Origin of the sequence: Mesorhizobium sp. BH1-1-5, assembly GCF_020165615.1 — a bacterium.
GTDB lineage: Bacteria > Pseudomonadota > Alphaproteobacteria > Rhizobiales > Rhizobiaceae > Mesorhizobium.
On record NZ_JAIUIM010000004.1, the window covers coordinates 226,202 to 283,162 of the forward strand.

53 protein-coding genes (2 of these 53 only partly in view) are annotated in these 56,961 nt (G+C 64.8%); 23 read left to right on the forward strand and 30 right to left on the reverse strand.

Annotated elements, in window-relative coordinates; genetic code table 11:
* The 8 genes from LB572_RS07400 to LB572_RS07435 form a co-directional block, all read right to left on the reverse strand.
* Window positions 1–542, reverse strand: partial view of a LysR substrate-binding domain-containing protein gene (locus tag LB572_RS07400; RefSeq protein ID WP_140803214.1) — the 5' portion only. The gene continues 406 nt to the left of window position 1, outside the view; only the first 542 of its 948 coding nucleotides appear in the window; it begins with the start codon at window positions 540–542; its stop codon lies off the left edge, out of view.
* A gap of 82 nt (window positions 543–624) precedes the next feature.
* On the reverse strand, window positions 625–1,374 hold the full coding sequence (locus tag LB572_RS07405) for an SDR family NAD(P)-dependent oxidoreductase (protein WP_224667256.1): 750 nt from the start codon (window positions 1,372–1,374) through the stop codon (window positions 625–627).
* An 11-nt stretch (window positions 1,375–1,385) separates the two neighbouring features.
* Window positions 1,386–2,096: an SDR family oxidoreductase gene (locus LB572_RS07410; RefSeq protein WP_224667257.1), complete on the reverse strand. Its 711-nt coding sequence runs from the start codon at window positions 2,094–2,096 to the stop codon at window positions 1,386–1,388.
* Between the two features lie 294 nt (window positions 2,097–2,390).
* Window positions 2,391–3,179, reverse strand: coding sequence for a FadR/GntR family transcriptional regulator (locus LB572_RS07415; protein WP_140803211.1), 789 nt, complete (start codon window positions 3,177–3,179; stop codon window positions 2,391–2,393).
* A 56-nt stretch (window positions 3,180–3,235) separates the two neighbouring features.
* Complete coding sequence (locus tag LB572_RS07420) at window positions 3,236–3,583, reverse strand: RidA family protein (protein WP_140803210.1); 348 nt, start codon at window positions 3,581–3,583, stop codon at window positions 3,236–3,238.
* Between the two features lie 13 nt (window positions 3,584–3,596).
* Entirely contained in the window at window positions 3,597–4,403 is an 807-nt protein-coding gene (locus LB572_RS07425) for an SDR family NAD(P)-dependent oxidoreductase (RefSeq protein WP_224667258.1), read from the reverse strand.
* Window positions 4,396–5,208 carry a shikimate dehydrogenase family protein gene (locus tag LB572_RS07430; RefSeq protein WP_140803208.1) on the reverse strand — a complete coding sequence of 271 codons (813 nt, stop codon included), beginning with the start codon at window positions 5,206–5,208 and terminating at the stop codon, window positions 4,396–4,398. The genes LB572_RS07425 and LB572_RS07430 overlap by 8 nt, the downstream gene beginning before the upstream one ends.
* 3 nt (window positions 5,209–5,211) lie before the next feature.
* Window positions 5,212–6,102: a 2-hydroxy-3-oxopropionate reductase gene (locus tag LB572_RS07435; protein WP_140803207.1), complete on the reverse strand. Its 891-nt coding sequence runs from the start codon at window positions 6,100–6,102 to the stop codon at window positions 5,212–5,214.
* A 113-nt stretch (window positions 6,103–6,215) separates the two neighbouring features.
* Here LB572_RS07435 and LB572_RS07440 point away from each other — a divergent pair, with 113 nt between their 5' ends.
* The gene (locus LB572_RS07440) at window positions 6,216–6,980 is read left to right on the forward strand and encodes an HpcH/HpaI aldolase family protein (RefSeq protein WP_224667259.1); all 765 of its coding nucleotides are present in this window, start codon (window positions 6,216–6,218) and stop codon (window positions 6,978–6,980) included.
* Window positions 6,981–6,994: 14 nt separating this feature from the next.
* Complete coding sequence (locus LB572_RS07445) at window positions 6,995–8,212, forward strand: NAD(P)/FAD-dependent oxidoreductase (RefSeq protein ID WP_224667260.1); 1,218 nt, start codon at window positions 6,995–6,997, stop codon at window positions 8,210–8,212.
* Between the two features lie 98 nt (window positions 8,213–8,310).
* Here the strand turns inward: LB572_RS07445 and LB572_RS07450 are convergent, their stop codons facing one another.
* The 10 genes from LB572_RS07450 to otnK form a co-directional block, all read right to left on the reverse strand.
* A complete protein-coding gene (locus tag LB572_RS07450) occupies window positions 8,311–9,978 on the reverse strand; it encodes a N,N-dimethylformamidase beta subunit family domain-containing protein (RefSeq protein ID WP_224667261.1) in 1,668 nt (555 codons plus the stop codon).
* A gap of 38 nt (window positions 9,979–10,016) precedes the next feature.
* Window positions 10,017–10,862, reverse strand: a complete 846-nt coding sequence (locus tag LB572_RS07455) for an SMP-30/gluconolactonase/LRE family protein (RefSeq protein ID WP_224667262.1) — start codon at window positions 10,860–10,862, stop codon at window positions 10,017–10,019.
* 25 nt (window positions 10,863–10,887) lie between these two features.
* The gene (locus LB572_RS07460) at window positions 10,888–11,907 is read right to left on the reverse strand and encodes an ABC transporter ATP-binding protein (protein ID WP_224667263.1); all 1,020 of its coding nucleotides are present in this window, start codon (window positions 11,905–11,907) and stop codon (window positions 10,888–10,890) included.
* Between the two features lie 3 nt (window positions 11,908–11,910).
* Entirely contained in the window at window positions 11,911–12,894 is a 984-nt protein-coding gene (locus tag LB572_RS07465; RefSeq protein WP_412033544.1) for an ABC transporter ATP-binding protein, read from the reverse strand.
* A complete protein-coding gene (locus tag LB572_RS07470) occupies window positions 12,894–13,730 on the reverse strand; it encodes an ABC transporter permease (RefSeq protein WP_140803201.1) in 837 nt (278 codons plus the stop codon). Before LB572_RS07470 ends, LB572_RS07465 begins: the two co-directional genes overlap by 1 nt.
* Window positions 13,727–14,740, reverse strand: coding sequence for an ABC transporter permease (locus LB572_RS07475; protein ID WP_224667265.1), 1,014 nt, complete (start codon window positions 14,738–14,740; stop codon window positions 13,727–13,729). Before LB572_RS07475 ends, LB572_RS07470 begins: the two co-directional genes overlap by 4 nt.
* A gap of 33 nt (window positions 14,741–14,773) precedes the next feature.
* The gene (locus tag LB572_RS07480) at window positions 14,774–16,261 is read right to left on the reverse strand and encodes an ABC transporter substrate-binding protein (protein WP_224667340.1); all 1,488 of its coding nucleotides are present in this window, start codon (window positions 16,259–16,261) and stop codon (window positions 14,774–14,776) included.
* Between the two features lie 265 nt (window positions 16,262–16,526).
* On the reverse strand, window positions 16,527–17,237 hold the full coding sequence (locus LB572_RS07485) for a GntR family transcriptional regulator (RefSeq protein WP_224667266.1): 711 nt from the start codon (window positions 17,235–17,237) through the stop codon (window positions 16,527–16,529).
* 127 nt (window positions 17,238–17,364) lie between these two features.
* Window positions 17,365–18,015: a class II aldolase/adducin family protein gene (locus tag LB572_RS07490; RefSeq protein WP_224667267.1), complete on the reverse strand. Its 651-nt coding sequence runs from the start codon at window positions 18,013–18,015 to the stop codon at window positions 17,365–17,367.
* Entirely contained in the window at window positions 18,015–19,292 is a 1,278-nt protein-coding gene (otnK, locus tag LB572_RS07495) for a 3-oxo-tetronate kinase (protein ID WP_224667268.1), read from the reverse strand. The genes LB572_RS07490 and otnK overlap by 1 nt, the downstream gene beginning before the upstream one ends.
* A gap of 107 nt (window positions 19,293–19,399) precedes the next feature.
* Between otnK and LB572_RS07500 the strand changes: the two genes are divergently transcribed.
* Window positions 19,400–20,632 carry an aminotransferase class III-fold pyridoxal phosphate-dependent enzyme gene (locus tag LB572_RS07500; protein WP_224667269.1) on the forward strand — a complete coding sequence of 411 codons (1,233 nt, stop codon included), beginning with the start codon at window positions 19,400–19,402 and terminating at the stop codon, window positions 20,630–20,632.
* Window positions 20,633–20,638: 6 nt separating this feature from the next.
* Here LB572_RS07500 and LB572_RS07505 read toward each other — a convergent pair whose 3' ends face one another.
* The 3 genes from LB572_RS07505 to LB572_RS07515 all read right to left on the reverse strand — a co-directional run bounded on the left by LB572_RS07505 (window position 20,639) and on the right by LB572_RS07515 (window position 23,402).
* Window positions 20,639–21,316, reverse strand: a complete 678-nt coding sequence (locus tag LB572_RS07505) for a GntR family transcriptional regulator (protein ID WP_140803196.1) — start codon at window positions 21,314–21,316, stop codon at window positions 20,639–20,641.
* 224 nt (window positions 21,317–21,540) lie between these two features.
* Window positions 21,541–22,518, reverse strand: a complete 978-nt coding sequence (locus LB572_RS07510; protein ID WP_224667270.1) for a transketolase family protein — start codon at window positions 22,516–22,518, stop codon at window positions 21,541–21,543.
* On the reverse strand, window positions 22,515–23,402 hold the full coding sequence (locus LB572_RS07515) for a transketolase (RefSeq protein WP_224667271.1): 888 nt from the start codon (window positions 23,400–23,402) through the stop codon (window positions 22,515–22,517). Before LB572_RS07515 ends, LB572_RS07510 begins: the two co-directional genes overlap by 4 nt.
* 103 nt (window positions 23,403–23,505) lie before the next feature.
* On the opposite strand from LB572_RS07515, the gene LB572_RS07520 reads away from it, so the two are divergent.
* Together LB572_RS07520 and LB572_RS07525 are read left to right on the forward strand one after the other, a co-directional pair.
* Window positions 23,506–24,873 carry an aminotransferase gene (locus tag LB572_RS07520; protein WP_224667272.1) on the forward strand — a complete coding sequence of 456 codons (1,368 nt, stop codon included), beginning with the start codon at window positions 23,506–23,508 and terminating at the stop codon, window positions 24,871–24,873.
* Window positions 24,874–24,915: 42 nt separating this feature from the next.
* Entirely contained in the window at window positions 24,916–26,349 is a 1,434-nt protein-coding gene (locus LB572_RS07525) for an NAD-dependent succinate-semialdehyde dehydrogenase (RefSeq protein WP_224667273.1), read from the forward strand.
* 21 nt (window positions 26,350–26,370) lie between these two features.
* Here LB572_RS07525 and LB572_RS07530 read toward each other — a convergent pair whose 3' ends face one another.
* The gene (locus LB572_RS07530; protein ID WP_140803191.1) at window positions 26,371–27,051 is read right to left on the reverse strand and encodes a GntR family transcriptional regulator; all 681 of its coding nucleotides are present in this window, start codon (window positions 27,049–27,051) and stop codon (window positions 26,371–26,373) included.
* Between the two features lie 81 nt (window positions 27,052–27,132).
* Window positions 27,133–27,687, reverse strand: coding sequence for a VOC family protein (locus LB572_RS07535; RefSeq protein ID WP_140803190.1), 555 nt, complete (start codon window positions 27,685–27,687; stop codon window positions 27,133–27,135).
* A gap of 133 nt (window positions 27,688–27,820) precedes the next feature.
* Here LB572_RS07535 and LB572_RS07540 point away from each other — a divergent pair, with 133 nt between their 5' ends.
* The gene (locus tag LB572_RS07540) at window positions 27,821–28,741 is read left to right on the forward strand and encodes an aminotransferase class IV (protein WP_140803189.1); all 921 of its coding nucleotides are present in this window, start codon (window positions 27,821–27,823) and stop codon (window positions 28,739–28,741) included.
* Entirely contained in the window at window positions 28,738–29,508 is a 771-nt protein-coding gene (locus LB572_RS07545; protein ID WP_224667274.1) for an SDR family NAD(P)-dependent oxidoreductase, read from the forward strand. The genes LB572_RS07540 and LB572_RS07545 overlap by 4 nt, the downstream gene beginning before the upstream one ends.
* A 3-nt stretch (window positions 29,509–29,511) precedes the next feature.
* Here the strand turns inward: LB572_RS07545 and LB572_RS07550 are convergent, their stop codons facing one another.
* The 3 genes from LB572_RS07550 to LB572_RS07560 all read right to left on the reverse strand — a co-directional run bounded on the left by LB572_RS07550 (window position 29,512) and on the right by LB572_RS07560 (window position 33,704).
* Entirely contained in the window at window positions 29,512–31,698 is a 2,187-nt protein-coding gene (locus LB572_RS07550) for a thiamine pyrophosphate-dependent enzyme (RefSeq protein WP_224667275.1), read from the reverse strand.
* 192 nt (window positions 31,699–31,890) lie between these two features.
* Window positions 31,891–33,012, reverse strand: coding sequence for an NAD(P)/FAD-dependent oxidoreductase (locus LB572_RS07555; protein ID WP_224667276.1), 1,122 nt, complete (start codon window positions 33,010–33,012; stop codon window positions 31,891–31,893).
* Between the two features lie 2 nt (window positions 33,013–33,014).
* Window positions 33,015–33,704 carry a GntR family transcriptional regulator gene (locus LB572_RS07560; protein WP_140803185.1) on the reverse strand — a complete coding sequence of 230 codons (690 nt, stop codon included), beginning with the start codon at window positions 33,702–33,704 and terminating at the stop codon, window positions 33,015–33,017.
* 165 nt (window positions 33,705–33,869) lie between these two features.
* Between LB572_RS07560 and LB572_RS07565 the strand changes: the two genes are divergently transcribed.
* From LB572_RS07565 to LB572_RS07600, 8 genes are all read left to right on the forward strand, one after another.
* Window positions 33,870–35,246 carry an aspartate aminotransferase family protein gene (locus LB572_RS07565; protein ID WP_140803184.1) on the forward strand — a complete coding sequence of 459 codons (1,377 nt, stop codon included), beginning with the start codon at window positions 33,870–33,872 and terminating at the stop codon, window positions 35,244–35,246.
* Between the two features lie 214 nt (window positions 35,247–35,460).
* Entirely contained in the window at window positions 35,461–36,519 is a 1,059-nt protein-coding gene (gene torT, locus LB572_RS07570) for a TMAO reductase system periplasmic protein TorT (RefSeq protein ID WP_140803183.1), read from the forward strand.
* A gap of 160 nt (window positions 36,520–36,679) precedes the next feature.
* A complete protein-coding gene (locus LB572_RS07575; protein WP_224667277.1) occupies window positions 36,680–38,167 on the forward strand; it encodes a sugar ABC transporter ATP-binding protein in 1,488 nt (495 codons plus the stop codon).
* The gene (locus LB572_RS07580; RefSeq protein WP_140803181.1) at window positions 38,164–39,189 is read left to right on the forward strand and encodes an ABC transporter permease; all 1,026 of its coding nucleotides are present in this window, start codon (window positions 38,164–38,166) and stop codon (window positions 39,187–39,189) included. The genes LB572_RS07575 and LB572_RS07580 overlap by 4 nt, the downstream gene beginning before the upstream one ends.
* Window positions 39,186–40,175 carry an ABC transporter permease gene (locus tag LB572_RS07585; RefSeq protein ID WP_224667278.1) on the forward strand — a complete coding sequence of 330 codons (990 nt, stop codon included), beginning with the start codon at window positions 39,186–39,188 and terminating at the stop codon, window positions 40,173–40,175. The genes LB572_RS07580 and LB572_RS07585 overlap by 4 nt, the downstream gene beginning before the upstream one ends.
* 26 nt (window positions 40,176–40,201) lie before the next feature.
* Window positions 40,202–42,262: a hydantoinase/oxoprolinase family protein gene (locus tag LB572_RS07590; protein ID WP_224667279.1), complete on the forward strand. Its 2,061-nt coding sequence runs from the start codon at window positions 40,202–40,204 to the stop codon at window positions 42,260–42,262.
* A 26-nt stretch (window positions 42,263–42,288) separates the two neighbouring features.
* The gene (locus tag LB572_RS07595; RefSeq protein ID WP_224667280.1) at window positions 42,289–44,082 is read left to right on the forward strand and encodes a hydantoinase B/oxoprolinase family protein; all 1,794 of its coding nucleotides are present in this window, start codon (window positions 42,289–42,291) and stop codon (window positions 44,080–44,082) included.
* A 210-nt stretch (window positions 44,083–44,292) separates the two neighbouring features.
* Window positions 44,293–45,204: a DMT family transporter gene (locus LB572_RS07600; RefSeq protein WP_224667281.1), complete on the forward strand. Its 912-nt coding sequence runs from the start codon at window positions 44,293–44,295 to the stop codon at window positions 45,202–45,204.
* 28 nt (window positions 45,205–45,232) lie between these two features.
* Here the strand turns inward: LB572_RS07600 and LB572_RS07605 are convergent, their stop codons facing one another.
* Genes LB572_RS07605 through LB572_RS07620 form a run of 4 tightly spaced genes read right to left on the reverse strand, consistent with a single transcriptional unit; the run spans window position 45,233 to window position 48,585 of the window.
* Window positions 45,233–45,934: an RraA family protein gene (locus tag LB572_RS07605; RefSeq protein ID WP_224667282.1), complete on the reverse strand. Its 702-nt coding sequence runs from the start codon at window positions 45,932–45,934 to the stop codon at window positions 45,233–45,235.
* A complete protein-coding gene (locus LB572_RS07610) occupies window positions 45,934–47,049 on the reverse strand; it encodes a mannonate dehydratase (RefSeq protein WP_224667283.1) in 1,116 nt (371 codons plus the stop codon). The genes LB572_RS07605 and LB572_RS07610 overlap by 1 nt, the downstream gene beginning before the upstream one ends.
* A gap of 2 nt (window positions 47,050–47,051) precedes the next feature.
* Window positions 47,052–47,837 (reverse strand): SDR family NAD(P)-dependent oxidoreductase, encoded by a 786-nt coding sequence (locus tag LB572_RS07615; protein ID WP_224667284.1) that lies wholly within the window; start codon window positions 47,835–47,837, stop codon window positions 47,052–47,054.
* 13 nt (window positions 47,838–47,850) lie between these two features.
* Window positions 47,851–48,585, reverse strand: coding sequence for a FadR/GntR family transcriptional regulator (locus LB572_RS07620; protein ID WP_140804893.1), 735 nt, complete (start codon window positions 48,583–48,585; stop codon window positions 47,851–47,853).
* A gap of 188 nt (window positions 48,586–48,773) precedes the next feature.
* On the opposite strand from LB572_RS07620, the gene uxuA reads away from it, so the two are divergent.
* The 8 genes from uxuA to LB572_RS07660 all read left to right on the forward strand — a co-directional run.
* Window positions 48,774–49,958 (forward strand): mannonate dehydratase, encoded by a 1,185-nt coding sequence (uxuA, locus tag LB572_RS07625; protein WP_224667285.1) that lies wholly within the window; start codon window positions 48,774–48,776, stop codon window positions 49,956–49,958.
* 120 nt (window positions 49,959–50,078) lie between these two features.
* Window positions 50,079–51,221, forward strand: coding sequence for an ABC transporter substrate-binding protein (locus LB572_RS07630; RefSeq protein WP_224667286.1), 1,143 nt, complete (start codon window positions 50,079–50,081; stop codon window positions 51,219–51,221).
* Window positions 51,221–52,072 (forward strand): IclR family transcriptional regulator, encoded by an 852-nt coding sequence (locus tag LB572_RS07635; protein WP_224667287.1) that lies wholly within the window; start codon window positions 51,221–51,223, stop codon window positions 52,070–52,072. Before LB572_RS07630 ends, LB572_RS07635 begins: the two co-directional genes overlap by 1 nt.
* 27 nt (window positions 52,073–52,099) lie before the next feature.
* A complete protein-coding gene (locus tag LB572_RS07640) occupies window positions 52,100–53,131 on the forward strand; it encodes a sugar ABC transporter substrate-binding protein (protein WP_224667288.1) in 1,032 nt (343 codons plus the stop codon).
* 158 nt (window positions 53,132–53,289) lie between these two features.
* Window positions 53,290–54,273, forward strand: a complete 984-nt coding sequence (locus tag LB572_RS07645; protein ID WP_224667289.1) for an ABC transporter permease — start codon at window positions 53,290–53,292, stop codon at window positions 54,271–54,273.
* Window positions 54,263–55,795, forward strand: coding sequence for a sugar ABC transporter ATP-binding protein (locus tag LB572_RS07650; RefSeq protein WP_140804881.1), 1,533 nt, complete (start codon window positions 54,263–54,265; stop codon window positions 55,793–55,795). Before LB572_RS07645 ends, LB572_RS07650 begins: the two co-directional genes overlap by 11 nt.
* Before the next feature lie 63 nt (window positions 55,796–55,858).
* Window positions 55,859–56,854 (forward strand): ABC transporter permease, encoded by a 996-nt coding sequence (locus LB572_RS07655; RefSeq protein ID WP_224667290.1) that lies wholly within the window; start codon window positions 55,859–55,861, stop codon window positions 56,852–56,854.
* A 1-nt stretch (window position 56,855) separates the two neighbouring features.
* Window positions 56,856–56,961 carry the 5' end (the start) of an SDR family NAD(P)-dependent oxidoreductase gene (locus LB572_RS07660; protein ID WP_224667291.1) on the forward strand. The gene runs 680 nt beyond the window's last position, so the window shows 106 of its 786 coding nt (coding positions 1–106); the start codon lies at window positions 56,856–56,858; the stop codon falls past the right edge of the window.

Below are 56,961 nucleotides of genomic sequence, written 5' to 3' on the forward strand. Positions count from 1 at the left end.
GATTTGATCTTCTCGCCGATCGCTGGCGTGCAGCAGATGATTTTCGGGTCAGGCACCAGCAGCGTGACCTCGTAGTCGGGCCAGTTGCCGTAACCCCACTGCACAGTCATATCGATGTCGTCGCGGCCGAAATCGGGCAGGTCGACCATCGTGGTCAGGCGCAGGTCGGCACCAGGCAGCATCTCTCGGAACAGCGACAGCCTCGGCAGCAGGTAATGCGTGGCGAAATACGGGCTCGCATTGAGGTTGATGCGGTCGCGGTAGTTCGACTTGGTGACGCGGCGCACGCCTTCGGAAAACTCGTCGAAGCCCGCCTTGACGTAGTGCGAGAGCAGGATCGCCGACTCGGTCAGCTCGATCGACCGGCCCTTGCGCTCGAACAGTGTCACCTGAAGCGTGTCTTCGAGAAGCTTGATCTGCTGCCCGACTGCCTGCGGCGTGACCAGGAGCTCGTCGGCCGCCTGCCGGAAGCTCTTGTGTTGCGCCACGGCATGGAAGACGCGAAGCGCATTCAGCGAAGGAAGGCGAAGCTTGCCGGTCATGGTAAATTCCGCCTCCTTTCGTTCGAGACTCCGTTGCTCATTCAGTGCCGAAGCTCAGCAGTCGCCGGCTGCCGAATTGATTCTAAGCGTAGATGTAACCACCTGAAACGATTACGTTTTCACCGGTCATGTAGGTGTTCTTCGGGCCACCCGTCATCAGCACCCATTCGGCGATCTCGGTGGGCTCGGCGCCGCGGCCGAGCGGGCTTGCCTTGGCCAGTTCCTCGAGGAAGCCGAGGGCCTTGGCCTTCTCGGTGGCCATGCCGGCCGGCGCGACGGAATTGACTAGGATACCGTCCTTGGCGACGTAGTGCGCGAAGGACCGCGTCAGGCTCACGACGGCGGCCTTGGTGGCCGCATAATGGGCGTTCTGCGGATGCGCCTTGAAGGCGTCGACGGAAGTGAGATTCACGATCCGCCCGCGCACATGATCCTTAGGCTCCTGCGCCTGCATATGGCGGACCGCCGCCACCATCATATGGTAGGTGCCCTTGATGTTGATGCCGTTGGAGGCGTCCCAGTCCGCGTCGGTGATTTCGAGCAGCGGCCGGCGCGGATAGATGGCGGCGCAATTGATCAGCGTGTCGACGCGCCCAAGCTTGGCCACGATGGCATCGAAGGCGGTGTGGCACTGCGGACCGATCTGGATGTCGCACGTGGCCGCCGCTATCGGCAGGCCCTTGGCCTTCGCCGGCCCAAGCGAGCTCTCCGCCGCTTGCTGGTTGATGTCGATGATGCCGATCTTTGCCGCCCCGGCCTCGACAGCCATCTGGGCCAAGAGCGCGCCGAGGCCGGCGCCGCCACCAACGATCAGAACGGAGAGATCCTTCATTGCAGTTTTCCCTACTTGGTGCCGCTCGGCGAGGTCGGCCAGGTCGGCATGATGTCGAAACGGGTAACGTCGGCCCATGCCGGCAGCGCGAGCACGGCGACGACCATCCTGGCCACGTCATCGGGCTGCACCACCTTGCTGGCGTACATGGCGGCGCGCGCCTTGGCGTCGAGGATGTCCTGGTAGAGCTGCGTCTCGACGCGGCCGGCGACGATCTCGGTGACGCGCACGCCGAAGGGGGAAAGGTCGGCGCGCAGCGCGCCGGCAAAGCCGGAGATCCCCGCCTTGGTGGCCGAATAGACGGCGATGTTGGAGAATGCGGCGTGGGCCGCGACCGAGCTGGTGAACAGGATATGCCCGGACTGCCGCTCGCGCATCTGCGGCACGACGAGGCGGGTGAGCAGGATCGCGGCGCTGAGGTTCACCTCCAGCGTCGCGTCGATGTCTGCGATCTTCATGTCGGCGAAATTGCCGAGCGGCGGCATGATGCCGGCATTGTTGATCAGCACATCGATGGTGAGATCCGCCAGCACCGATTCCAGCGCCTCGCGGTCGGTGACGTCGACGGAGATCGGTACGATGCCCGGACGTTCGGCCTGCAATTCCCTGAGCGCGGCCTGACTGCGGCCGACCGCGTAGACGTCATAGCCGGCATCACTCAAGGCGATCGCCATGGCCCGGCCTATGCCGCTCGTCGCTCCGGTGATGAAGGCTGTCGTCACTTGGGCTTTCCCATTGCGGCTTCCCCATTTGCCTAGGTTTCAGTGTGCGGCGCGGGCCGGCGCCGCGAAACCAAGAAAACCAGCAAAAAGGAAAGATAAACTTTCGAAAGCCTGTTCGGCGGCTGGAATATTCCAACGTGTCCGTCCGACGGCGAAAGCCTCTGGCCCAAGGAAAACAGTGGTTTCAGCGCGCCGAAATGATTTTCCGGCCGCAACCTGAGAAAAAACATGGCTTTCGCAAACGGCCGGCAGGGCGCGCATCGATGACGGCGGACCAGATCGAAACCGGCGAAATTATCCGGCCGTCGGCAGGGGCTTTCTCAGGTCCTTGAAAAGCGAGGCCGCGGCGGCTTTCTGCTCCGCTTCGGTTGCCTCGATGCCCGAGGCTTTCGCCAGCGCGCGCACGCGTCCCAGGCTGTTCTGCAGATGCTTGCGCATCGCTTGGCGGGCCTTGGCTCCGTCCTGCCTTTCGATGGCGTCGACGATGGCTTTGTGCTCGCTGTGGATGCGCGCGTAGTAGCTGTCCTTGAGCGCGGGCTCGACGACATAGCCGAGCTGGAAGCGCGGCACGATCATCGGCCCGAGATAGGCGAGGAAGCCGTGGATGAACTCGTTGCGCGCGGCCTTGGCGATCGCGAGGTGGAAATCATAGTCGTAGTGGATCTGGACGGCGGCGGGGTCCGGGTGCCGGGCATCGATCTCATCCATCATGGATCGGATTTCGCTGACTTCCCTGTCGTTCCGCCGTTCCGCGCAGAGCCCGGCGGATTCCACTTCGACGCTCAATCTGAGCTCGAGCAGGGCGATGGTTTCCGGCAATGTCCTGAGCGCCTCGTCGGGAATCGAAAAATTGCGCGGCGCAGGCGTTTCGCTGACGAACATGCCGCGCCCCTGCTGCGGCACGACCATGCCCTCGGAGCGCAGCCGGGCCACCGCCTCGCGCACGACGGTGCGGCTGACGTCGTATTCGGCGCAAAGCTCCGCCTCTGTCGGCAGTTGCGCGCCGGGAAGCAGCGATCCAGAGCGTATCTTTTCGGACAGACTCTCCGCCACGACGGTGGAAAGCGGCTTGCGCTTCGTCATTCAGGCTCTTCCGTCCAAGTTGAGATTCGCGATGATGCCCGAACCAACAAGACCATTCAAACCGCCGCGGTGACGATCAGCTCGACCAGCATGCCGGGCTTGGCCATGCGGCCTTCGCCGGAGGAGCGCGCCGGCGCATGCTCCTTCGGCATCCAGGCGTCCCAGACCGTGTTGACCTCGTCGAAGTCCCTGATGTCGTCCAGCCACATCTGGACGTGGAGGATGCGCGTCTTGTCCGTGCCTGCCTTGGCGAGCAGCGCGTCGATCTTGCTGAGCACCTCGCGCATCTGGTCGGCCGCGGACTGGCCGGGTTTTGCGACCTGGCCGGTCAAATAGAGCGTGCCGTTGTGGATGACGCCGTGATGGATGCGGGTGTCGAAGTCGAAGCGCTGGATATCGCCCACTGGTTTTCCTTTGTCAGATTGCCGGCGTCTGCCGGATGGGGTTGCCTTGCAGGTACTGCGCGTAAGGCGCCTGGACGAGCCAGCCGGCGTCGACCGGCAAGGTCACGCCGGTTATCGACGCGGCGCGGTCGGAGCAGAGGAACAGGGCCGCCTCGGCGACATCGCGCGGCTCGACGAAGCGGCGCAGCGCCGTCGTGGCCTGGATGGCTTCCGGGTTGCGCTCGCCCTTTGCGATCTTCACCTTCAGTCCGTCCGACAGCGTATAGCCCGGTGCCACGGCATTCACGCGAACGCCATGCGGGCCGAGCTCGGCGGCCAGCATCTGGGTGAGCGCCAGAACCGCGTGCTTTCCTGGCGTGTAAGCCGGCAACGACAGCGGCGCGAAAGAGGCAAGCGAGCCGACATTGAGGATCGCGCCGCGCCCGGCGGCCGACATCAGCCGGCCGAACACCTGGCAGCCAAGCAACGTGCCGCGATAGTTGATGCGCCACATCCGCTCGTCTTCGGCGAGGTCCTGGTCGAGCACGTGCTTGCCGCTCTGCAGGATGCCGGCGCAGTTGACCACGACATGTGGCGTGCCGAAGGCGTCGCCGACAGCCCGCGCCAGCGCTTCGACCGAGGCGGGATCGCCGACATCGGTCTGGGCAAACAGCGCGCGTGGCGCGCCCGCATTCTCGCAGGCGCCGGCCGCTTCCTCGCCCCGCACTGCATCACGGCCGGCGACCACCACCTGATAGCCGTCCTCGGCGAAGCGTTCGGCCATTGCGCGGCCGATGCCGGACGTGCCGCCGATGACGACGGCGGTCATTGCATCAGCCATTGCGGCGATCCTTCCGATCGATGTCGAAGAATTCGGCCATGGCCTCGACCTGGAAATCCATCATCGGGCGACCGGGCTGGATGCGGCAGCCGATCTCTTTCGCCGCTTTGAGCAGGGCCGTCTCGGCCGGCTCCATGATGATGTCGACCACGGTCATCTCCGGCGTCAGCTTGCTCACATCCATCGGCAGCGGGTCGCCGGCTTTCAGCCCGGACGGCGTGGCGTTGATCGCCATATCCATGCCGGACGGATCGGGCTCGCCAACCTCGATGCGGCAATTGGGGAACGACTTGTTGACCAGCGAAGCGAGCTTTTGCGCGCGGTCCTTGTCGACATCGGTCAGGCGGATCTCGGCCGCGCCTTCCTCGGCGAGGCAATAGGTCAGCGAAGAGCCCGCGCCGCCGGCGCCGACCTGGAGTATGCGCTTGCCGGAAATCTGATGTCCCCCGGCCTTCAGGCCATCGATAAAGCCGACGCCGTCGAAATTGTCGGCGTACCAGCTGCCGTCCGCCTGCCGACGCACCGAGTTGGCGCTTTGCACGCGAGCGGCACGGTCATGGGCGGCAGCGCATTTGTGGTAGACCGGGACCTTGTAGGGCACCGAGATGATCACGCCCCGGATATTCTCCGCCGCCGTGATGCCGGCCCAGAACGTGTCGAAATCTTCCGGACGGCAGCTCAGCGGCACCATCAGGCTGTCGAGCCCCTTCTGCTCGAAGATCTCGTTGAAGATGCCAGGGCTTTTGGCATGACCCACGGGATGGGCCAGCATGACGTAGATGTCGGCCTTGCCGGTTCCGCGCATCGGTTATTCCTTTCCGTTTGACAGTTCGTGATCACTCAGAATTTCGAGGGCCCGCACGAGCGACGAATGGTCGGCTTCCGAGCCACCCGCCCGGGCCGAGCAGGCATTCATCAACTGCTGCGCCGTTGCCGTGCCCGGCAAGGCAACGCCGAGCGCGCGTGCGCTTTCGAGCGCCAGATTGAGATCCTTCTGGTGCAGCCGGACGCGAAAACCTGGCGCGAAGCTGCGGGCGATCATGCGCTCGCCATGCACGTCGAGCACGCGCGAGGAGGCAAAGCCACCCATCAGCGCGCTGCGCACCTTCGCCGGGTCGCAGCCCGCTTTGCTCGCAAAAACAAGCGCTTCGGCAACGGCCTCGATGTTGAGCGCGACGATGATCTGGTTGGCGATCTTGCAGGTCTGACCGGCGCCGTTCTTTTCGCCGATCAGCGTGATGTTCTTGCCGAGCTTCTCGAAGATCGGCAGCGCCCGCTCGAACTCGGCGACCGGTCCGCCGACCATGATGGTGAGGCTGGCCGCCTTGGCGCCGACCTCGCCGCCGGAGACCGGCGCATCGAGATAGCCTGCGCCTGCCTGCCTTATCTTCGCGGCAAAGCCGGCCGTGGCAATCGGGCTGATCGAGCTCATGTCGGTGACCAGCTTGCCGGCCGAAATTCCGTCCAGCACGCCGTTCTGCCCGAGCAGGACGCGCTCGACGTCGGGTGTGTCGGGAAGCATAGTGATGACGATTTCAGAAAGCTGCGCCACCTCGGCCGGAGAGGCGACGACCGATGCTTTCAGATCTTTCGGAAGAGGCGCGCGATTGAGGACGGTGACGATCCCATGTCCGGCATCGGCGAGATGCCGCGCCATCGGTGCACCCATGACGCCAAGCCCGATGAAGCCGATTTTCATTAAGCAACTCCCAATGTGGTGTCACAGCGCCTTGCAGCTCAAGCGTGGCGTATGATATAGGACATCATACAAATTTCAATGCATCTTCTTTACGGCTGGAGACCGATCGCAAAATGCAGGAGCGCGTCAATTCGCTGAAGGCGGCCGTACAGGCCGGCCGGGCTCATATCGGCATCTGGTGCTCACTGGCCTCGGCGCTCACCACCGAGATCGTGGCGGGCTCCGGGGCGGGCTGGCTGCTGATCGACGGCGAGCACAGCCCGAACGATCTGCGCAGCATCATGGCGCAGCTGCAGGTCGCGGCGGCGTTTGCCTGCGAGGCGGTCGTCCGCTTGCCATCCGACGATCCCAATCTGATGAAACAGGCGCTGGATGTCGGGGCCCGCAGCCTGATGATCCCGAATGTGCGCACGGCGGAGCAGGCGCGCGCGATCGTCGCTGCCATGACCTATGCGCCGGGCGGCTTCCGCGGTTTCTCGGTCGGTCACCGCGCCAACGCTTTCGGCCGCATCGCCGGCTATCATGCAAAAGCGCGTGAGCAGCAGCTGCTTGCCGTGCAGATCGAAGACGAGGCCGGCGTCGCCAATGCCACCGAGATCGCCGCGGTCGAGGGGGTCGATGTCCTGTTTGTCGGGCCGGGCGACCTGTCCACGAATATGGGCGCGATGGGCAATCCCGGCGCCAAGCATGTGCAGGAGGCGATATCGTCCGTGCGCAAGGCCGCTGCCTCGGCAGGCAAGGCCAGCGGCATCCTGGCTCCCGTGAAGGCCGACGCGGACCGCTATCTCGCCGACGGCTTCACCATGGTGGCCGTTGGGTCGGACCTCGGCCTGCTGGCGCGAGGTTCTGATGCCCTGATCGCCTCGTTCAACCAGTAGAGCGGAGAACAGAAGTGGCTATCCCTCCTTACAAGTCCCCTTCGCGCGGCGCCTATGACATCGTCATCGTCGGCGGCGCCGTCGTCGGCTCATCGACGGCCTATTGGCTGAGCCAGGCGCTGGGCAGCGGCGCCTCGATCCTCGTGGTCGAACGCGACTCGAGCTACGAATTCTCCTCGACGGCGCTTTCCACCAGCGCCATCCGCCAGCAATATTCCAACCCGATCAATGTGAAGATCAGCCAGTTCGGCATCGAGATCATCCGCGGCTTCCAGGAGCGGATGGCGCCTTTCTACACGGACGAGCCGGCGCCCGATCTCGGCTTCAAGGAACATGGGTATCTCTATTGCTGCTCGCCGGAAGGCGTGGACGCGGCGCGCGAAAGGGTCGAGCTGCAGCGCAGCCTTGGCGCGCACACCGTCTTTCTTGAACCAGGCGCCTTGAAGGAGCGTTTTCCGTGGCTGAATGTCGACGATCTCGGCGGCGGCTCGTGGGGTTCGCGCGAGGAGGGCTGGTTCGATTCCATGGGCATGCTGAACGGCTTCCGCCGCGCGGCGCGCGGCAGCGGGGTCGAGTATATCGACAACGCAGTGACGGCGCTGGACATCGTTGACGGGCGGGTCGTCTCGGTGCGGCTCGCGACAGGCGAGACGGTCGCTTGCGGAACGCTGGTCAACGCAGCGGGTCCGCGAGCGCAGCAGGTCGCCGCCATGGCTGGGCTGTCAATCCCGGTCGCGCCCTACAAGCGCTACAGCTTCGTCTTTGCCAGCGCCAATCCGATCCCCGGCCGCATGCCCAACGTCATCGACCTTTCCGGCACCTTCGTGCGGCCGGAAGGCGAGCTTTTCCTCACCGGCAACACGCCGCAGGGCGACGGACCGGCCGACTACGACGACTTCGAGATGCATTTCGAGGAGTTCGACGACTATATCTGGCCGGCGCTATGGCATCGGATCCCGGCCTTCGACGCGCTGAAGGTGCAGACCAGCTGGACCGGCCACTACGAATACAACATGCTCGACCACAACGGCATCGTCGGCTTCCACCCCGAGGTGAAAAACTTCATGTTCGCCAACGGCTTCTCGGGCCACGGCCTGCAGCAGTCGCCTGCGGTTGGCCGGGCGGTCTCGGAGCTGATCATTCACGGCGCTTTCCAGACGCTCGACCTGTCGCCCTTCTGCTATGAACGCATTGCGCGCAACGAACCGTTTCTCGAGGAAGCGGTGATCTAGAACCTTGAAGACCACCGGGACCAAGCAAGAAATCGAGCTTCGCTACCAACTGTCCAAAGACTTCGCCTTGCTGCTTCGTGACTTTGCGACAACTGACGCTATGAGCTTGTGAACCGATCAAGCACGTTGCGGGTGATCTGCTCGGTGAAGCGGTCGCCGCGCTTGAGGCCCATGACCCACTCGCATGTCGCTGCGGTCAGCACTTCACCCTTGCCGCGCGTCATGTGCACCATCATGCCGGCGCCGTATTTGTAGCGGGCGAGCCCTTCCGGCGTCACCTCGCCGGTGACGCATTTGACCAGGCCCTCATGGTCGCTGCTGCGGACATAGTAGCGGAAGCCTTCGCCGTCCGGCTCGTCCTCGGCAAGCACCGCCGGCGCCATGGCAAGGATTTCGATCGTTTCCGGCTGACCATCGACGGGGACGGGGTAGGGCAGGCCATGCCTGAACGTGTAGTCTAGACCATCGACCTCGTAGGCGAAGATGCGCTCCTTATCGCCGAAGATGTCGGCATAGTGAAGCCCGGTGCGGGCAAACACCCAGTGCTCGGGCCGGTAGACGGTGAAGCCCTTCTGGCCGTGCGGCGCGAAGCCGCCCCAGGACGCGTAGAGTCCATGCAATCCGTTGACGCCGACCGTCGAGGCGCCTGGCCAGGCGACGTCCTTGTCTTCCCATGCGGTCGACAGCAGATGCGCCTTGTCGGTGCCGGCGACGGGATCGTTATTGATGGCGTTGAACTTGTGGCAGATCTGGCGCTTGCCGTCGTCCTCCAGGCGGATCTGCCAGAGGAAGTTGGCGCCGAAGCGCGCAAGCCTGCCGCCGCGTTCGACATAGGCTTCGATCGCCAACCGCATCTCGCGGGTCCAGTATTCGTCGTGGCCGACGATGGTCACGCACGGATAGGCGTCGAGCAGTTCCGGCCTGTAGTGCAGGTCGGTCTGCGTGATCATGTCGAGCTCGTAGCCTTCCTTCTCCGCCCACAGCACGAAGTGGCGGTCGAACTGCGCCCAGCCGGCGGCGGCGTAATACTGGCCGAAGCCGTTGGCATAGGCCCATTCCTTCATCGGGTAGCGCGGCGCATCGCCGAACTCGGGCAGCGGGTCGGCGCAGATGCGTGGCGCGCCGGGCGGCAGCCAGACGACGCCACGGGTCCACGGGCGCTCGAGAGAAAGCACGGGCGAGGGCTGGTCCTTGCCCGGACCGACAACGCCGAAATAGTGGTTGGCGCCGCCGAAATCATTGTAAGCGGTCCAGGTGCCGGTCGGCAGGATCATCAGGATCTTGGCGCGGCGCGTGGCCGCTGTCGGACGCACGACGAAGAAATGATGCTGGACGAACTTGCCGCCATTGGCGCGGGCGCAGGTCGAGACGACACGGTAGAAGCCCGAGCGCAGATCGGCCGGCAGCCGCCAGCGGTGGCTGACGGGCCAGCCGCAGCCGGAGCGGTATGCATCCGCCGGCGTCGGCGCGAAGGCGCCGGCGATGTCCTCGACCTTGTGGACGGTCTCCGGCCGATAGCCGTCGCGGTAGATCTCCAGCGTCCAATGCGGAGCGGTGGTCGAGGAATGGAAGACGACCTCGTCGCCCGGGTCATAGGACATCGTGTCCGTGTAGGTATAGACCTCGGGCAAGGCAGGGTCGCCGCGCGGCGCCTCGTACCAGGGGTTGGAGTGCCAATGCTCGTCGGCGGACATGGCCCAGGCCTTGCGCGGGCGGATGTTGACGGGACCGAGTTCGGGCGGAACGAAATCGTCTTCACGGGACATGGGCTTGCTTCACTCAGTTCATCTGCAGGAAAGGTCGGTCAAAGCGTGTACGAGACGAGTTGGCCGGGCAGGCCGAGCGTGACCCAGAGCCGGCCGTCATGGACGCAGCAATTGGTCGGGTCGCTGCCCTCGCCGCAATCGATCATCTCGACCAGCCGTCCGGTGGCGTCGAGGATCGCGACCCGGTCGCCGGTGCTGCCGGTGACGTAGAGCAGGCCCTCCTGGAAGACCATGCCGTCGGGATTGAAGCGGCCGTCGAAACGAACCCATTCGCTCATCGCGCCGACGCTGCCGCCGTTCCAGTCGAAGCGCAGCAGACGATGCTCCATGGTGATGCCGACGATCAGCGAGCCGTCGGGATGGAACACCAGCCCGTTCGGGAAGCCGGTCATCTTGGCCAGCGCACGGACCTTCCGGTCCTGTCCAGCCGCAAGCAACTGCCCGCCAAGATAGGCACTGGCATCGGCGCCCAGCACCTCCCAGTTCTGCGGGTCGGTGAAGACGATTTCGCCTTCCGGCGTGAAGATCAAATCGTTTGGCCGCGAAGGCTTGGCGCCGGGCACATGGTCGGCAAAATTCTCCCAGCGGCCGTCGAGCTGCAGGCGCTGGATGCAGCCGGGAATCATCGGCGCGGCGAAGTGCAGCTTCTCCAACGATTCCGGCGCGAGGCCGCCATTGTTGCAGATGTAGAGCGCGCCGTCGGGGCCGAGCCGCATGCCGTTCGGCGCGCCGGGAAGGGTGGCCAGCTCGCGCGCGGCACCGTCCTTGAAGGCGCGGACCTTGGCGTGCAGCAGGTCGACGAAGGCGATAGAACCATCCGGGAGCGCCACCGGTCCCTCCGGAAAGCCCAGGCCCGTCACATGGATTTCCTTCGACCGTTTCATAACGCCTCCCTCTTTCGCAGTGCTTCTAGCTGGCGACGGCCAGCCCGCGCCTGGCGCGTCCCACCTCGCCGCCCGCCCGTGCCGTTTCTTCGGGCGCAAGGTGGCAGGCCACCATCTGGCCGGTGCCGGGCATGGCGCGCAGCGGCGGCACTTTCTCCCGGCAGATATCGCGCGCCAAATGGCAGCGCGGGTGGAACCGGCAACCGGATGGCACGTCGGCCGGATTGGGCGGATCGCCGGTGAGCATGATGCGCTTCCAGCCGACCTGGCGGCGCGCGGCAAGCGTCGGCGCCGCCGACAGCAGCGCCTGCGTGTAAGGATGCAGCGGCCGCTGCATGATCTCGTCGGCCGTTCCCTGCTCGATGATGGTGCCGAGATACATCACCGCAATGCGGTCGGCGACGTGGCCGATGACGTCGAGGTCATGCGAGATGATCAAATAGGAGATGCCGCGCTTGCGCTGGATCTGCAGCATCAGATTGACGATCTGGGCCTGGATCGACGGATCGAGCGCCGAGGTCGGCTCGTCGGCGACGATGATTTCCGGTTCGAGCGCCAGCGCCCTTGCGATGGCGATGCGCTGCAGCTGGCCGCCGGAAAATTGACCGGGCAGTTTTTGGATGTCGATGTTCTCCAATCCGACGAAGGAGAGAAGCTCGCGGATGCGTGGCTCAAGCCCGGCGCCAAGCTTGAGGCCATGGGTATCGAACGGCTCGCGCATCACTTCGGCGATCGTCATGCGCGCGTTGAGCGAGGCGAGCGGATCCTGGAACACGGCCTGCAGGCGACGGCGGATCGGCAGCATGCGCCGGCTGGCGAAACCGGTCACGTCGACGCCGTCGAAGCGCACGCGCCCGTCCGTCACGTCGACCAGCTTGAGCGCCAGCCGGGCGAGAGTGGACTTGCCGCATCCGCTCTCGCCGACCAGCCCCAACGTCTCTCCCTTGCCCACGGCGAGCGAAACACCGGCCACCGCCTGCACGGCGCGGCCGCCGCGGCGCTGCGAGAAGATTTTCGAGACGGCATCGAGTTCGAGAAGCGCCATGGGTCAGCTCCTCGCCGCTGTCAGGGACATCGCCGCCTCGATCGGATGATGGCAGGCGAGCTCCACGACGCCGAATTTGCGCCGCGGCGGCTCGACGGCCTTGCAGTCGTTCTGCGCGCGCGGGCAGCGCGGATGGAAGCGGCATCCGGCGGGGAAGGCGCCCAGCCCGGGCGCGCCGCCGACGATGGCGTTGAGCTCCTGCTTGGCCGGCGTCTGCGAAATCATGGCGCTGGTCATCAGCGCCGCAGTGTAGGGATGCGAGGGCTGCAGCATGATGGAGTCGGCCGGCCCGACCTCGGCGATGCGGCCGGCATAGAGCACAAGGATCCGGTCGGCCACTTCAGCGACCACGCCCATGTCGTGGGTGATCAAGACGATCGTCAGCGCCATCTCGTGTTTCAGTTCGGCAAGCAGCTCGAGCATCTGCGCCTTGATGGTGACGTCGAGCGCCGTCGTCGGCTCGTCGGCGATCAGCAGGCTCGGCCCGGCGGCCAGCGCCATCGCGATCATGGCGCGCTGCCGCATGCCGCCGCTGATTTCGTGCGGATAGGCGGAGGCGACGCGGCGCGGGTCGGGAATGCGGACGCGCTCCAGCATTTCCACGGCGCGCTTCCTTGCCTCGGCGCGGCCGGCAAGGCCATGCGCGACAAGCGTCTCCGCGATCTGGTCGCCGACCGGCCAGACCGGGTTCAGCGAGCTCAGCGGATCCTGATAGATCAGGCCGATCTCCGGGCCGCGCAGCTTGCGCAATTCGGCGTCGGGCCGTTTCAGCATTTCGCGATCCTTGAAGCGGATCGAGCCGGAGACAAAGGCGGTGGGCGGCTGCAGTCCGGCGATCGACATGCCGGTCAGCGACTTGCCCGAGCCGGACTCGCCGATGATGACGAAGGTCTCGCCCGCTTCGACGTCGAAGGAAATGCCGTCCACCGCGACGAGGTTCTGACCCTCGCGCTGGAAGCCGATTGCGAAGTCGCGGACCGACAGGATCATGCGGCCCGCCTCGAAGCGAGCGCGTCGCCGATCAGCGAGAAGGCGGTGGCGGTCAGCATGATCATGGTGCCGGGAAAGACAAGGTACCACCAGGCCGAGCCGAAATAGGGGCGCGAGTCGCGGATCAGCAGACCCCATTCCGGCGTCGGCGAATTGGCGCCGAGGCCGAGGAAGGAAAGGGCGGTGACGGCGACCAGCGCGTAGCCGATATCGGTTGTGATACGCACATTCACCTCCTGGACGACGAAGGGGATGATGTGGCGGCGCAGGATGGTCATCTCGGAGACGCCGAGCGCCCGGGCGGCCTCGACATGCGGCCGCTCGCGCAGGCGCAGCACCTCGCCGCGCACCAGCCGCGCATAGCCCGGCCACCAGATGATGGCGAGCGACAGCGCCACGCTGTCGAGGCCGCGTCCGATCGAGGCGGCGACGGCGAGCGCCAGCACCAGCGCCGGGAAGCCGAAGAACAGGTCGACGATGCGCATCATCAGATTGTCGATGCCCTGGCGCGCCATGCCGGAGACCGCGCCATAGATCACGCCGAACAGAGCGGAGGCGAAGACGATGGCGATCGCCACGCCGAGCGAATAGCGGGTGCCGTAGACGATGCGCGAGAAGACATCGCGGCCGCCCTCGTCGGTACCGAAGATGTGGGTGAGGCTCGGCGGCTTCAGCCGGTCGGCCATGGCGAGCGCGATCGGGTCGTGCGGCGCGATCAGGCCGGGCAGAAGCGTGAAAGCCGCAAGGATCACCAGCACCAGCAGCGCGAGCGGCAAGAGCACGCCCTTCGGCCTCGCGATGGTCCGGCGCGCGGGCTGGGTCGAAATGCTCATGAGCCGACACTCTGCACGCGCGGATCGATCACCGGATAGAGAAGGTCCATCACCAGGTTGATGATCACGAAGCCGGCCGTGGACACGATCGCCAGCGCGATGACCGGCGAATAGTCGAAGACCTGGAAGGACTGGTAGGCGTAGAGGCCGATGCCGGGCCAGTCGAAGATGACCTCGACCAGGATCACCCAGCTGATCATGTAGCCGAACTGCATGGTGGTCGCCGTCAGGATCGGCGACAGCGCATTGCGCAAGATGTGCTTGAACAGGATACGGTTGGGCGACAGGCCCTTGCCGCGCGCCGTGCGCACGTAGAGCCGGCTCTGTTCCTGGATGAGGGCGGCGCGCGACAGCCGCGTTCCGACCGCAAGCAGGTTGACGACGATGGTCGCGGCGGGGAGCGTCAGATGCTTCAGGCTGGCGAGAAAGGCCGAGAGGCTGCCGGCGAGCAGGGAATCGACCAGCAGGAAGCCGCTGATGACAGGCGGCGCCGTCTCGCGGATCGGGAAGCGCGCGCCGAGCGGCAGCCAGTGCAATTTGTAGAAGAAGAAGAACTGCAGCGTCATGCCGAGCCAGAACACCGGGATACCGGTGCCGATCATGGTGATGAGGCGGATCGCGCCGTCTACCGCGCCGCCGGGGCGGCGGGCGGCAAGCACCGCCAGCGAGAAGCTGACCGCCAGATAAAGGACGAAGCTGACGATCAGGAGCTCCAGCGTCGCCGGCAGATACTGCTTGAGGTCGGTGCTGACGCTGCGGCGCGTGCGGATCGACTCGCCGAGGTCGCCCTTGGCGAGGCCGATCATGTAGGTAGCGAATTGCTCCGGCAGCGGACGGTCGAGACCGTGCTCGACGCGGATGCGCTGCACGGTCTCCTCGGAGGCGTTCTGGCCGGCCAGGAAGGCGGCGGGGTCGGCCGGAACGACACGGCTGAGGAAGAAGGTTATGACCGCGACGGCGATGAGGACGAGAAGGCCCCAGACCAGACGCTTGAACAGGAAAGCGATCACAACCGTGCTGTCCGCATGCTCACCCCGCTGCTGTTACTTGCTGTACATTTCCCAGAAGCGGGCGTTGATGTACTCGGCCGGGTCGATGCGGTAGCCGCCGATCCGGTCAGGCTCGGGCACCACTGTCTTGGGCCGCGCGGTCCAGATGATGTAGTGGGAGTCCACCACGATATCGGCCGCCTGCTTGAGCAGCTTGCCGCGTTCGGCGGCGTCGGAAATCGTTGGCAGCTTGGCCACGAGGTCTTGCAGCGTCTGGTCGAAGAATTTGCCGGAATTGTAGAAACCGCCCTTGAGGTAATGCGCCGCGAAGAACTTGGTCGCGTCGGATGGGCTGAGGTTCGCGTTGCCGAGCACGAAGCAGTTGCTCTTGTCGGACTTGATGGCGGTGATCGCCTCGACGAAGGGCTGCTCCTCGATTTCGACGGTGACGCCGAGCTGCTGGGCCGAAGACTGAAGCACGGTCGCGGCAAAGCGGAATTCCGGGAAACCGGCAGGCACCGAGCATTTCATCTTGGCGTTGGCGAGACCCGACTTGGCAAGTGCCGCCTTGGCGCCGTCGAGGTCGGTCTTGATCTCGGCCTCTTCCTTCTCGGGGCTGCCGGGGAACCAGGACGGCACCGGGCCGCGGCCGACTTCGGCCTTGCCCTGGAAGGACTGCACCATGGCGTTGTAGTCGAACGCCTTGACCAGCGCTTCGCGGAAATCCTTGTTGTTGGTCGGCGCCAGATCCATGTTGAGATAGATCGCCGGCCACGCCCACAGATTGTTGCCCTCGACCATATGGAAGCCGCTGCTGGTGCCGATGCGCAGGGCCTCGTCGAGCGGCACGAAATTGGCGAGGTCGAACTCGCCGCCTTCAAGGCCGCGGGCGCGGTTGGCGCCGTCGGTGACGAAACGGTCGAGCACGCGGTCGAACGGCTTTTCCGGGAACTTGCCCCACCATTTGTCGTTGCGCTTCAGCTCGATCTGGGTGCCGCGCGTCCAGGACACGAATTCGTAGGGACCGGTGCCGTTGGCGTTCTCGTTGAACCAGGCCTGGCCGAGGTCGTCCTTGTGCTTGGCGATGTCCTCGTCCGACACCATCTCGATGCGGCTGAGGTTGGAGGCGAGGAAGACGGTGGGCGCCTTGGTCTCGATCTTGACGGTCTTGGGGTCGACCACGGTGACGCTGGCGATGTCGTCGACCAGATAGGACTGACCCTGGCCGATCTTCAGCAGTCGGTCGAGCGTCGCCTTGACGTCGTTGGCGTCAAAGGCGGTGCCGTCGTGGAAGGTAACGCCGTCGCGCAGCTTGAAAGTCCAGACCTTGCCGTCCTGCTGCCATTCCGTCGCCAGCGCCGGCAACAATTTGGATGGATCATTAAGATCGAAGTCGACCAGGCGATCGTAGATGTTGCGGGTGACCGTGAACTCCCAGTTCACATTGGCCTTGGCCGGGTCGATGGTGCTCGGCTCGCCGGCATCGGCATAGACGAAAGTGGACGCGTCGTCGGCGAAAGCCGAGTAGGAGACGCCGCCCATCAGAAGGCCGAGCGCCAGTCCCAAAATCCCATTGCGAAGCTTCATCGTTCTCCCCTTATTTTTGGTCTCTGGAAATAGAATATATCATATATGATGAAGGTCGCAAGCGCGCATGATGACGGTTCCGCGCCGCGTGGCGGGCGGTGAAAGCAAGAATGGACGAAAGCGTTGAAGCCCGGCGAAAAGGCTTGGTACTCACGGCCCATCCAGAGATTTTCCTCGGATGGAGCGGGGCCTGGATATCGGGTTTTCTAGAGGGTGCCGGCTAGCGTCGCGACCGTCGCGGGGGCTCGTCTTCGGCGTCTTCCCTGCTCTCTATCGCGGCGAGGTGCTCGACGAATTTGCGGCCGCCCTCGATCAGGTCCTGTTCGAAGGCGCGGCGCAGCGCCGCCTCGTCCTTGGCACGCAAGGCGGCGATCACGTTGACGTGCTGGTGCTGGCCTTCATAGGTCGGGTGGCCATGCGGGTAGAGCAGGCTGAGCAACGGGCCGGCTTGGATCCACAGCCTCTCGATCATCTCGATGAGATGCGGCATTTCCGATTTGCGATGAACCGTGAAGTGGAAGTCGTAGTTGTATTGAAGCGCGGCGGCATAGTCCTTGGTGCGCTCTGCCTCGATCAACTTGTGATGGATATCTTCGAGGGTTTTCAGGAACGGTTCGTCGATATGCGGCATCGCTTTTGAAGCGGCATAGGGTTCGAGCACCAGCCGGATGTCGCGCAGTTCCAGATATTCCTTGAGGCTGATCCGCCGCACACGGATATAGTAACCCGGCTTCATTTCCAGCGCGCCGTCCTTGACCAGCTGGAAGATGGCCTCGCGTACTGGCGTCTCGCTGGTGCCAAGCTGCTGGGCGAGGTCGCGAATCTTCAGCCGGTCGCCGGGGTGGAGCCGCGCCGACATCAACTCCTGGCGAAGACGCAGGTAGATCTGCGAAGACAGGCTCGTCGCCTGGATCTCAGGCAGGTTCTGCATTCGTCAGTGGACTCGTTTTTTGCATCTGGCCAATGGTTCTCAAGATCATACGTCGCCAGACCTGTCCATATCGCGGGCCGGCAGCCATTCGAAAATTCAGTTCATAAGAACGGTGTTCCTGTGCTTGCTAGCCTGGCAACAAACCCGTTACATAATTGCCGTATCGCTTTCCGACCCGCTCCATTTCCGCTTCGGGAAGCAGCACCGGCTCGCCGCCTTGCAGCGCCATCAGATACTGGCGGGCCAGGGTTTCAAGCTTCACCGTGGTCTGGAAGGCGGCTTCGAGCGTCTTGCCGATGGCGATCATGCCGTGATTGGCGAGCAGGCAGGCGGTGCGGCCCTTCAGCGCCTCGACCGCCGTTTCTCCGAGCCCGGCGGTGCCGAAGGTGGCGTAGTGGGCACAGCGCACATCGGCGCCGCCGAAGGCCGCGACCATGTAATGGAAGGGAGGCAGCGGCTTGCGCAGGCATGCCAGCGCGACGCAGGCATCGGCATGGGTATGGATCACCGCGTTGGCGGCCGGGTAGGCGTTGAGGATCGCGGCATGCATGTGCCATTCGCTCGATGGAATGCCGCCGATCGTGCTGCCGTCCTCTTCGACGCGGATAAGCTTCGACGGCGTCAGATTGGCGCTGTTTGCCCCGGTCGGCGTGATCAGCATGCCGCCGGCAATCCGGCAGCTCACATTGCCGCTGTTGCCGTGATTGAAGCCCTTGTCCTGCAGACGCCTCACGGTGTCGGCGATTGCCTGGCGGGGTGTGTCTTCGTCCGTCGTCATCAGTGCTCCGGATGCCGCATGGATTCCAGCGTCGGCAGGAACATGTCCACAGGGCCCAGCTTCCCCGATTTCAGGCTGAGGGCGACGACATCGGCCTCTTCCGTCGTCGCCCTGGCAATCCCTGGCCCCTGATAGGCGCCGACCTTCAAGCGGTCGATGCCAAGCTGCTCGACCACCGTGCCGGACGTCTCGCCGCCGGCGACGAGAAAGCGCCGGACGCCGCGTCTGTGCAGTTCGACGGCAAGCCTACCGAGAACAGCTTCAGCGAAGGCCGCGGCGCCGTCGCGACCGAGTTTCGCCTGCGCGGCGCCGACCTGTTCCGGGTCGGCCGAGGTGGCGATCGAGACCGGGCCGCTGCCCAGGTGCTTGTCCGCCCAGGCGAGGGCCGCCGCGACGGTTGTCTCGATACTGTCGACGGCGGAAATGTCGATGCGGTGCACCGGCCTTGCTTGTTCGAACGCTGCCAGTTGCTCCAGCGTCCGTTCGGCGCAACTGCCTGCAAGCACGACGCCGGGGCTTTCCACCGCCGGCAGCGGCCGCTTCGGCGGCGCGTCGTCCAGCCAGCCGCGCTCGCGCCAGAGCGCGGGATAGTGGCGGATGATCGGCGCGTTGCCGGTCATCAACGGCCAGTCGACGGTGAGCGCCGCGACCGCGGCGAGATCCTCGGCATAGATTGCATCCAGGATGACGTGCCGGATGCCTTGCGCGACCAGATGATCGAGATAGGCGCGGCGACTGGCGAGTTCCGCCCGCACGACATTGTGCGGCAACAGCCCGACGGCGAGTTTCGACTGCCGCTGCAGCACGCGAACGAGGTTGGAATCAGTCATCGGGGTCAGCGGATCGAACCGTTTCGACGATTCCGAGACGAGCTGCGCGCCGACGAACAGATGGCCCTGGAAAACGCTGCGCGCGAGATCGCCGGAACTCGGGCAGAAGCCGGTATGCGTGGCCCGCGTCAGGGCAAGCAGGCTGTCGGCCACCGGGCCGATATTGCCGTCATCGGTGGAATCGAAGGTTGCGCAATATTTGAAGAACAGCCGCCTTGCGCCGATGTCGAGCAACCGCTGTGCCGCGTCCTCCGATTTCCGCACAGCCTCGGCGGCAGGAACGACGCGGGTCTTTTGGGCGACGACCACAGCGGGCGAGTTGGCGAAATGCTGGACCAGGGCAGGCCTGGTCACGAATCCGCAGTCGACGCCGAGCGCCACCAGCATCGCGGCCGTTTCCATGCCGCCGGTGAGATCGTCGGCAACGATGCCGATGATGGGCTGCATTTTCTCCGCGTCCCCGAACTATTGTGCGCGGATGATACATGATATATCGAATGCTGCAACAAGTCTTGGCGAGTCGGGCGGAACGCGCCAGGCGGGGGCATTCTTCCATGGATCAACATTCAAAGAGCATCGACGACGCCTTGCGTGCCCGGGCAAAGCGCGTCATCCCCGGCGGCATGTGGGGGCATCAGAATGCACCGCGCTTGCCGGCCGGCTACCCGCAATATTTCTCGCGCACTCAAGGGTGCCGCAGCTGGGATGCGGACGGACGCGAGTACATCGATTTCCTCTGCGGATGGGGGCCGATGATCCTGGGCTATGGCGACGCCGACGTCGAGGCCGCGGCCGACAAGCAGCGCGCGCTAGGCGATGCGATGAACGGGCCGAGCGAGCGGCTCGTCGAGCTGGCGGAACTGATGGTCGAGACCGTCCCGCATGCCGATTGGGCGATGTTTTCGAAGAACGGAACCGACGCGACAACCGCCTGCCTGACGATCGCCCGCGCGGGCACCGGGCGCCGCAAGATACTGGTCGCGCGCGGCGCCTATCACGGCGCCATTCCGTGGTGCTCGCCGTCGGTCGCCGGCGTTACCGAGGAAGACCGGGCGCATCTGGTCCATTACGACTACAACAACGTCGAGAGCCTGGAGGCCGCGGCCGAGCTGTGCAGGGGCGATCTCGCGGCTATCCTGGTCTCGGCCTTCAAGCACGACCTCGGCAAGCCGCATGAATTGCCGACCGTGGCATTCGCGCGAAGGGCGCGGGCGCTCGCCGACGATGCCGATGCCGCGCTGATCGTCGACGACGTGCGCGCCGGTTTTCGCCTCGATATGGGCGGCAGCTGGGAACCGGTCGGCGTCCGGCCCGACATGGCCGCCTGGAGCAAGGCGATCGCCAACGGCCATGCGCTGGCCGCTGTCACCGGTAATGACCGTTTTCGCGAGGGAGCGACACGCATCTTCACCACCGGCTCCTTCTGGACCGCCGGCGTGTCGATGGCGGCGGCGATCGCAACGATCCGGAAGCTCGGGGCAGTCGATGCGGTGGCGCATATGCGGACCATGGGTCAGCGCTTCCGCGACGGTCTCGATGCGCAGGCGCGGAAGCACGGCGTGCCCTTGCGGCAAAGCGGGCCGGTGCAGATGCCGGTGCTTTTGTTCGACAACGATGTGGATCGGAAGCTCGGCGACACGTTCTGCCTGGAAGCGCTCGCCCGCGGCGTCTACCTGCATCCGGCGCACACGCTGTTCCTGTCGGCTGCCCACCAAGAGGCCGATATCGACCAGGCGCTGTCGGTGACGGACGAGGCTCTGGCAGCGGTCGCGCGGCTGCAGGCCTGATAAGGGTTAGGACGCAACGAAGCCTTCGTGTCCCTGCAGGAAGCGCAGGAAATCCTCGCCGCCCAGGATCAGGTCCCGCTCCATGGCGGCGCGCGCCTTTTCCGAATTCTTCTCGCGCAAGCCCTCGATCACCGTCTCGTGCTGGGCGGCGCCGACATATTTGTGCTCGCCTTCCTTGAAGAAGACGGTCAGCATCGGCCCCATCGAGACCCACAGGCTCTCGATATGAGCGACTAGCATCTCCATGCCGGAGAGCCGATAGACGGAGAAGTGGAAGTCGCGGTTGTAGCGGAATGAAAGTTCCGGATCGCTGGCCCGGTCCGCCTTCTCGAATATCTTCTGGATGGCGGTCAGCTTGTCGATGTCATCCTTCGTCGCATTCTGGGCCGCAAGCCCGGCGGCAAGGCCCTCCAGCGACAGCCTTATGGTGCGCACCTCCATGTAGCGCGCCAGCGTCAGCGCTGGCACGGTGACGAAGCGGCCGGAGCGCAGCTCAAGGCCGCGCTCGCTGACCAGCCGCAGGCAGGCTTCGCGGGCAGGGGTGACGCTGGTGCCGAGCTGGTCGGCGAGGTCCTGCATCACCAGGCGCTGGCCCGGCCGGAACTGCCCCGCGATCAACCCTTCGCGAAGGGCGACATAGGCGCGTGCGGACAGATTGCCTTGCTCGAGCGGCTGAATGTTCACGGCAAAGGTCTCCTCGGCATTGTTGTGTGGCGTCTTCTGCCGGCGGTGATTCTACAAGATATAACCAATAGACGCTTTTTCCTTCACTGTATTGTAGAGCCTGCTAGAGCAGGATGACGTTTCGTTGGATCGTCATCCTGCTCAAGCTCTTTGTTGGAGCATGATCTTTTCCGAAAACCGGTTCCCACTTTTTGCTACGCTGACCTGCGGTTCGGGATCATGCTCTAAGCGAGCAGGGATTGCGCGACGCTTTCGACGCCCGCCGCATCGAGCTTGTAGTGACGGTAGAGATGGGTCGGCGGCGCGATGAGGCTGTACTCGTCCTTGATGCCGTGCCTGACGAGCCGTGCGCCGCCGCCTTCCTCGGCCAGCACCTCGGCGACGGCGCCACCCAGGCCACCGAGGATGTTGTGCTCCTCGACAGTCAGGATAATGCGCGACTTGCGCGCCGCCGCCATCACCGCCGCGCGGTCGAGCGGCTTGATCGTGTGCATGTCGATGAGGCCGACGGAGTGGCCCTTGCCGTTGAGCGCTTCCATCGCCTGCTTGGCCGAGTGCACCGCCATGCCGCAGGCGATGATGGTGATGTCGTTGCCGATGCCGTGGACCACCGCCTTGCCGAATTCGAACGGCGCATCATCGGCATAGACGACCGGGTCGTGGCCGCGCGAGATGCGAAAATAGATCGGCTGCGGGTGGCTGACCGAAGCGCGCAGCGCCGCGGCGAATTGCGGTCCGTCCGCGGTCGAGACGACGGTGAGGTCGGCGATCGAGCGCATGATGGCGATGTCCTCGGTGGCGTGATGCGAGGTGCCGTAGAAGCCGAGCGAGATGCCGGTGTGGTGGCCGATCAGGCGAACTGGCTGCGCGCAATAGGCGACGTCCATGCGGATCTGCTCGCAGCAAAGCAGCGCCAGGAAAGAGGCGAAGGTCGCGACATAGGGCATGACCCCGGTGGTCGCCATGCCGGCCGCGGCCGAGACCATGTTCTGTTCGGAGATGCCGAACTGCGTGAAGCGTTCGGGAAAACGCCGGGCAAAGCCGGCGAGACCGTTGGAGTACTGCAGATCGGCGGTGCCGGCGACGACCGGATGGCCGGCTTCGGCGAGCTCGATCAGCGTGTTGGCCAAAGTGGCGAGCGAGGGCGCGCGCTTGTTGAGCTCGCGGTACTGCCAGCTGTCGGGATGCAAGGCCGCGCTCATTCCGCACCCTCCAGGATCGTCTCGCGGGCGCGGGCTTCGTCTTCCGGCGCGAGATAGCCGAGATGCCAGCCGGGTTCGGTTTCCATGTAGTCGATGCCCTTGCCCTTGACCGTTTTGGCGATGATGCAGCAGGGTTTCTCCCGGCCGGTGTCGGCCTTGACCTTGCGCAGCAGGTTGGCGAGCGCGACGACGTCGTGGCCGTCGACCTCATGCACTTCCCAGCCGAAGGCGCGCCACTTCTCGTCCAGCGGCTCGACCGCGGCGACATCGTCGACCTTGCCGTCGAGCTGGTAGCCATTGCGATCGACGATCGCGACAAGCCTGCCCAGCCGATGGGTGGCGGCGCTGATGGCGGCCTCCCACACCTGGCCCTCCTGCATCTCGCCGTCGCCGAGCAGGACGAAGACGTTGAAGTCCTGTCCGTGGAAGCGGCCGCCCAGCGCCATGCCGACGCCGTTGGAAAGGGCGTGGCCGATCGAACCGGAGCTGAAGTCGACGCCCGGCACCTTGCGCATGTCGGGGTGATCGCCGAGCGGGCTGCCGAGGCGGGTGTAATCGTCGAGCCAGGAACGGTCGAAGAAGTCGAGATCGGCGAGAATCGGAAACTGGCCGACCGCCGCATGGCCCTTGCCCATCAGGAAACGATCGCGTTCCGCCCAGTCAGGCTCGCCGCGACGGATCCGCATCGTGTCGTAGTAGAGCGTCGAGAAGATCTCGGCACAGGAGAAGACCGACGAATAGTGACCGACCTTGGCGATCGAAATCAGCCTGATCGTCTCCAGCCGCACGAAGCGCGCGCGCTCGCGCAGGCGGACGGCCTGCTCGTCCGATATCCCGTCATTGCCGCTGTTGCTCGGCCACCGGCTCGCGCCTGAGGACGCCATGGTCGATCTCCTCCGTTTCCGTTTATCTACCCTCGACAACTTATAAGTTATAAGATATTTGATTGAGCCGCAAGAACAAACATCCGCTCTTGGGGAACAGGAAATGCTGCACAATTCGGCTCGGGCGATCGACATGAGCCTGCATCTGCATTCGCAGACGGACCCGCGGCGGCACGAGCAGGATGGGCCGCTGATCATCTCCGGCGGCGAGGGCGTCTATGTCCGCGACGATGCCGGAAACCGCTATATCGAAGGCATGGCTGGCCTATGGACGGCATCGCTCGGCTTCAACGACAGCAGGCTGGCCGCCGCCGCCGGCGCGCAATTCGCCAAGCTCGCCAACTACCACACCTTCAACCATCGCTCGAACGAGCCCTGCATCGATTTGATCGAGCAGCTCGCAGCGGTCTCGCCAATTCCGGACTGCAGGATATTCCTGGCCAATTCCGGCTCCGAAGCCAACGATTCCATGATCAAGCTCACCTGGTATTATCAGACGGCGCGCGGCAAGCCCGGCAAGCGGCGCATCATCAGCCGCACCGGCGCCTTCCATGGCAGCACGGTGATGGGCGCGGTGCTGAGCGGCCTGCCGCATATGCACCGCTCGTTCGGCATGAACACCGACGACATCCTCTTTGCCGGCAAGCCGCATTTCTACCGCGAAGGGCGGGAGGGCGAGAGCGAGGAGGCGTTCGCCGGCCGGCTGATCGCCGAGCTGGAGGCGATGATACTGGCGGCTGGCCCCGAGACGATCGCGGCCATGATCGCGGAGCCGGTGATGGGGGCGGGCGGTGTCATCGTGCCGCCGGCGGGTTATTTTCCGAAGCTGCGCGCGTTGCTCGACAACCACGACATCCTGCTTCTGGGCGACGAAGTGGTTTGCGGCTTCGGCCGCACTGGCAACTGGTTCGGCAGCCAGACCTTCGGCTTCAAGCCGGACATGTTCTCCGTCGCCAAGGGGCTTACCTCCGGCTACCTGCCGATCGCCGCCGTCGTCGTTTCGGATGCGCTCTACCAGGCGATCGCCGACGAAGGGCACCGGAACGGCGTCTTCGGGCACGGCTTCACCTATTCGGGCCATCCCGTCGCCTCGGCCGTCGCCGCCGAAGCGTTGCGCATCTATCACGAGATCGATGTCGTCGGCCGCGCCCGGACGCTGGGCGCGCAGATGCTGGGAGCACTGCGCAACGCGCTCGCCGATCATCCTATGGTCGGCGAGATCCGCGGCGTCGGCCTGCTTGCCGGCGTCGAGCTGGTCGCAGACCGGCGCACCAAACAGGGTTTTCCGGCCGAGGCCAGGGTTGGGGCGCAGGTCGAACGCGCCTGCCGGCAACGCGGCATCATCGTGCGCAATATGGGCGACGTGCTGGCGCTCTGCCCGCCTTACATCATCGAGCCGGACCAGATCGACGAGCTCGTCCGCGCGCTTTTTCTCGCCATCGAAGACACCAGGGAGAGCCTCTCGCTCTGAGGCTTGGCTGCCATGACAATCACCATCAGACAGGACAAAAACATGTATCCCGAAGTCGGGCTTTTCATCGACGGCAAGTGGGGCCCGGCGGCCGGCGGCAAGACGCTCGAGGTTCGCAACCCGGCCACCGACGAAGTCATAGGCTCGGTTGCGGTGGCCGGCGCCGCCGATCTCGACCGGGCGCTCGCCGCAGCCGAACGCGGCTTCAAGGTCTGGCGCAAGGTCTCGGCCTTCGAGCGTGGCAAGGTGATCCGTGAAGCCGCGCGCCTGATGCGCGAGCGTGCCGGCAGGATCGCCGGCCTGCTCAGCCTCGAACAGGGCAAGCCGCTGGGCGAGGCGATGACCGAAGTTCTCGCCTCGGCAGATATCCTCGACTGGTTTGCGGAGGAAGGGCGCCGCACCTACGGGCGCATCGTGCCGGCGAGAGCCAGCAACGTGCACCAGTTGGTCGTGCGCGAGCCGGTCGGGCCGGTCGCGGCGTTCACGCCGTGGAATTTCCCGGTGTCGCAGACCATCCGCAAGATCGGCGCCGCGCTCGCCACCGGCTGCTCGATCATCGTCAAGCCGCCGGAAGAAACGCCTGCCTCGCCAGCCAGCCTCGCCGACGCCTTCAGGGATGCCGGGCTTCCCGACGGCGTGCTTAATCTCGTCTACGGCAACCCGCCGGAGATTTCGAGCTACCTGATCCCGCATCCGGTGATCCGAAAAGTGTCCTTCACCGGCTCCGTCCCCGTTGGCAAGCAACTCGCCGCGCTCGCCGGCCAGCATATGAAGCGCGCGACGATGGAGCTTGGCGGGCATGCGCCGGCGATCGTCTTCGACGACGCCGACCTGGACAACGCGGCGAGCCTGCTGGCGGCGGCCAAGTTCCGCAATGGCGGCCAGGTCTGCGTCTCGCCGACGCGTTTCTTGGTTCAGGAGAAATCCTACGCGCCGTTCGTCGACAAGCTTGTCGGCCATGCGCGCGCCATGAAGGTCGGCGACGGACTGACCGAGAACACCCGCATGGGGCCATTGGTCAATGAACGGCGGCTGCAGGCCGTCGAGGCGATGATTTCCGAAGCGGTGGCCGAGGGCGCCAAGCTCGAGACCGGCGGCAAGCGCATCGGCAACAAGGGCGCCTTCTTCGAGCCGACCGTGCTCAGCGACCTGCGCCCCGGCATGCGCGTCATGAACGAGGAGCCGTTCGGTCCGGTGGCGCTGGTGATGCCGTTCGGCACGTTCGACGAGGCGGTGGCCGAGGCGAACCGGCTACCCTACGGGCTCGCCGCTTATGCCTTCACCCGTTCGCTGAAGACGGCGACCGAGCTTGGCGCTGAGATCGAGACCGGCATGCTGACGACGAACCATCTCGGCCTAGCGCTGCCGGAAGTGCCTTTCGGCGGCGTCAAGGACAGCGGCTACGGCTCCGAAGGCGGCTCGGAAGCGCTGGAAGCCTATCTCGTCACCAAGTTCATCAGCCAGGCGGGCTTCTAGTGTCTCCCGCCAGCGCTTGGACTAGCCGAACATCTCGGTATGCTGTTCGAGCTGCAGGCGGGTGCGGCGGATATGGCCGTAGAGGATGAGGCCGGCCTGTTCGCCGTCACGTCGCTTCAGCGCTTCGAGGATCAGCCGATGCTCGTGATGCACCGCCGCCATGCCGGCCTTGCCGACCGAAGCGGCGAAAGCGCGACGGTATTGCTGGGTGGTGTTCCAGAACTTGTGGATCATCTGGGCGAGCTGAGGCATGCGCGCGCCTTCATAGCTCAGGAGATGAAACTCGCGGTCGAGCTGAAGGAACTCGTCGATGCTGCCGGCGGCTTCGATGCGCGAGACGAGGTCTTCCAGGCGCCCAAGCGTTTCGGGCGAAAGGTTGGCGCTGCTTTCGGAAAGCGCCAGCGGCTCCAGCCGCTCGCGGATCTTGTAGATCTCGATGCATTCGGCGCGGTCGAGCTTGGAAATCCAGGCGCCGCTGTTGGGCACGAGGATGACCAGCCCCTCGCTTTCCAACTGTCTGAGCGCCTCGCGCACCGGGATGCGGCTGATGCCATATTCCTCGGCGAGCTCCTCCTGGCGCACACGGCTGCCCGGCCGCAACCGCCCCGACAGGATGGCGTCGCGCAGCGCCTCGGTGACGCGGCCACTGGCCAGGGCGGCGCCGTTGCTCTCGGTTCCGCCGCTTGCGCGTCTGCCGGCCATGATCTCAATTCCCCGCATCGTGTCGATCCCGAAGATGTTAGTGCATCGGCGAGCAGCTGGGAATCGGCACGAACCAACCGCTCACAAATGAGGGCTGGCCGGATGCCAGAGCCGACGCTCCGTCTCGCGCTCATAGGCCTTGCCCGCCGGGAACGAGACCAGTTCGAGCTGCATGCCCCAGGGGCTCAGGAAATAGACCCAGCTCTGACCGCCGCTCGGCCCCTCGGTGCGCACCGTCGGCTCGCCGAGCACACGCACGCCTCGCGCCTTAAGATAGGCGACCGCCTCATCGATATCGTCGACATAGAAGGCAAGATGATGCCCACCGACATCGCTGTTCCTGGGCTGGGCGCCGTCCTTGTCTGGAGCGGTGTATTCGAAGATCTCGAAATTGGAGCCATGACGGCAGCGCAGGAACTTGAGCCGCTTCATCACTGTACGGGGGTGGACGTTGAGATGGGTTTCCATCCAGTCTCCGTCGGACCGGAAAGGTCCGAGCTCGTAGAAGGGCTCGCAGCCGATGATTTCGACGAAGAAACGGACAGCTTCGTCGAGATCGGGAACGGTAAAACCGATATGTTCGGTGCCGCGCAGCCCTGGGAGGCCTTTGCCGACATGGCTTGTGTCATGAAGCATTGCTGGTCCGGTATTTATAATTCAGACGCGACCGTATCCAACGGATGGCAATTGGCAAGCAAATTAGGCGATCTGGCCGAATAAATTCGCCATATTGTATCCAATGATAGATTCGACATCAGTGGAGGATTTCATGACAGACCGCACCGCTTACGATCCGGCATTGGGTATAGCCTATGTCAACGGCAGCTACATGCCGCTTGCGGAGGCGGCCGTTCCGATCACCGACCGTGGCTTTGTGCGTTCCGACGCGACCTATGACGTCACCCATGTCTGGAAGGGCCGTTTCTTCAGGCTCGACGACCACATCGAGCGCTTCCTGGCCTCGATGCGCGGCCTGCGCATGAGCCTGCCGCTGTCGAAGGCCGAGATAGCCGACATCCTGGTCGAATGCGTGCGCCGGACCGGGCTGCGCGACGCCTATGTGCAGATGACCTGCACGCGTGGCGTGCCGCCGGCCGGCACCCGCGATCCCAGGCTCTGTCAGAACCGGTTCTATGCCTTCGCACAGCCCTTCGTGTGGATCGCCAATGACGAGCAGCGGCGTGACGGGCTGAAGATGGTGGTGAGTTCGGTGCAGCGCATCCCGCCGGAATCGCTCGATCCGCGCCTTAAGAATTTCCACTGGCTCGACCTGACGATGGGCATCTTCGAGGCCTACGACAAGGACGCCATCGTTGCCGTGCTCAACGACGGCAAGGGCAATGTCACCGAAGGCGCCGGCTTCAACGTCTTCGCGGTGAAGGACAATGTCGTCACCACGCCCGAGCGCGGCGTCTTCGAGGGCATGACGCGCCGCACGGTGATGGAGCTTGTGGGTGAGGCGGGCGTCACCTGCGAGGTGCGGCCGCTGCCGATCGAGGAATTGCGCGAGGCCGACGAGATCTTCATATCGAGCTCCGCCGGCGGCATCATGCCGGTGACGGTGCTTGATGGCCGCATCTATGGCAACGGCAAGCCCGGCCCGGTCACCAGCCGCATCCACGACCTCTACTGGGCCGCGCACAGGGAAGGGCCGCTTTGCACCCTCGTCGACTACGGAGCGGCGGCATGAGCGCCGCAGCGGTAGAGCGCGTCTTCCTGGTGACGGGCGGCACGCGCGGCATCGGCGCGGCCTGCGTCGAGCGGCTGACGGCGGATGGCGCGCGGGTCGTCTTTACCGGGCGCGACCAGGCCGCCGCCGATGATGTGATCGCCGCGGTTCCAGGCGCCGTCTTCGCCGCCGGCGACGCGACCAGCGAGACCGACTGCAAGCGCGCGATCGAGGTGGCGCTGGAGCTTGGCAGGGGGCGTATCGCGGGCCTGGTCAACAATGCCGGTGCCGGCGGGCGCGGGGCCTTCGACCAGACGACGCTCGACGACTGGAACAGGACGATGACGGCCAACGCCACATCGGCCTATCTGTTCACGCGCCATGCGCTTTCGGGCCTGCGGGCCGCGCGCGGCGCCGTGGTGACGATCTCGTCGGTGGCCGGCCTGGTCGGCGAGGAGGGACTTGCGATCTACACCGCTTCCAAGGCGGCGCTGATTGGCCTCACGCAAGCGCTGGCGCTCGAATACGGCTCGGAGGTGCGCTTCAACGCCGTTTGCCCGGGTCAGATCGCCACGCAGATGATGGCAAAGACGCTGGCCATTCCGGGTCGGCGCGAGAGGCTGGAAAAGCGCATTCCCGCGGCGCGCCTCGGCACACCGGAAGATGTCGCGGAGGCGGTCGGCTGGCTGCTGTCTCCCGCCGCGGGCTTCGTCAACGGTGCGGTCCTCAGCGTCGACGGCGGCGAGACCGCCGGTTTCATGACGCCGCGTGATGATCCGAAGGCCTGACGTTCAGCCAAGCGGCCGCCCCTGGTCAGCCATGACCTGGCGCAGTCCGCGCTCGACGTCGGCGGGGCGTGCGCAAGCGGCGGTCTCGAGCACCTTGGAAATGCTCGGCGAGGCTTCGCCGCCATGGACACGCTGGATCGGTTGGTCGAGCCAGTCGAAGCAGCGGTTCTGGATCTCGGCGGCGAGCAGGCCGCCATATGACGTGCCGCGCGCGCCCTGTTCGACCACCAGTACATTGCCGGTCTTGCGGATCGAGGCTTCGATGGTCTGCCAGTCGAGGCCGGCGCGATCGAGCGAGCGCAGGTCGATGACCTCGGCGTCGACGCCGAGACGTTCGACCGCCTCGAGCACCGGACGCACCATGGCGAGATAGGTCAGGACGGTCATCGCCGTGCCCCGGCGCACCACCTTGGCCTTGCCGAGCGGGATGAAATAGTCGAGGTCGTCGACCGGCGCCGGACCGGTGGAATTGTAAAGCTCGACATGCTCGATGACGAGCACCGGATCCTTGCAGCGCAGCGCGCTGTTCATCAGCCCGACATAGTCGAACGGCGTCGACGGGGCGACGATGCGCCAGCCGGGCGAGGTGGCGAAGATGCCGGCCGGGTCCATGGAGTGCTGCGAACCGTAACCGGTGCCCATGGCGACCTTCGTGCGCAGCACCAGCGGCACGTCGATATCGCCGCCGAACATGTGGCGCGCCTTGCCGATCTGGTTGAAGACCTGGTCGGCGGCCACCCACATGAAGTCCGGATACATGAACTCGACGACCGGGATATAGCGGCCATCCATGGCGATGCCGCCGCCAAGCCCGGTGAAGGCGGCTTCGCTGATCGGCGTGCCAAGCACCCGGTCGGGGAAGGCAGCAGCAAGGCCGCGCGTCGCGCCGTTGGTGCCGCCTTTCAGCCGATGCACATCCTCGCCCATGATGACGATACGGTCGTCGGTTGCCATGCGCCGCTGCATGACGTTGGCCACCGCGTCGATGAATTTGGCGCCGCCGTCGATCGCGCCGCCGAAGGTTTCCAATTCCTCGGTGCGCATCCTGGCAAATTCCTGGAGGTCGCCGCGTATGCCGTGGTCGCGAAAACCTTCGTCCGGCCAGAGCGCGGGCTTGATGCGGTTCTTGCCGTCCGCCTGCTCAACGAGCTCGGCGGCGACATCGGCCATCAGCGCAAGCGCGCGTTCGCGCAGAGCGGCAACGCCTGAGCTGCCGATGATCTGACGCTGTTCCATTTCGCTCGCCAGCCGGTCGAGCGGGTCGCGCGCCCGCCAGGCCGCTTCCTCGGTCTTGTCGCGATAACCGAAGGCGCTGCCGGGCAGCGGGCCGTTCTGATGGAAATAACGGTAGACGTCGGCCTCGATGATGGCAGGCCCGCCGCCATTGCGCATCAGCTCCATGGCTTCTTGCGTCGCAAGATAGACGGCGAGGGGATCCATGCCGTCGACCTTCCAGGCGGGAATGGCGAAGGCCGATCCGCGTGCCGACAGGCGCGGCTCGGCGGTCGCTTCCTCGACATGGGTCGAGACGGCGTAGCGGTTGTTCTCGATGAAGAAACAGAGCGGCAGCTTCCAGGCGGCGGCGATGTTCATCGTCTCCAGCACCGAGCCGATGTTGACGGCGCCGTCACCGAAATAGGCAAAGGCCACGTCGCCCTTGCCGGCTCGCCTATGCGCCCAGGCGGCGCCGGCCGCCAGCGGCACGCCGCCGCCGACGATGGCGTTGGTGCCGAGATTGCCGGCCTCGGCCCAGCGCAGATGCATCGAGCCGCCGCGACCGCGACAGAAACCCTGCGCCAGGCCGAGGATCTCGGCGAGCGATCTTTGCGCCAAGCCGCGAATGGCCGGCGAGAAGTCGTCGGCGGGCGCCAATCCCTGCGGCGCAACATAACGGATCGACTTGGCGAGGAACTGGTGATGCGCGCGATGGGATCCATTGATCTGGTCGCTCGCCCGCATCAGAGCGGCCGAGCCGACAGCGCCGCCTTCCTGGCCGACCGCGGAATGGGCTGGCCCATGCACCAGGCCCTGGCCGGCCAGCTCCAGCACTTTTTCCTCGAAGGCGCGGATCAGATGAGCCGAAACCAGCATCGATTCCAGCACAGCCGGATCGGCGTCGTCCCAGTCGGCTCGTGTCGTGCGGAGCTCGCGCCAGGGGGCTGATGGGGCCAATGTTGCGTAATCGGGCATCAGGATTTCCTGGCGGGCTCGTGGGTAGGGGGTCAAGAAGCGTATTGGATACGATAGTGAGGTGAATTGCCTTTTGAAAGGCAAAAATTGCCGCTCTTCGCATTAATCGGATACAATTGGCGGATATGTCAGCCTTTCGCCGAGATAGACGCGCGGGTATCGGCCGGCCTTGATGGTCGTGCGTCGGCGCAGTCAGTCCGTCCCAGGTGCGAGAATGCGCGTCACATGTTCGGCAATCGCCAGGCTGGAGGTCAGTCCCGGGCTTTCGATGCCGAACAGGTTGAGCAGGCCGTCGATGCCGTGCGTCGCAGCATGCTGGATCACGAAGTCGCTGTTGGCGTCGCCCGGACCTGACAGCTTCGGCCGGATGCCGCTATAGGCGGCCTGCAGGCTGCCGTCGGCCAGGCCAGGCCAGTATTTGCGGATCGCGGCGTAGAAGCGTTCGCCGCGCGCCGGATCGACGCGATAATCGAGGGCGTCGATCCACTCGACATCCGGTCCGAAACGGGCGGTGCCGGAAAGGTCGAGGGTTAGATGGACGCCGAGCCCGCCAGGTTCGGGCACCGGATAGACAAGATGCGAAAAGGGCGCGCGCCCGGCAACCGAGAAATAATTGCCCTTGGCGTAGCGAAGCGTCGGCAGGAACTGTCCGTCAAATCCCTCGAGCGAGCCGGCCAACGCCACGGCGCCGAGACCGGCCGCGTTGATGAGGCGCGATGTAGCGATCTCGAACTCTTCGCCGCTCGCCGTATCCATTGTCCGCAGCACGATCCGGTCGGCCTCGACGCGGCCCGAGACGATACGGGTGTTGAGGGACAGCATTGCGCTGTTCTCCTCGGCATCGCCGAGCAGGGCAAGCATCAGCCCGTGGCTGTCGACGATGCCGGTCGATGGCGAGAGGAGCGCGGCGGTGCAATGCAGGGCCGGTTCCAAGGCTTGCGCCTCCGCGGCGGAAAGGTAGCGCAAATCCTCGACGCCGCAGGCCGCGGCGCTGGCGCGAATGGCGGCCAACACCGGCTCCTGCGTCTCGTCGGTCGCGACGATCAGCTTGCCGGAGCGGCGGTGCGCAATCGAACGTTCGGAGCAGTAGCGGTAGAGCATGTCGCGGCCGGCGACGCAGAGCCGGGCCTTCAGCGATCCTTGCGGATAGTAGATGCCGGCATGGATCACTTCCGAATTGCGCGAGCTCGTCTCGGTGCCGATGGCATCCGCCGCCTCGAGGATCAGCGTGTCCAGCCCGCGTGCGGCCATCTTGCGCGCAATTGCAAGGCCGACGACGCCGGCACCGGCGACGATGCAGTCGATCTGTTCCATTCTCAGCCCGCCTTGGCCGTGTCGGTGGCGTGCCTGCCGAGCAGCCGTTCGAGAATCACGTTTCCGCCCTCGGTGATATCGGCGATGATCGCACGTTCGGCGGCATCGGCATCCTTCTTCTCGACCGCGGCGAGAACCGCGTGGTGATTGTCGATCATGGCGCGGCCGCCTTCGTGGTAGGATTCCGCGATCAGCGGTCCCATCTGCAGCCAAAGCCGGTTCAGGATGCCGCGCAGCACCACCATGTCGCCGATGTCGGCAAGCGCGAAGTGGAAGGTCTGGTTAAGCTCCAGCCCTTCGGTCCAATTCCTGTCGGCGATCGCGCGCTCGTTGCGTGCAATCAAATCGCGCAGCCGCTCGATATCCTTAGCTGTCGCCTTGAGCGCTGCCTCGCGCGCGGCAAGCCCTTCGAGCTTCAGCCTGATCTGGCGGATCTCGCGATAGCGTTCCAACGTGATGATGGGAACGCGTACCTCGCGCGCCGATTTCTGCACCAAGGCTTCGTCCTGGATCAGGCGCAGGATAGCGTCGCGCACCGGCGTGACGCTGGTTCCAAGCGACTGGGCGAGGTCGCGGATGGTCAGCCTGGCATCCGGCGCGAAGCGTCCCTTGATCAGCGCCTCGGCGACGCGCGCATAGACGGTCTCGCCGAGGTTTTCGCGCTCGAGCGTTTCGAAGCTGAAGCTCGCCATGCCGTTCCCGTCCCGTTTTTTGGCTGTCGTCCCAAAAAGGCTTGACAGTATATCTTATAAGAAACATGATGCATCAAACAGCATAATGCAAGAGGGAACTGCGACCCCTTGAACGAGGGGTAGGCAGGGCAATTCCCGCTTGGACGCCTGCAGACAGGAGCCGTCATGGACGCCAGACCGAATTCCCCCGAAGCCCGCGACATCCGCTACCACCTGCACGGCTACACCAATGCCCGCAAGCATCAGGAAACCGGGCCGCTGGTGATTGAAAAGGGCGATGGCATCTATGTCGAGGACCTTGCCGGCAATCGCTACATCGAGGCGATGGCGGGCTTGTGGAGCGTCGCCGTCGGCTTCTCGGAAAAACGGCTGGTGGACGCTGCGACAAGGCAGATGTCGAAGCTGCCCTTCTATCACGACTTCGGCTCCAAGGCTCATTCGCCGCTGATCGACCTTGCCGAGCAACTAGTGCAGATGGCGCCGGTGCCGATGAGCAAGGCCTATTTCACCAATTCCGGTTCCGAGGCCAACGATACCGCGATCAAGATGATCTGGTACCGGTCGAACGCGCTCGGCCAGCCGGCACGCAAGAAGATCATCAGCCGCAAGCGTGGCTATCATGGCGTCACCATCGCCTCGGCGAGCCTGACCGGGCTGCCCACCAATCATCTCTCCTTCGACCTGCCGATCGCCAATATCCTGCACACCTCGACGCCGCATCACTGGCGCGACGCTCAGGCCGGCGAGAGCGAAGAGCAGTTCTCCGCACGGCTCGCCGATGAGCTGGAACAGCTCATCCTTGCCGAGGGGCCTGAAACGATCGCCGCCTTCATCGGCGAGCCGATCATGGGCGCCGGCGGCGTCGTCGTGCCGCCTGCCGGCTATTGGGAAAAGATCCAGGCAGTGCTGGCCAAATACGACATCCTGCTTGTGGCCGACGAGGTGATTTGCGGTTTTGGCCGGACAGGCGAGATGTTTGGCTCGCAGACCTTCGGCATGAAGCCCGACATCATGGTGCTGTCGAAGCAGATCTCCTCCTCCTACCTGCCGATCTCGGCGCTCATCATCAACGACAAGGTGTTCGAGCCGATCGCCGACGAGAGCGACCGCATCGGCACCTTCGGCCACGGCTTCACCGGCGGCGGTCATCCGGTCGCCGCGGCCGTCGCGCTGGAGAACATCAAGCTCATCGAGGAGCGCGACCTCGTCGGCAATGCGCGCAAGGTCGGCGCGCATCTGCAGGCGCGGCTGCGCAAGCTCGCCTCGCATCCGCTGGTGGGCGAGGTGCGCGGCGTCGGTCTGATCGCCGCCGTGGAGCTCGTCGCCGACAAAGCGAGCAAGGCGCCATGGGGCAAGCCGGCGGCGCTCGGCGCGCTGGTCAACGGCCTGCTGCAGCAGAACGGCGTCATCTCGCGCAACATGGGCGACGCGATTGCCTTTTGTCCGCCGCTGATCATCACCGAGGCGCAGGTCGACGCATTGGTCGATGCGTTCCAGCGCTCGCTCGACGCGGCCTTGCCGCAGGTCCACCCGCAGGGCTGAAGGACTTAGCGCAGATGGGAGTCGCTCATTCTCGCGTTGACACATAAGATATAAGATGTAAGTTTCTATCGAATTGGATACATTCTTGTTGCAATTCGTCGCTTGACGTTATGAAATGCCAACACAGAAGTGGCAATTGGATACAAAATAGGCAATCAAAGCCGAAATCGAGAAATTCTGGCCCGCCTGGGCGCTGAAAAAATGGGAGACTGATATGAGTGGATTGAGAAAATCACTGGCCTTGGCGCTGTCGGCGACGGTGCTGTCGGCCGGCATGGCGCATGCAGCCGACTGGTGGCCGTTCAAGATCGCCTCGGCCAAGGACGGCGATCTGAAGAATGTAGGAGAGATCGAGTACAAGCCGCTCGACAAGGCGGAAAAACCCTGGAAGCTCTGCGTGCTCTTCCCGCATCTCCAGGACAGCTACTGGGTTTCGGTGGATTATGGCATCGTCGAGGAAGCCAAGCGCCTCGGCGTCAAGGTGACGGTGTTGCAGGCGGGTGGATACACGGCCCTGCCGAAGCAGATCTCGCAATATGACGACTGCGTCGCCTCCGGTGCCGACGCCATTCTGGTCTCGGCGATTTCGGAAGCCGGCGTGGCCGCCAAGATCAACGAGGGCATGGGCAAGGGCATCGTCAACATCGCCGTCGCCAATCCGATCCTGGAGACGCCGATCACCGCCCGCATCACGCCTGATTTCTATCAGAAGGGTTTTCAGACCGGCGAGTATGTGAAGAAGTATCTGGGCGACAAGCAGGGCACCGCCGTGGCGTTCCCTGGACCGCAGGGCAGCGGCTGGGCCGAGACCTACATGAACGGCTTCCGCGACAGCACCAAGACCGGCAACATCAAGCTGGTCGGCGAGATGTTCGGCGAGGCCAGCGTGCCGGCACAGCTCAAACTGGTCGAGGATGCGCTGCAGACCCATCCGGACGTCAACGTCATCTGGGGCGGCGCACCGACGGCGGAAGCAGCGATCGGCGCGGTCGCCGACGCCGGCTTGAGCAACGTGACCATCATGTCCTCCTACGAAAACCAGACCATGCTGAAGGCCGTCAAGGACGGCTCGGTGCTGGGCTTCGCCACCGAGTATCCGGTCATCATGGGACGCATCGGCGTCGACCTCGCGGTGCGTGCGCTGGAGAAGAAGGATCACGAAAAGGTCCTGCTGGTTGCCCCCGGCATCGTTACCAAGGACAATGTCGACAAGATCGACACGACCCAGATCTTCGCGCCAGACAACTGGCGCCCCGTATTCTCGGTCGAATAGTAGCGAGGCCGCCGGCGCGGCCTTCAGCTTCGCGATTAGATCGCGATCCTCCCGGCCTGGCCGCCTTGCAGAAGGCGGTCAGGCGACTTGACGCAATTCCGGGCGAACCGCCGTGCAGTTTGCTCGAATTGCTCCTGCCGGCTTTGGGCCTTTGGACGAGATGCTGGAAGTTACAGGGTTTACCAAGAGATTCCGCGGCATCGCCGCGCTCGACAATGTCGACTTCTCCCTCAACGAGGGCGAGGTCCATGCGTTGCTTGGCGAGAACGGCGCCGGCAAGTCGACGCTCATCAATCTCATCGCCGGCACTTTCCCATGGGCCGAAGGCGTCTATCGCATCAACGGCCGCACCATCACCAGCCTGACGCCGCAGGTGGCGCAGGAGATCGGCATCGCCGCGGTCTTTCAGGAATTCAGCCTGGTGCCCGACCTCACCGTGGTCGAAAACATCTTCCTCGGCCGGGAGCAGTCGTCCGGTCTCTTCTTAAAACGCAAGCAGATGCGGCAGGCCGCGGCCGAGCTGCTGGACAGTCTCGGCTTCCATCTGCCGCTCGACGAGAAGGTCGCCTTCCTGTCGCGCGCGCAAAAGCAGATGGTCGAGATCGCCAAAGCGCTGCGTATGCGGCCGAAGGTGCTGATCCTGGACGAGCCGACCGCATCGCTTACCGATGGCGAGGCTGAGAAACTGTTCAACGCGATAGCGCTGCTCAAGGCGCGCGGCGTCGGCATCATCTATGTCTCGCACCGCATGAGCGAGATCCGCAATCTTTCCGACCGCGTCACCGTGCTGCGCGGCGGCAAGAAGATCGGCACCGTCGTCACCGCCGAGATTTCAGACGAGGGGCTGATCGAGATGATGGTCGGTCGTCCCGTCGAGCAGCTCTTTCCGAAGATCGACCACAAGCCCGGCGCGGTCAGGCTCGAAGTGCGCGACCTGACGACCGAAAAACACTCCGTCATCAGCGCCTCCTTCACGGCGCGCGCCGGCGAGGTGGTGGGTCTCGCCGGCCTCGTCGGTTGCGGGCGCAGCGAGCTCTGTCGCGCCGTCTTCGGCCTGGAGACTGTCGAGGCGGGTACGATCACTTTGGGCGACAAGCCGGTCGAGCGACCGACGCCCACGTCGATGCTTGCCGCCAATGTCTGCTATTTCCCTGCCGATCGCGGCTCGGAAGGCCTCGCGCTGGCGCGTCCGGCACGCGAGAACGCGACCATGAGCTCGCTCGACCTGCCGGAATTGTCGTCCGGACCGCTGCTGAAATTCTGGCGCGAAAACGAAGCGATTAGGACACCGCTCGGCAATCTCGCGCTGAGGCCGATGGCGCCCGAGCGCAAGGCCTCCGCCTTCTCCGGCGGCAACCAGCAGAAGCTGATGCTGGCGCGCGGCCTGATGAAGCCCTTCGACGTCTACCTGTTCGACGAACCGACCGTCGGTATCGACGTCGGCGCCAAAGCCGATGTCTACAATCTCATCAAGTCGCTGGTCGAGGCCGGCGCCTCGGTCGTCGTCTCGACGTCCGAATTGCCGGAACTCATCAATCTCGCCTCGCGGGTCTATGTCATGCACGAGGGCAAGGTCGTCGCCGAGCTTGCCCAGCATGAGCTCAGCGAAGCCCAGGTGCTGTCGCATTATTTCGGAGGGCGCGCATGAGCTCTGAGACGGCGACCATGACCGTTGCCAACGCGCCATCGCACCGCGCGAGCCGGCTCGACCGCTTTCTCATGCAGGGCGGCATCGTCATCACCTTCCTGGTCGTGGCGGTGGTCGCAACGGCGTTGATCGAGCCGCGCTTCCTCAACCGGCTCAACCTGCTCAATGTCATGCGCAACTTCGCGCTGCTGCTCATTCCGTCGCTAGCGCAGATGCTGGTGATGACGGCCGGCGGCTTCGATCTTTCGGTGGGCGCGGTGGTGGCGGCGACCTCCGTGGTGACGGCAGCGGTGATGCTGGTCGGCAACGGCTATTTTCCCGGCATGGAACTCGCCGTCATCATCGCCTCGCTGGTGATCGCGCTCGGCGTCGGGGCGCTTGTCGGGCTCGTCAATGCCGGTCTGGTTTCGGCCTTTTCGCTCTCGCCCTTCATGGTGACGCTGGCGATGATGTCGGTGCTGATGGGCATCGCGCTCTATTTCACGCAAGGCATTCCGATCTACGGCGTCACCGATTCCTTCGTCGCCAATGTTGGGCGCGGCCAGTTCCTGGGCCTGCCGATCGTGCTTTGGGCAGCGCTTGGCGTCCTTGCCGCCTGCATCGTCATGCAGCGTTTCACCGCGCTTGGCCGCCATATCTATGCGGTGGGCAGCGACCAACGCTCGGCGCGTCTGTCGGGCGTTGCGACAGGCCGCACGCTGATCGCGGCCTATATGCTCGCCGGCTTGCTCGCGGCGCTCACCGGCTACCTGATGACGTCGCGGCTCGGCTCCGGCCAATCCACCATAGGCGGGACGCTGGCGCTCGAAACCATTGCCGCTGCCGTCATCGGTGGCGTCTCGCTGCGCGGCGGTGTCGGTCGCGCAGAATTGGTGGCGCTTGCAGCTCTGTTCCTGTCGGTCATCGCCAACGCGATGAACCTTGTGCAGGTCGACAGCAGATATCAAACGCTGGTGCTCGGCGCCGTTTTGATCATAGCCTTGGCCATCGAACGGCTTCTGCTGAGGAAGCGGCAGTCATGAGCATGGAGGCCAAGACACAACCGATGGCTCAGCTCTCCGGCCTCTCACCGAAGGATGTGCTGCGCGCCGCGCGGCTGCCGATCGCTATCGTCGTCGTGCTCATCCTGTTCGGCCTGGTCGAGCCGCGTGTTCTGTCCCTCGGCAATTTCCGCAACATCGCGCTGCAGGCGAGCTATCTCGCCATCTTCGCCATGGCGCAGACCATGGTGCTTCTGACCCGCGGCTTCGATCTCTCTCTCGGCTACACCGTTTCGCTGGTCAGCGTCGCCGCCTCGATGGCGATGGTGGCGATGGGCGGTGGCGATGCCTCGATCCTCTACGGCGTCGGCGCCGCCGCGCTGATCGCCGGCGCGATCGGCCTCGCCAACGGCGTGCTCATCGCCGGCATCGGCATCAACCCGCTGGTGACGACGCTCGGCATGGCCAACATGGTGCTGGCCTTCGCCTCCACGATCAGCGGCGGCTTCCCCGTCACCGGCCTGCCGAAGAGCCTCACCGCCGAATTCGCGCAGGGATCGCTGCTCTCGATTCCGATGCCGATCTGGATCGCCGCCCTGGTGTTCGTGCTGTTGTTCCTCGTGCTCAAGGCGACGCGCTTCGGCCGCAGTCTCTACATCATCGGCGCCAATCCAAGGGCGGCGGTCGCGGCGGGCATCCGCACCGTGCCGGTGCTGGTGTTGGCCTATGTTCTGTGCGCGCTGCTCGCCGCGCTCGGCGCGCTTCTGCTCACCGCGCGTACCGGTTCGGGCGAACCCAATCTCGGCGGCAATCTCACGCTGGAAGCAATCGCGGCGGCCGTCGTCGGCGGCGTTCGGCTGTCGGGCGGGGAGGGCGGCGTGGGCGCCGCCGTGCTCGGCGCGTTGTTCGTCACCGTGCTCTCCAACGGCATGAACCTCGTCCAGATCGACGGCTACCTGCAGCAGATCTGCCTGGGCGTCATCATCATCGTCAGCCTGATCGTCAATCGCGACGAAGCCAGGCGCTGATACTCCAACTCTCTCGGGAAGCTCGTATGGCCTATCAAGTTTGCATCGATATCGGCGGCACCTTCACCGACTGTCTCGTCTCGAACAGCAAGGGTGAGATCGCCATCTTCAAGTCGCCGACGACGCCGGGCGAATTCGAGAAAGGCTTCATCAACGTGCTGCATGTCGCGGCCGAGGGCTATGGGCTCAGCGGCGCCGACTTCATGAGAGAGATCGACCTCGTCGTGCACGGCTCGACCGTGTCGACCAACGCGCTGGTCGAGCGCAAGACGGTCAAGGTCGGCCTCATCCTGACCGCCGGCCACCAGGACATACTGGTGCTGCGCGAAGGTCCGCGCAAAGGCGCTTTCCAATGGCGGCTGAACTATCCCGATCCCTATGTGCCGCGCCATCTCACCAAAACCGTCGCCGGGCGCATCGATGCGCGTGGCCGCGAACTCGCGCCGCTGTCGCTGGACGACGTGCGCAAGGCCGCCGCCGAATTCCGCGGCCTCGGCGTCGAGGCGATCGCCGTCGGCCTCTTGTGGTCGGTGGTCAACCCGGCGCATGAGCTCGCCGTGCGCGAGATCCTGGAGAAAGAGCTGCCGGGTATTCCGGTGACGCTCAGCCATGAGATCAACCCGATGCCGCGCGAATACAAGCGCATCATCGCGGCCGCGATCGACGCCTCTATCAATCCGATCGTGCGGACCTATATCGAGAAGCTGAAGACGGCGCTCGACGAGGAGGGTTTCGAAGGCGAGCTGCTGCTTGCCAATTGCGTCGGCGGCATGATGCCTTTGGCCGACATGATCCGGAAGCCGATCTACAGCGTCATGTCCGGCCCGACGCTGGCGCCGATGGCCGCACTGGCGCTGTCCGACGAGCCCGACATCATCGTCGGCGACATGGGCGGCACCACCTTCGACGTCTCGGCGCTGCGCGACCACCAGATCATCGTCACGCCCGACAGCATGATCCATGACGATTCGCTCGGCATTCCCAAGGTCGACGTGCGCTCGGTCGGCGCCGGCGGCGGCTCGATCGCCTTCGTCGACGAAGGCGGCCTGCTGCAGGTCGGCCCACGCAGCGCTGGCGCCCGGCCGGGTCCTGCCTGCTACGGCCAGGGCGGCACCGAGCCGACGGTGACAGATGCCAATGTCGTGCTCGGCATCGTCGATCCGGATTATTTCCTCGGCGGCAAGATGCAGCTGAAGCGCGAGCTAGCGGAGGCGGCGGTCGACAAGATCGCGACGCGGCTCGGCGTGTCGCGGCAGGAGGCGGCCTACGCGATCTACACCACCAGCAACCACAACATGGTGGCGGCGATCGAGGAGATCACGGTGCGCGAGGGCATCAATCCGCGCGACTCCTTCTTCGTCTGCGGCGGCGGCGCCACCGCCATCCACATCGCCGAGATGGCCGACATCCTCGGCTTGAAGCGCTATATGGTGCCGCGTTTCATGGCCGGCCTCAGCGCCTTCGGCGGCCTGATCTCCGACATCCGCTCCGAAGAGAGCGCGGTGCTGCTCACCTCCGATGCCGACTTCAACGTCGCCGGTGTCAACGATGCGCTGAAGCGGCTCAAGCAGGCCGGCAACAACTTCCTCGCCGAAGCCGGCGTCGCGCCGGAGAATCGTCAGTTCGAGTTCTCCTTCCTCGGCCGCTACGAATACCAGTCCTTCGAGATCGAGGTGCCGTTCGAGGCCAAGGACGGCGTGGTCGATGAGAGCGATCTGCCGGGTCTGGTCGAAGCCTTCCACAAGATGCATGAGCGCATCTATTCGATCCGCGCCGACAATGACGTGGTCGAGTTCACGGCCTGGAAGCTGCGCGCCATCGGCAAGCGCTCGGGCCAGGACATCTGGCAGAAGAACACGCTGGCCGACCAGGTCGGCGCCATCGACCTGAAGGCCCAGCGCGGCATCTACCAGCAGGAGAGCGGGCGTGTCGAAACGGTGCCGGTCTACGAACTTGCGCGGTTGCGCGCGGGTGCGCAAGTCGCCGGTCCCTGCCTCGTCGAGGCCGAGACCTTCACCGCCTATCTCAAGGACCAGCACCAGGGCCAGATCGACCGCTACGGCAATCTCGTCGTCAACATCGCCTAGTCAAATCCATACAAGGGAACGATCCTATGGACTCCATCAACAGGCTCGAGCTCGACGTCGCCGACCGCCGTGTCGACCCCTTCCTGATGTCAGTGCTGAAAAGCCGCTTCGAGGCGATCGTGCGCGAGATGACGCTGGTCGTCATGCGCGCCAGCCGCTCGGCGGTGATCAAGAACGCGCGCGACTTCTCCTGCGCCATCCTGACCTATGATCATCGGCTGGTCTCGGTCGAGGACGCGCTGCCGATCCACGTCATGTCTATGGACATGGCGACGCGCCCGTTGACGGATCTCTTCGACGACATCACGCAAGGCGACATCTTCCTCAACAACTGCCCCTATACCGGCGGCACCCATCACGCCGACCTGATCATGGCGATGCCGGTGTTCTTCGAGGGCGAGCCGCTGTTCTGGGTCGTGGCGCTGTCCCACCACGCCGACACCGGCGCGCCGGTGCCGTCGACCTATCTGCCCTTCGCCAAGAACATCTTCGAGGAGGGGATGCATTTCCCCTGCGTGCGCGTGGCGCAGAACTACGAGGAGAAGAAGGACATCCTGCGCATCGGCACGATGCGCAACCGGGTGCCGGACATGTGGCTCGGCGACGTGCGCGCGCAGATCGGCGCCTGCCGCACCGGCGAGCGCCGCATCGGCGAGTTGTTCGCGCGCTATGGCCGTGACACCATCCTCGGCTTCGTCGAGGACTGGTTCGACTACGGCGCGCGCTGCGCCAAGGCGGCGATCGGCAAGCTGCCGGCCGGCAGCTACAGCTACGAAACGCGCCATGACCCGGTGCCCGGCGTCGCCGACGAAGGCATCCCGGTCAAGGTGACGATCAATGTCTATCCGGAGAAGGGCGAGATCGTCGTCGACGTGCGCGACAACATCGACAATGTGCCGGGCGGCCTCAACCTGTCGGAGAACACCGCAACCGGCTCCTGCCGTATCGGCGTCTTCAACAATCTCGACGAGAGCATCCCGCACAATGAGGGCGCGAAGTCGCAGATCAAGGTGCTGCTGCGCGAGGGAAGCGTCGTCGGCAAGCCGAAATATCCGGTTGGCACCTCGGTCGCCACCACCAATGTCAACGACCGCCTGATGATTGCCGGCAACTGCGTCTTCTCGCGCATGGGCGCCCCTTACGGCCAGGCCGAGAGCGGTTCGCACCTGCCGGCCGGCGTCGGCGTCATTTCCGGCGAGGATCCGTTCAAGCACGGCAAGTCCTACGTGAACCAGGTCTTCGTCGGCTATGCCGGCGGCGGTGCCCGCCATGGCTTCGACGGCTGGCTGACCTATTGCGGCCCGGCCAATGCCGGTCTGATCCAGCTCGACTCGGTCGAGGTCGACGAGTCGATGTATCCGATCGTCATCGAGTGCCGCGGCGTGCTGCCCGGGTCGCAGGGTTTCGGCGAGTTCGAGGGCGCGCCGGCGACCGGCGGCGTCTTCTATCCGCTCGATCATGACATGACGATCGTCTACGCGGCCGACGGCACCAGCTTCCCGCCGCGCGGCGTGCTGGGCGGCGGCGACGGCAAGGAAAGCGAGACGATCAAGCTCCGTGCCGGCGAGAAGATCGTGCTGCCGGCCTTCAGCGAGGAGACGATCGAGGATGGCGCCCGTATCGAGTTCACCGCCTGTGGCGGCGGCGGTTACGGCGATCCGCTGAAGCGCGATCCGAAGCGGGTCGCGGCGACCGTCAATCGCGGCTGGCTGAGCCGCGAGGATGCCGAGACGGTCTACAAGGTGGTTCTGGTCGATGCCGACGAGCCCGGTCTGCTCCGGGTCGACGAAGCCCGTACAGCCGCCCTCAGAACGGTTTGACTCCGATAGAGCGTTTCATCGTTTCACGGAAACGGTGAAACGCTCTATCCCTTTGTTTTTACGCAATTCCGGACGGAAGGCTACGGCGAAGCTGCCGAGCCCAACCGCTCACACTTTTCATGGAATTGCTCCAGGCGCGGAACAGGTCTGCAAGAGACCTCGAATTCCGGGCCGGTGGTTGGAGAGGGAGCGCCTGCCCGGCGGGGTGCCATGCATGACGACCGACCCGTGGCGAGCGACCGCCTGCTGCCGATGGACGCTGTTCTTCTGCTGCTGGCAGCGGCGATCTATGGCGGCATCTTTCCGGTCAACCGGCTGGCCGCCGAAACGCAATGGCCGCCTGTGGGCTTCGCCTTCGCTCAATCGCTTGCCGCCGGCGTGATCCTGGCACTGGTGGCGGCAGCCGCCGGCGGTCGGTTCGCCGTTACCGCCGGGCAGGTGTGCACGTACCTGATTTTGGGCGGTCTGGTGGTTGGCCTGCCGATCGGCATCCTGGTCTCGGCCGCTCCGCATGTCGACGCCTCGGTGCTGACTTTGGTGCTCTGCCTTTCTCCCATATTCACCCTTGCCATTGGTGCGCTGGCGGGCCTCGATCGTTTCGATTGGCGCACTCTCGCCGGCATGCTGCTCGGAGTGGCAGGCGTGGCCGTCCTCGCGTTGCCCGATGTGGGCGTTGTCGGCTCGGATGGCATCGTCTGGTTCCTGGTGGCGCTCATTGCTCCGGTCATGTTCGCCGCCGCCAACAATTGCGCCAAATGGCTGCGCCCCGAAGGTGCGTCTTCTACAATGATGGCGGCCGGAACATTGCTGGGAGCGGCCGTCGTCGCCGGCCTCGTCATGCTTGCGCTCGGCAGCGCGGCATTGCCTTCCGAGTGGACCGGCAGGACCGCGATGCCGCTCGTTCTCGCCACGGCGATCAACGCCGTCTTCTTCGTCCTGTTCTTCGAGCTGGTCGCTCGGATGGGACCGACGCGCTTTTCGATCTTCAACTATCTGGCCGTGGCCGCCGGCATTCTCTGGAGTATGGCCGTCTTCGCCGAACGACCGGCCGCCTCGTTCTGGCTGGCCCTGTTGCTGATGCTTGCAGCCATGTATCTGGTGCTGTCGCGCAAGCCCGACTGACCGTTTGGTTACGACCAGCCGCGGCCTTTCACATGATGCCGAAGGTCTTGTAGGCATCCACCGCGCTCATCCCTTCGCGGATTGCCTTGGCGACGAGCTTTTCTCCTCGGACTTTTTCAAGGGCCAGGCGCACCACCTCTTCCTCCGCTTCCCGCGAGATAACGAGAACGCCTTCCTTGTCGCCGAACAGCAGCGTTCCCGGCTCTATGCGGACGCCGCCGATTTCGAGCGCGCAGCGATAGTCGACGACCTTGCCGCGCACGCCCTGATCCTGCGCGTAATAACCAGTGCAGAAGCAGGGAAATCCCAGCGCCTTGATGCCGTCCGTGTCGCGGGCGAAGCCGTCGACCAGCGCGCCATGCGCGCCAAGGATCTTCGCACGCGTCGACATCAACTCGCCCCACAGCGCGTAACGGGGCGAGGCGCCGCTGGCGACGTAGATCTCGCCGGGCTTCAGGTCGTCGAGCGCTTCGAACATCAGCCCGAATGGCTTCACCATCAGTGGGTTGTGCGTCGGTCCGCTGGACGGAAAGATGTCGGTCTCGAGCACCGGCATGGCCCTGCCGAGCAGGCGCGTCTTCTCGTCGACGGGCTTGAACACCGGCGGCAGGAATTGATGCTGCAGCCCCAGCGTGTCCATCACGTCGCCGACGACCGCGACGAAGAGCTCCTCCTCGAACAGTCGGTACATTTCGGCGTCGTCGGCATAGAGACGTGTCGATCTGGTCATCAGGCTTGCATCCGTATGTTGCTGGAGTGCTGTGAGCGCGAGGGTCCCAGCGCCGCGGCGTTCTGCACCAGCGCGCGCATATAGCCGAGCGCGAAGGCCTTCCCCGCGTGCCAGGGCGCATCGCAGGACATTTCCGGCGTATGGTCGGGGATGATGACGCCCTCATAGTTTTCATCGCGCAGGATGCGGACGATTTCGGCCATGTCGATGTCGCCGTCGTCGACGAAGGTTTCGTGGTAGTTCGGCACCTTGCCGCGCACGTTGCGGAAATGGATATAGCCGATGCGCTTGCGTCGGGCGAAGCGCCGGACATGCCCGTAAATCTCGTCGGTGTCCGGCATCTCCTGCAGCGAGCCGAGGCAGAGCTCGAGCCCGTTGGCCGGCGAATCGACTATGTCCATCAGCCGGTCGTATTTCTCCGGCCGGTTGACCAGCCGCGCCGCGCCGCGCAGCGCCTCGGCCGGCGGATCGTCCGGATGCGCGGCGAGCACCACGCCGGCCTCCTCGGCCACCGGAACGACGTCCCGCAGGAAGGCGCCGAGCCGCTGCCAGAGTTCATCGCTGCTCACCGTCACCGGTTCGGCGCCCGGCCGGCCGGCGCGATAGCGCATGTTCCAGACCACGCCGTCGGGCAGGCGCAAGTCGGGGTCGATGGCCGCAAGGTCGAGCCCGACCGACATCGCCTCGCCGCGCGCGAAGGGCCCGCGCGACCAGCCCCAGACGCCGGCGATGGAAAAATTGTAGCCGATGCACGGGATGCCGGCGCGGCCGGCATCGCGGATAAGCCTCTTCAGCCCTTCGATCTGCTTCGCCCTGTCGGGGCCATCGAGCAAGACATCGGACCAGAAGCGCGGCGAGAAATTCTCGATCGCGGCGATTTCCAGCCCGTTGTCGCGCACGGTCTTCACCAGGCCGGCAAAGTCCTCGTAGTTCCACAGCTCGTCGGTGGAGCAATCGCCCCAGCCTTCCGCCTCGCTGCCTGCCGACAGCGAAGGATCGCGGCCGCGAAAATAATTGGTGAGGTGGGCGACTATGTGCGTGGCGCCTGCCTGGCGGGCGAAGCGGAAATTGCCCGGAGTCAGCGATTCCCGGTAAAGACCAAGACCGATCTTCATGGTCACCTCACGCCGAGGCCGGCGGTCAGGCCGCCATCGATCTTGTAGTCCGCGCCGGTGCAGAAGCCGGCTTTCGACGAGCACAGGAAAGCGATGAGCTCGGCCACTTCCTCCGGCTCGCCGATGCGGCCGAGCGGATGTGCCGCGCCGAAGCGCCTGTAGGCGTCCTCGACGTCGGCATCGCTGCCATTGTCGCCGCGCGCGGCCTTCTCCAGGATCGGCGTACGGATCGAGCCCGGGCTGACCGAATTGACCCGTATGCCCGCGGCCGCGTAGTCGAGCGCCAGCGAACGCGTCAGCGTATGGATGGCGCCCTTGGTGGTGGCATAGGCAGCGACGTTCTGCTGGCAGGCGAAACCCTGCACCGAGGCGACATTGATGATCGCGCCGCCGCCGCGCTTGATCATTTCCGGGATGCCGAAATGGGCGGTCAGATAGATCGAGCCGACATTGACCGTCATCGCCTTGTTCCAGGTTTCCCAGTCGGTCGTCGTCGCGGTTCCGTAGGGATGGACCGCCGCCGAATTGACGATCACGTCGAGGCCGCCGAAGCGCGCCACGCCGGCAGCGACGGCGTCGCGGACCTGGTCTTCTACGGAGACGTCGATGTCCATGACCAACGCGCCGGCCCCGGAGCTTTCCAGCTCCGCCCTCATCGCCGTATTGGCGGTGCGATCGATGCCACAGGCGACGATCGCGGCGCCGCCGGCGGCAAGGCGCCTGGCGGTTGCGAGACCGATCCCGGTCGTCCCGGTCACCAGCGCGACCTTGCCTTCAAAATCCTTCATTGCGGGAACTCCTTCAGTCGCTGTCGGAAGCCGGCTCTTCCGGCAGGAAGCGCAGGGCGAAATCGAGATGGCGGCTCATCAGATAGGCGTAGGCCAGCCTGTCGCGCGCGCGGAGCGCGGCGATGATCTCGCCATGCGCGGCGCGGGTGTCGGCCAGCACCGGTCGCATTTCCTTGCCGATGGTCATGATCCGCAGGATCACGGGCGACAGGAACGAATACATGTCGGTGAGCATGCGGTTGTCCGCCAGCCCGATCAGCGCCATGTGGAAATTGAAGTCGTTCTCGGCGGCTTCCTCGATCGAGCGGCTGTCGACGATCCTGGCGTTGATCTCATCGAGCGCCTCGATCTGCTCGCTCGTGGCGTTGAGCACGATATGGTCGCCGATGCCGACCTCGATGATGCGCCTGAAACCCTGGATGTCGGCGAAGGACGAGCGCGAGACATCCATATGCGCGGCGAAGAAATTCTGGATGGCGATGCTCTGCCCGTCGGCCAGCACCGCGCCGACACGCGGCTTGGGCTCGATCAGCCCATAGGTGCGGATGGTGCGCAGCGCCTCGCGCACGGTGTTGCGGCTGGCGCCGGTGATCTCGCTGAGCTCGCGTTCGGTCGGCAGCACATCGCCGACATTGAGTTGTCGCGCGCGAATAAGCTCAAGAATCCGTCCGGCCGCGGTGTCGACCGCGGACCTGCCGCCAGCGCGGCGGGCGACGGCGTTGTCACGCGCGGCCTGAGTGTCTTCCAACGCCGATCCTCCTGAATTGTTGGACCAACATATCGCAGAGCCTGAGGAAAACAACTGGTTTCGGCGGCTGCTTGGTCGAATTCCCGGAGATTTTGGCGCGAGTGGACCTCTTGTAGCCTCGAAATTTTTAATTTGACTCTCGTTGTGGTCCAACAATAAGTTCCGGCCATTCATAGAGGGAAGCGGCAATGGAACAGTGCTGGCGCTGGTATGGCCCGGACGACCCGGTGACACTCGATCATGTCAAGCAGGCGGGCGCGACAGGCGTGGTCTCGGCCCTGCACGACATCTATGACGGGCGCGCCTGGCCGCTGGAGAACATCCTCGAGCGCAAGCGCATCATCGAGGCGGCGGGGCTGACCTGGTCGGTGGTCGAGAGCATTCCGGTCCACAACTCGATCAAGATCGGTTCGCCGGAGCGGCTCCGCTATGTCGGCTTCTACAAGGATACGATCCGCGCCCTGGCGAAGGCCGGCATCGCGACGATCTGCTACAATTTCATGCCGGTGGTCGACTGGACCCGCACGGATCTGGCTTACCACCTGCCGACGACGGGTTATGCGCTGCGCTTCGACGCGATCGATTTCGCGGCCTACGACCTGTTCGTGCTGAAGCGCCGGAATGCGCGGGACGGCTACACGCCCGCCCGCATCGCCGAGGCGGAATCGCGGCTGAAGGAGCTCGGCGACGAGAAGACCGACAGGATCGAGCGCAATCTCATCGCCGGCCTGCCCGCCACCGAGCGTGCCTACAACCGCGACAGCTTTCGCGACGCCTTGGCCGACTACGATTCGATCGGGCCGAAGGAATTGCGCGAGAACCTGGCCTGGTTCCTGCGCGAGATCATTCCGGTGGCCGAGGAGGAGGGGGTGCGCATGTGCATCCATCCCGACGATCCGCCATTCTCGCTCTACGGCCTGCCGCGTATCGTCTCGACCGCCGAGGATGCGCGCTTCATCCTCCACGCCGTCGACAGCCCGGCCAACGGGCTGACGTTCTGCACCGGCTCCTACGGTACGCGCGCCGACAACGACATCGTCGCCATGGTCAAGGCGTTTGCGGAGCGAATCCATTTCGTCCATCTGCGCAACGTCACCATCGAGGATGACGGCTCCTTCCACGAGGCCGAACATCTCGAAGGCGGCACCGACATGGCGCATGTCATCCTCGCGCTGATGCAGGAGGAGGCGCGCCGTCGCAAGGAAGGCCGCGCCGACTGGCGCATACCGATGCGGCCCGATCACGGGCATCTGCTCGCTGACGACATCGGCAAGACCAGGATCAATCCCGGCTATTCGCTGATCGGCCGCCTCAAGGGCCTCGCCGAACTGCGCGGCATCATGCGCGCCGTCGAGCGGTTCGGGCTGGCTTGAGGCGGCCGCCGGGAAGAAGGTTGCCGTTTGCGTATGTAAAAACTATTTGCTCAGGTAAAAATACCTGCTACTGGTCTGCGGGTCGGGCACATGCCCGGTTCCAGGGAGGAATTGCCGGATATGACAAGACTGCGCGGTCTTGCGTGGGATCATCGACGTTGCTGGGGTCCGCTGGATGCCAGTGTGGCGCCGTATCGCGCCGCCAATCCCGACCTGGAAATCGAGTGGGACCGCCGCAGCCTCTACGAATTCGGGGAAGGCGCGCTCGGCCCGGTGCTCTCGGCCTACGATCTGGTGGTGTTCGACCATCCCTTCATCGGCGACATCGCGCAGGACGAGTTGATGGTGCCGTTCGACGCTTATCTGTCGGTTGAGCAGATCCGTTTCTTCGAACGGGATTCGGTCGGTCCGTCCTGGCGGTCCTACGAGAAGAACGGACGCCAATGGGCATTGCCGATCGATGCCGCCTGCCACGTCGCCTCCTATCGTCCGGACCTGCTGGAGCGCTACGCACCGGTGCCCCGTACGCATGAAGAGGTGGTCGCGCTCGGCCGGCTGGCGCGCAAGGACGGGAAATGGCTCGGCCTGCCTTTCGTGCCGACTGACGCTATGTGCCTGCTTCTGACGCTTGGCAACCCGCAGGAGGACGGCGAGCAGTTCATCGCGACGGACATGGTCGAGCAGGTCGTCGGCCAATTGCGCGAGCTTGCCGCGCTGTCGCATCCGAACTCGTCCGGTTGGAATCCGATCCGCTGCTACGACAACATGATCGCGCATGACGACGTCGTCTATGTGCCGTTCGCCTTCGGCTATGTGAACTACGCCGCGAAGACCGACAGGCCGTATCTGCGCTTTGCCGACGTGCCGACCGCGCGATCGGCCGGCGCCCTGCTCGGCGGCGCCGGCATCGGCGTCAGCGCCCAGTCGAAGCACAAGCAGGCGGCGATCGACTATGCGCTGTTCCTTTGCTCGCCCGACTATCAGCGCGGCGACTATGTCAAGTCGGGCGGGCAGCCGGGATCGCTGGCGGCCTGGAAGGATGCCGAGGTCAATCGCCTTTCCGGCGATTTCTTCTCCTCGACGCTGCGCACGATCAGCTCGTCCTACCTGCGTCCGACGCATCCGGGTTTCATCGCTTTCTTCCGCGAATGCGCGCCGCGCGCGGCCGCGGCCATCGCCGGCGACATCTCGGCCGCTGAGCTCGCCGACCACGTGAACCGCCTCTACCGCGAAACCAGGCAACCGGAACGGAGCGTTGCGTGATGGCTGCCGGTATTGCCGAAACGCTCGAAGAAAGCGAAAGCGGCCGCAACGGATATCGCGTGCCGGCGGTGGAGAAGGCGCTCGACTTGCTGGAGTTCATGGCTTCCAGCGCCGATGCGATGACCCAGACCGAGATTGCGACCGGCATGGGGCGCTCCATCCATGAAATCTACCGCATCCTGCTCTTGCTGGAGAAGCGCGGCTACCTATTCCGCACGCAATCGGACCGCTTCCGGCTGTCGCTGAAACTGTTCGAACTGGCACATATGCATCCGCCGGTGAACCGGCTGGTCGAATGCGCGCTGCCGGTGATGCGCGAATTGACCGCCAATGCCGACCAGAGCTGCCATCTTGTGGTGCGCGAGGGACAGAACGCGCTGGTGGTGCTGCAGATCGATTCGCCGCTGCCGATGCGCTATTCGGTTGCGCTCGGCTCGCATTTCCCGATCCTCGAAACCAGTTCCGGCGCGGTGCTGCTCGCCCATTCGAACCGGGCCGAGCGCGACCGCATCGTCGAGCGCATCGTCGCCGCCGGCGAAGGCCAGGGAACGCGCGAGGAAATCGAGGCGCGGCTGAACGAAGTGGCGAGACTCGGCTACGAGATGCGCGCGTCGTTGGCCGTCGAGGCCTGCACCAACATCTCCATGCCGGTGCGCGATCACACCGGCGCCGTCATCGCCGCGCTCACGGTGCCGCTGCTGCCGCAGAAGGCGGCGCGTTTCGACCGTCAAACCGTCTTCGAGCGAACCCGGACCGCCGCCGAGAAGATATCGGCCGCGCTCGGCTGGGGCGACGCCAGCAGCTCTTCACGTGCCGACCCGGAACGGCGGGATTACCCGTTCAGCGACTGAGACAAACGAAAACCCTGGGAGAGAAAAATGAACTGGTCCAAATCAATCCTGCTCGCATCCGCGGCCATGCTGGCCATTGGCGCGGCGGCGGCGCGCGCCGAGAACATGCCCAAGCACATCGGTTACGTCACCAACTACGCCACGCATGAGTGGTACCAGAACGTCATCAAGGGCATGAAGGCGCACGGCAAGGAATTGGGGATCGAGGTCGAGGTGCAGGACGCCAATCTCGACATAGCCAAGCAGGTCGCCGCGGCCGAAGATTTCATCGCCAAGGGCGTCGACGTGCTGATCATCACCCCGGTGAATGAGGAAGGCGTGGTGCCGCTGCTGCGTCAGGCCAAGGCCGCCAACATCCCGGTGGTGCTCGAGGGTAACCCGGTCAAGGGCATGACCACGATGGTCGCCATCTGCGACTACGACACCGGCTATTTCTCCGGCGTCGAGGCCGGCAAATATGCCAAGGAAAAGCTCGGCGGCGTCGCCAAGGTGATGAATGTCGGCCTGCCGTTGCTGTCGGCGACGGTGCTGCGTTCGCAAGGCTTCATGGACGGGCTGAAGACCATCGTCCCAGACGCGGTCATGGTCCACGATCTCGATGGCGGCGGCAATCCGGACCGCGCGCTCGAAGTGTCTTCGGCCGCACTCGCCAAGAATTCCGACATCAACATCATCTACGGCATCAACGACTCGTCCTCGCTGGGCGGTCTGCAGGCCTGGAAGGCGGCCGGCAAGTCGCAGGACGGCCTGCTGACGGTCGGCACCGGCGGCGAAGGGCTCGCCTTCATCAACGCCATGCAGAACGAACCGTCCTACCGCATCGAGGCCGCCATGTTCCCGGAAAAGGAAGGCTTCACGACCATCGACGCGGCGGTCAAGCTGTTCAACAACGAGCAGGTGCCGGAGCACATCGTCAGTCCGACCGCGCCGATGACTGGCGACGACTGGAAGAAATACTATGATTATGACGGCACGACCCGCACCATCAAATGGGACGCCGTCAACGCGCTCCAGCCGCCGGCAAAGTGCATGAAGACCTCGGCCGACCTGAAGAAATAAGTCGGTCGGAACGGCCTTTCCCGCATCGCGGGAAGGGCCGTCAGCTAGGTCGGCGACGACACGGCGCGGGCGCCTGACCTTAGAGATAGAGCATGATGTCGTCCGAAAACCGCTTCACACTTTTCGGCATCATGCTCTAGCGACGGGAATGGACTGACATGAGCGAGCTTACACACGCTTCCACGCAGAAGCGTTTCATCGGCGGCCAGCTTCTCGGCAGCAGCCAGCTGGTGCTAGGCGCCATCCTGGCGGTGCTGTGCATCGCCATCTCGATCGCGGCGCCGCAGTTCTATTCGGAGGCCAACATCATCGCCATCCTGCGCCAATGCGCGCTGGTGCTGATCGTCGCCTCGGGCATGACAATGCTCATCATCACGGCGGAGGTCGACCTGTCGGTCGGCGCCTCGCTCGCCTTTGTCGGCTGCATCGGCATGGCGGTGCTCAATTCTACCCACAGCCTCGCGCTCGGCATGCTGGCGGCGCTGGCCTTTGCCGGCGTCGTCGGCCTGTTCAACGGGCTCGTCGTCACCAGGCTCAGGGTGAACTCGCTGATCGCCACCATTGGCACCATGATGATGCTGCAGGGCGGCGTCTATCTGTTCACGCGCGAGGCGGTGCAGAACCACAATCAGCTGGCAAGCTTCACCGACCTCGGCGCCGGCTATGTCGGCGCGGTTCCGGTTCCCGTCATCCTGGCGGCGCTGATCTTCGTCGTCGCCTATGTGACGCTGCGCTTCACCACGCTCGGCCGCTATCTCTACGCGGTCGGCGCCAATGAAAAGGCGGTGCGCCTGTCCGGCCTGCGTTCGGAACGGCTCAAGCTGCTTGCCTTCGTCGTTACCGGCCTGTGCGTCGGCGTCGCCGGCATGATCCTGTCCTCGTTGATGAATGCCGGCCAGCCGACCGCCGGGCGCGGCTTCGAGCTGACGGTGATCGCCGCCGTCATCCTCGGCGGCACCAGCCTGCTCGGCGGCCGCGGCTCGCTGTTCGGCACGCTGCTCGGCGTGCTGGTGCTGAAGGTCATCGACAACGGGATCATCATCCTGGGCTGGAACCAGGACCTGCAGATGGTGGTGCCGGGCATCGTCATCATCCTGGCGACCTATCTCGACATCATCCGGAACAAAGCCAATGTCCGTTGATTTCCTTCATCCCGGCGAAGGTGCTGCCATCGACACGAATGTGCCGGCGCTGGAGATGCGCGGCATCGGCAAGCGGTTTCCGGGCGTGGTGGCGCTGGACAATGTCGACTTCACCCTGGAGCCTGGCAAGATCCACGCCCTGATGGGCGAGAACGGCGCCGGCAAGTCGACGCTGATCAAGATCATGGCAGGCGTCTACGGCAAGGACGCAGGCACCATCCGCATGCGTGGGCGCGAGGTCGACATCAAGTCGCCGCGCGACAGTTTGAAGGAAGGCATCAAAGTCGTTTTCCAGGAGATCGCGTTGATCTCCGAATTCACCGTGGCGGAAAACATCTTCCTCGAAGGCTATCCGACCGGCAGGACCGGCTCGATCGACTGGAAGAAGATCCGGGCGGACTCGGCGGCGCTGTTCAACCGCATCGGCTTCAACGTCGATCCGGCGGCACGGACCGGATCGCTGCCGGTCAGCCAGCAGCAGATGGTCGAGATCGCCCGCGCGCTCGCCCACGAGGCGCGCGTGGTGGTGATGGACGAACCGACATCCTCGCTGACGCCGAACGAAGTCTCGCTGCTGTTCACCGTCATCCGCCGTCTGGCGGCGCTCGGCATCGCCGTGGTCTATGTAAGCCACAAGCTCGACGAGGTGTTCGAGATCGCCGACACGGTGACTGTGCTGCGCGATGGACGCCACATCTCGACCAGGCCGATCGGCGAGCACACCAACGACACGCTGATCCAGGACATGATCGGCCGCCGGATCGACAACCTCTTTCCCCGCCAGCGCGGCGCGGCGGGCAGCAAGGTGGCGCTCTCGGTCGAGAAGCTCAGCACGGCGAAGAAGCTCATCGACGTGTCCTTCGAGGCGCGCGCCGGCGAGGTGCTCGGTTTCTTCGGATTGATGGGCGCCGGCCGTACCGAGCTCGCCAAGGCGATCGTCGGCTACGATCCGATCATTTCGGGCACCATCGCGGTCGACGGCCAGCGCCTCGCGCCGCACGACACGCGCACCGGCGTCCGGCTCGGCATCGGCCTGCTCACCGAGGACCGCAAGAGCGAAGGCCTGATGGGCGAGCTGCCCGTCTACCAGAATGCCAGCCTCGCCTCGCTCGGCGCGTTCGCCCGATTGGGCTTCGTCGACAAGGCGAAGGAGCACCAGGCGGTGCAGGACTATGTCGATCGCTTCCGCATCAAGACGCCCAGCCTGTTCCAGCAGATCAAGAACCTGTCGGGCGGCAACCAGCAGAAGGTGCTGATCTCGCGCTGGCTGATGCGCGGCCTGAAGGTCATCGTCGTCGACGAGCCGACGCGCGGCATTGATGTCGGCGCCAAGTCGGAAATCTTCGCGCTGATCGACCGGCTCGCCGGCGAAGGCCTGGCGGTCGTCATGATGACGTCGGAGATGCCGGAGCTGCTCGGCCTCGCCGACCGTATCGCGGTGATGTGCGAGGGCCGCCTGACCGCGATCATGTCGCGCGAGGACGCCACGCAGGAGAAGATCCTCAATGCGGCGATCGGATAGAACCATGACGCATCGCCGCAGCATCCCTGGCGATACGCGCCATTCCCTCGGAGGAGGCAAGCGATGAGCCTGGCAAGCACGGCTTCCGCAAAAGACCAGCCATCCATGCTGGCGAGGCTCTTTGCCCGGCAGGAACTCGCGCTGCTCGTCTGCCTCATCCTGGTGCTGGCGTTCTTCTCCATCACAGTGGAGAACTTCTTCTCCGTGCGCAACATGACCAACGTGCTGGGCCAGGCCTCGCTGGCGCTCACCGCTGGCATCGGCTGCGCCATCGTCTTCATTTCCGGCGAGGTCGACATCTCGATCGGCTCGCTGCTGGCGACCATCGCGCTGCCGCTGATCATCATCATGAACGACACCAACTCGCTGCTCCTCGGCGTCGGCGGCGCGCTGCTGTTCGGCCTGATCATCGGTATGGTGAACGGCTATCTCGTCGCCTATGCCGGTATCAACTCGTTGATCGTGACGCTCGGCACGATGTTCATCATGCGCGGCGGCGTCTATCTCTACACCGGCCAGCGCGCGATCCCCGACGACGCCAGCCTCGACAGCTTCATCGCGCTGTCGGATGGGCGCCTTTTCAACATCGTCCCCTATTCGGCGGTGATCGCGATCACGCTCCTTGCCGCCTTCGGCTACATGATGCAGCACCGGCCGTTCGGGCGGCAGATCTATGCCGTCGGCGGCAATCAGGAAGTGGCGCGGCTGGCCGGTTACGACGTGCGGCGCGTCAAGTTCATCTGCTTCATCATCAGCGCGCTGCTCGCCACGGTCGCCGGCATTATCCTTGCCGCGCGCGTCGGCTCGGCGCAGCATACCGCGGGATTGAATTTCGAATTCCAGGTCGTTGCCGCGACGGTGCTCGGCGGCGTGAGCCTCGCCGGCGGCATCGGCAGCCTGACCGGCATGGCGCTGGGCGTCCTGATCCTGCAGTTCCTGTCCAACGGCCTGCGTGGGCTCGGGCTGCCGACCGAATGGCAGCTGGTCATCACCGGCATGATCATCATTGCCGCGGTCGCCTTCGACGAGGCGAAGCGCCGGCGCGCGAATGGAGGCTGACATGGCTCGTCTCGAAGGAAAAACCGCCGTCATCACCGGTGCGGCCGACGGCATCGGCCACGCGATCGCCGAGGCGATGGCGCGGGAAGGGGCGCGTGTCTTCCTCG

Bases quoted from the DNA above. Each gene is read 5' to 3' on its own strand.
- LB572_RS07405 (WP_224667256.1), bottom strand. From the start codon at position 1,374: ATGAAGGATCTCTCCGTTCTGATCGTTGGTGGCGGCGCCGGCCTCGGC.
- LB572_RS07415 (WP_140803211.1), bottom strand. From the start codon at position 3,179: ATGACGAAGCGCAAGCCGCTTTCCACCGTCGTGGCGGAGAGTCTGTCC.
- LB572_RS07425 (WP_224667258.1), bottom strand. From the start codon at position 4,403: ATGGCTGATGCAATGACCGCCGTCGTCATCGGCGGCACGTCCGGCATC.
- LB572_RS07430 (WP_140803208.1), bottom strand. From the start codon at position 5,208: ATGCGCGGAACCGGCAAGGCCGACATCTACGTCATGCTGGCCCATCCC.
- LB572_RS07435 (WP_140803207.1), bottom strand. From the start codon at position 6,102: ATGAAAATCGGCTTCATCGGGCTTGGCGTCATGGGTGCACCGATGGCG.
- LB572_RS07440 (WP_224667259.1), top strand. From the start codon at position 6,216: ATGCAGGAGCGCGTCAATTCGCTGAAGGCGGCCGTACAGGCCGGCCGG.
- LB572_RS07450 (WP_224667261.1), bottom strand. From the start codon at position 9,978: ATGTCCCGTGAAGACGATTTCGTTCCGCCCGAACTCGGTCCCGTCAAC.
- LB572_RS07455 (WP_224667262.1), bottom strand. From the start codon at position 10,862: ATGAAACGGTCGAAGGAAATCCATGTGACGGGCCTGGGCTTTCCGGAG.
- LB572_RS07460 (WP_224667263.1), bottom strand. From the start codon at position 11,907: ATGGCGCTTCTCGAACTCGATGCCGTCTCGAAAATCTTCTCGCAGCGC.
- LB572_RS07470 (WP_140803201.1), bottom strand. From the start codon at position 13,730: ATGAGCATTTCGACCCAGCCCGCGCGCCGGACCATCGCGAGGCCGAAG.
- LB572_RS07480 (WP_224667340.1), bottom strand. From the start codon at position 16,261: ATGGGCGGCGTCTCCTACTCGGCTTTCGCCGACGACGCGTCCACTTTC.
- LB572_RS07485 (WP_224667266.1), bottom strand. From the start codon at position 17,237: ATGCAGAACCTGCCTGAGATCCAGGCGACGAGCCTGTCTTCGCAGATC.
- LB572_RS07490 (WP_224667267.1), bottom strand. From the start codon at position 18,015: ATGACGACGGACGAAGACACACCCCGCCAGGCAATCGCCGACACCGTG.
- otnK (WP_224667268.1), bottom strand. From the start codon at position 19,292: ATGCAGCCCATCATCGGCATCGTTGCCGACGATCTCACCGGCGGCATG.
- LB572_RS07500 (WP_224667269.1), top strand. From the start codon at position 19,400: ATGGATCAACATTCAAAGAGCATCGACGACGCCTTGCGTGCCCGGGCA.
- LB572_RS07510 (WP_224667270.1), bottom strand. From the start codon at position 22,518: ATGAGCGCGGCCTTGCATCCCGACAGCTGGCAGTACCGCGAGCTCAAC.
- LB572_RS07515 (WP_224667271.1), bottom strand. From the start codon at position 23,402: ATGGCGTCCTCAGGCGCGAGCCGGTGGCCGAGCAACAGCGGCAATGAC.
- LB572_RS07520 (WP_224667272.1), top strand. From the start codon at position 23,506: ATGCTGCACAATTCGGCTCGGGCGATCGACATGAGCCTGCATCTGCAT.
- LB572_RS07525 (WP_224667273.1), top strand. From the start codon at position 24,916: ATGTATCCCGAAGTCGGGCTTTTCATCGACGGCAAGTGGGGCCCGGCG.
- LB572_RS07530 (WP_140803191.1), bottom strand. From the start codon at position 27,051: ATGGCCGGCAGACGCGCAAGCGGCGGAACCGAGAGCAACGGCGCCGCC.
- LB572_RS07535 (WP_140803190.1), bottom strand. From the start codon at position 27,687: ATGCTTCATGACACAAGCCATGTCGGCAAAGGCCTCCCAGGGCTGCGC.
- LB572_RS07540 (WP_140803189.1), top strand. From the start codon at position 27,821: ATGACAGACCGCACCGCTTACGATCCGGCATTGGGTATAGCCTATGTC.
- LB572_RS07545 (WP_224667274.1), top strand. From the start codon at position 28,738: ATGAGCGCCGCAGCGGTAGAGCGCGTCTTCCTGGTGACGGGCGGCACG.
- LB572_RS07550 (WP_224667275.1), bottom strand. From the start codon at position 31,698: ATGCCCGATTACGCAACATTGGCCCCATCAGCCCCCTGGCGCGAGCTC.
- LB572_RS07555 (WP_224667276.1), bottom strand. From the start codon at position 33,012: ATGGAACAGATCGACTGCATCGTCGCCGGTGCCGGCGTCGTCGGCCTT.
- LB572_RS07560 (WP_140803185.1), bottom strand. From the start codon at position 33,704: ATGGCGAGCTTCAGCTTCGAAACGCTCGAGCGCGAAAACCTCGGCGAG.
- LB572_RS07565 (WP_140803184.1), top strand. From the start codon at position 33,870: ATGGACGCCAGACCGAATTCCCCCGAAGCCCGCGACATCCGCTACCAC.
- torT (WP_140803183.1), top strand. From the start codon at position 35,461: ATGAGTGGATTGAGAAAATCACTGGCCTTGGCGCTGTCGGCGACGGTG.
- LB572_RS07575 (WP_224667277.1), top strand. From the start codon at position 36,680: ATGCTGGAAGTTACAGGGTTTACCAAGAGATTCCGCGGCATCGCCGCG.
- LB572_RS07580 (WP_140803181.1), top strand. From the start codon at position 38,164: ATGAGCTCTGAGACGGCGACCATGACCGTTGCCAACGCGCCATCGCAC.
- LB572_RS07585 (WP_224667278.1), top strand. From the start codon at position 39,186: ATGAGCATGGAGGCCAAGACACAACCGATGGCTCAGCTCTCCGGCCTC.
- LB572_RS07590 (WP_224667279.1), top strand. From the start codon at position 40,202: ATGGCCTATCAAGTTTGCATCGATATCGGCGGCACCTTCACCGACTGT.
- LB572_RS07595 (WP_224667280.1), top strand. From the start codon at position 42,289: ATGGACTCCATCAACAGGCTCGAGCTCGACGTCGCCGACCGCCGTGTC.
- LB572_RS07600 (WP_224667281.1), top strand. From the start codon at position 44,293: ATGCATGACGACCGACCCGTGGCGAGCGACCGCCTGCTGCCGATGGAC.
- LB572_RS07605 (WP_224667282.1), bottom strand. From the start codon at position 45,934: ATGACCAGATCGACACGTCTCTATGCCGACGACGCCGAAATGTACCGA.
- LB572_RS07610 (WP_224667283.1), bottom strand. From the start codon at position 47,049: ATGAAGATCGGTCTTGGTCTTTACCGGGAATCGCTGACTCCGGGCAAT.
- LB572_RS07615 (WP_224667284.1), bottom strand. From the start codon at position 47,837: ATGAAGGATTTTGAAGGCAAGGTCGCGCTGGTGACCGGGACGACCGGG.
- uxuA (WP_224667285.1), top strand. From the start codon at position 48,774: ATGGAACAGTGCTGGCGCTGGTATGGCCCGGACGACCCGGTGACACTC.
- LB572_RS07630 (WP_224667286.1), top strand. From the start codon at position 50,079: ATGACAAGACTGCGCGGTCTTGCGTGGGATCATCGACGTTGCTGGGGT.
- LB572_RS07635 (WP_224667287.1), top strand. From the start codon at position 51,221: ATGGCTGCCGGTATTGCCGAAACGCTCGAAGAAAGCGAAAGCGGCCGC.
- LB572_RS07640 (WP_224667288.1), top strand. From the start codon at position 52,100: ATGAACTGGTCCAAATCAATCCTGCTCGCATCCGCGGCCATGCTGGCC.
- LB572_RS07645 (WP_224667289.1), top strand. From the start codon at position 53,290: ATGAGCGAGCTTACACACGCTTCCACGCAGAAGCGTTTCATCGGCGGC.
- LB572_RS07650 (WP_140804881.1), top strand. From the start codon at position 54,263: ATGTCCGTTGATTTCCTTCATCCCGGCGAAGGTGCTGCCATCGACACG.
- LB572_RS07655 (WP_224667290.1), top strand. From the start codon at position 55,859: ATGAGCCTGGCAAGCACGGCTTCCGCAAAAGACCAGCCATCCATGCTG.